At 56.2% G+C, this 57,004-nt stretch carries 55 protein-coding genes and 2 pseudogenes (1 of these 57 cut by a window edge); 18 read left to right on the top strand and 39 right to left on the bottom strand.

Annotation, left to right across the window (positions count from 1 at the left end; genetic code table 11):
• Positions 1–562: the 3' portion of a magnesium and cobalt transport protein CorA gene (locus ORL50_RS14420; RefSeq protein ID WP_266015986.1), read on the top strand. It extends 413 nt beyond the left edge of the window; 562 of the gene's 975 nt are visible here — the last part of the coding sequence; its start codon lies beyond the left edge, outside the window; its stop codon occupies positions 560–562.
• A gap of 116 nt (positions 563–678) precedes the next feature.
• Here the strand turns inward: ORL50_RS14420 and ORL50_RS14415 are convergent, their stop codons facing one another.
• The 3 genes from ORL50_RS14415 to ORL50_RS14405 all read right to left on the bottom strand — a co-directional run bounded on the left by ORL50_RS14415 (position 679) and on the right by ORL50_RS14405 (position 4,875).
• Positions 679–1,407, bottom strand: coding sequence for an amidotransferase (locus ORL50_RS14415; RefSeq protein ID WP_266015984.1), 729 nt, complete (start codon positions 1,405–1,407; stop codon positions 679–681).
• Positions 1,408–1,500: 93 nt separating this feature from the next.
• Positions 1,501–3,645, bottom strand: a complete 2,145-nt coding sequence (locus ORL50_RS14410) for a 3-hydroxyacyl-CoA dehydrogenase NAD-binding domain-containing protein (RefSeq protein WP_266015981.1) — start codon at positions 3,643–3,645, stop codon at positions 1,501–1,503.
• A 24-nt stretch (positions 3,646–3,669) separates the two neighbouring features.
• Positions 3,670–4,875: an acetyl-CoA C-acetyltransferase gene (locus ORL50_RS14405; protein ID WP_266015979.1), complete on the bottom strand. Its 1,206-nt coding sequence runs from the start codon at positions 4,873–4,875 to the stop codon at positions 3,670–3,672.
• A gap of 590 nt (positions 4,876–5,465) precedes the next feature.
• On the opposite strand from ORL50_RS14405, the gene ORL50_RS14400 reads away from it, so the two are divergent.
• On the top strand, positions 5,466–6,272 hold the full coding sequence (locus ORL50_RS14400) for a c-type cytochrome (protein ID WP_266015978.1): 807 nt from the start codon (positions 5,466–5,468) through the stop codon (positions 6,270–6,272).
• A gap of 24 nt (positions 6,273–6,296) precedes the next feature.
• Positions 6,297–6,383 (top strand): annotated as a pseudogene (locus ORL50_RS14395) (outer membrane lipoprotein carrier protein LolA); the annotation flags it as partial.
• A gap of 7 nt (positions 6,384–6,390) precedes the next feature.
• Here the strand turns inward: ORL50_RS14395 and ORL50_RS14390 are convergent.
• From ORL50_RS14390 to ORL50_RS14355, 8 genes are all read right to left on the bottom strand, one after another.
• Entirely contained in the window at positions 6,391–7,200 is an 810-nt protein-coding gene (locus tag ORL50_RS14390) for a transglutaminase family protein (RefSeq protein WP_266015976.1), read from the bottom strand.
• Positions 7,197–8,147, bottom strand: coding sequence for an alpha-E domain-containing protein (locus ORL50_RS14385; protein ID WP_247294345.1), 951 nt, complete (start codon positions 8,145–8,147; stop codon positions 7,197–7,199). Before ORL50_RS14385 ends, ORL50_RS14390 begins: the two co-directional genes overlap by 4 nt.
• A gap of 12 nt (positions 8,148–8,159) precedes the next feature.
• A complete protein-coding gene (locus ORL50_RS14380) occupies positions 8,160–9,569 on the bottom strand; it encodes a circularly permuted type 2 ATP-grasp protein (RefSeq protein ID WP_266015973.1) in 1,410 nt (469 codons plus the stop codon).
• Positions 9,570–9,831: 262 nt separating this feature from the next.
• A complete protein-coding gene (locus tag ORL50_RS14375; RefSeq protein WP_045058964.1) occupies positions 9,832–10,173 on the bottom strand; it encodes a ribonuclease E inhibitor RraB in 342 nt (113 codons plus the stop codon).
• A 213-nt stretch (positions 10,174–10,386) separates the two neighbouring features.
• On the bottom strand, positions 10,387–10,620 hold the full coding sequence (locus ORL50_RS14370; RefSeq protein WP_266015971.1) for a hypothetical protein: 234 nt from the start codon (positions 10,618–10,620) through the stop codon (positions 10,387–10,389).
• A gap of 152 nt (positions 10,621–10,772) precedes the next feature.
• Positions 10,773–11,648 carry a polyamine aminopropyltransferase gene (gene speE, locus ORL50_RS14365; RefSeq protein WP_122838058.1) on the bottom strand — a complete coding sequence of 292 codons (876 nt, stop codon included), beginning with the start codon at positions 11,646–11,648 and terminating at the stop codon, positions 10,773–10,775.
• A gap of 265 nt (positions 11,649–11,913) precedes the next feature.
• Complete coding sequence (locus ORL50_RS14360) at positions 11,914–12,105, bottom strand: PLDc N-terminal domain-containing protein (protein ID WP_028622263.1); 192 nt, start codon at positions 12,103–12,105, stop codon at positions 11,914–11,916.
• 70 nt (positions 12,106–12,175) lie between these two features.
• On the bottom strand, positions 12,176–12,706 hold the full coding sequence (locus ORL50_RS14355) for a hypothetical protein (protein WP_266015965.1): 531 nt from the start codon (positions 12,704–12,706) through the stop codon (positions 12,176–12,178).
• Positions 12,707–12,881: 175 nt separating this feature from the next.
• Between ORL50_RS14355 and ORL50_RS14350 the strand changes: the two genes are divergently transcribed.
• On the top strand, positions 12,882–14,363 hold the full coding sequence (locus tag ORL50_RS14350; RefSeq protein WP_266015963.1) for a methyl-accepting chemotaxis protein: 1,482 nt from the start codon (positions 12,882–12,884) through the stop codon (positions 14,361–14,363).
• Positions 14,364–14,594: 231 nt separating this feature from the next.
• Positions 14,595–14,804: pseudogene (locus tag ORL50_RS14345) on the top strand (terminase); the annotation flags it as partial.
• Positions 14,805–14,808: 4 nt separating this feature from the next.
• Here the strand turns inward: ORL50_RS14345 and ORL50_RS14340 are convergent.
• Positions 14,809–15,606: an acyl-CoA thioesterase gene (locus ORL50_RS14340; RefSeq protein ID WP_266015959.1), complete on the bottom strand. Its 798-nt coding sequence runs from the start codon at positions 15,604–15,606 to the stop codon at positions 14,809–14,811.
• Between the two features lie 87 nt (positions 15,607–15,693).
• On the opposite strand from ORL50_RS14340, the gene ORL50_RS14335 reads away from it, so the two are divergent.
• Positions 15,694–15,819: a hypothetical protein gene (locus ORL50_RS14335; RefSeq protein ID WP_266015957.1), complete on the top strand. Its 126-nt coding sequence runs from the start codon at positions 15,694–15,696 to the stop codon at positions 15,817–15,819.
• 91 nt (positions 15,820–15,910) lie between these two features.
• Here the strand turns inward: ORL50_RS14335 and ORL50_RS14330 are convergent, their stop codons facing one another.
• Positions 15,911–16,675 carry a CHAD domain-containing protein gene (locus tag ORL50_RS14330; protein WP_266015955.1) on the bottom strand — a complete coding sequence of 255 codons (765 nt, stop codon included), beginning with the start codon at positions 16,673–16,675 and terminating at the stop codon, positions 15,911–15,913.
• A gap of 45 nt (positions 16,676–16,720) precedes the next feature.
• A complete protein-coding gene (locus ORL50_RS14325; protein WP_045058957.1) occupies positions 16,721–16,999 on the bottom strand; it encodes a hypothetical protein in 279 nt (92 codons plus the stop codon).
• A 222-nt stretch (positions 17,000–17,221) separates the two neighbouring features.
• Between ORL50_RS14325 and ORL50_RS14320 the strand changes: the two genes are divergently transcribed.
• Entirely contained in the window at positions 17,222–18,268 is a 1,047-nt protein-coding gene (locus ORL50_RS14320; protein WP_266015953.1) for a patatin-like phospholipase family protein, read from the top strand.
• A 113-nt stretch (positions 18,269–18,381) separates the two neighbouring features.
• On the opposite strand, the gene ORL50_RS14315 is transcribed toward ORL50_RS14320, so the two are convergent.
• The 6 genes from ORL50_RS14315 to kdpF form a co-directional block, all read right to left on the bottom strand.
• Positions 18,382–19,080, bottom strand: coding sequence for a response regulator (locus tag ORL50_RS14315; RefSeq protein ID WP_266016220.1), 699 nt, complete (start codon positions 19,078–19,080; stop codon positions 18,382–18,384).
• 36 nt (positions 19,081–19,116) lie between these two features.
• Positions 19,117–21,768, bottom strand: a complete 2,652-nt coding sequence (locus ORL50_RS14310) for a sensor histidine kinase (RefSeq protein ID WP_266015951.1) — start codon at positions 21,766–21,768, stop codon at positions 19,117–19,119.
• 125 nt (positions 21,769–21,893) lie between these two features.
• A complete protein-coding gene (kdpC, locus tag ORL50_RS14305; protein ID WP_266015949.1) occupies positions 21,894–22,439 on the bottom strand; it encodes a potassium-transporting ATPase subunit KdpC in 546 nt (181 codons plus the stop codon).
• 172 nt (positions 22,440–22,611) lie between these two features.
• Positions 22,612–24,669, bottom strand: a complete 2,058-nt coding sequence (gene kdpB / locus ORL50_RS14300) for a potassium-transporting ATPase subunit KdpB (protein WP_266015947.1) — start codon at positions 24,667–24,669, stop codon at positions 22,612–22,614.
• 10 nt (positions 24,670–24,679) lie between these two features.
• A complete protein-coding gene (gene kdpA / locus ORL50_RS14295; protein ID WP_266015945.1) occupies positions 24,680–26,374 on the bottom strand; it encodes a potassium-transporting ATPase subunit KdpA in 1,695 nt (564 codons plus the stop codon).
• An 8-nt stretch (positions 26,375–26,382) separates the two neighbouring features.
• Positions 26,383–26,472, bottom strand: coding sequence for a K(+)-transporting ATPase subunit F (gene kdpF / locus ORL50_RS14290; RefSeq protein WP_007899818.1), 90 nt, complete (start codon positions 26,470–26,472; stop codon positions 26,383–26,385).
• 207 nt (positions 26,473–26,679) lie between these two features.
• Between kdpF and rfbC the strand changes: the two genes are divergently transcribed.
• The 4 genes from rfbC to ORL50_RS14270 all read left to right on the top strand — a co-directional run bounded on the left by rfbC (position 26,680) and on the right by ORL50_RS14270 (position 30,043).
• Complete coding sequence (gene rfbC, locus ORL50_RS14285; protein WP_266015873.1) at positions 26,680–27,225, top strand: dTDP-4-dehydrorhamnose 3,5-epimerase; 546 nt, start codon at positions 26,680–26,682, stop codon at positions 27,223–27,225.
• 74 nt (positions 27,226–27,299) lie between these two features.
• Positions 27,300–28,172, top strand: a complete 873-nt coding sequence (gene rfbD, locus ORL50_RS14280; RefSeq protein ID WP_266015871.1) for a dTDP-4-dehydrorhamnose reductase — start codon at positions 27,300–27,302, stop codon at positions 28,170–28,172.
• Between the two features lie 211 nt (positions 28,173–28,383).
• Positions 28,384–29,748 (top strand): ethanolamine permease, encoded by a 1,365-nt coding sequence (gene eat, locus ORL50_RS14275; protein WP_266015869.1) that lies wholly within the window; start codon positions 28,384–28,386, stop codon positions 29,746–29,748.
• A 127-nt stretch (positions 29,749–29,875) separates the two neighbouring features.
• Positions 29,876–30,043: a DUF2897 family protein gene (locus tag ORL50_RS14270; protein ID WP_266015867.1), complete on the top strand. Its 168-nt coding sequence runs from the start codon at positions 29,876–29,878 to the stop codon at positions 30,041–30,043.
• Positions 30,044–30,207: 164 nt separating this feature from the next.
• On the opposite strand, the gene ORL50_RS14265 is transcribed toward ORL50_RS14270, so the two are convergent.
• Positions 30,208–31,059: an urea carboxylase-associated family protein gene (locus tag ORL50_RS14265; protein ID WP_266015865.1), complete on the bottom strand. Its 852-nt coding sequence runs from the start codon at positions 31,057–31,059 to the stop codon at positions 30,208–30,210.
• Between the two features lie 203 nt (positions 31,060–31,262).
• On the opposite strand from ORL50_RS14265, the gene ORL50_RS14260 reads away from it, so the two are divergent.
• Positions 31,263–31,820, top strand: coding sequence for a TetR/AcrR family transcriptional regulator (locus tag ORL50_RS14260; RefSeq protein ID WP_266015863.1), 558 nt, complete (start codon positions 31,263–31,265; stop codon positions 31,818–31,820).
• Here the strand turns inward: ORL50_RS14260 and fabF are convergent.
• From fabF to ORL50_RS14210, 10 genes are all read right to left on the bottom strand, one after another.
• Positions 31,817–33,091: a beta-ketoacyl-ACP synthase II gene (gene fabF, locus ORL50_RS14255; protein ID WP_266015861.1), complete on the bottom strand. Its 1,275-nt coding sequence runs from the start codon at positions 33,089–33,091 to the stop codon at positions 31,817–31,819. The two genes, ORL50_RS14260 and fabF, sit on opposite strands and share 4 nt — an antisense overlap.
• A gap of 22 nt (positions 33,092–33,113) precedes the next feature.
• Complete coding sequence (locus ORL50_RS14250) at positions 33,114–33,908, bottom strand: SDR family NAD(P)-dependent oxidoreductase (RefSeq protein WP_266015858.1); 795 nt, start codon at positions 33,906–33,908, stop codon at positions 33,114–33,116.
• 198 nt (positions 33,909–34,106) lie between these two features.
• Positions 34,107–34,442: a ComEA family DNA-binding protein gene (locus ORL50_RS14245; RefSeq protein ID WP_266015856.1), complete on the bottom strand. Its 336-nt coding sequence runs from the start codon at positions 34,440–34,442 to the stop codon at positions 34,107–34,109.
• Between the two features lie 111 nt (positions 34,443–34,553).
• The gene (locus ORL50_RS14240) at positions 34,554–36,548 is read right to left on the bottom strand and encodes a polysaccharide biosynthesis protein (protein WP_266016218.1); all 1,995 of its coding nucleotides are present in this window, start codon (positions 36,546–36,548) and stop codon (positions 34,554–34,556) included.
• Between the two features lie 99 nt (positions 36,549–36,647).
• Positions 36,648–37,682, bottom strand: coding sequence for an MraY family glycosyltransferase (locus tag ORL50_RS14235; protein WP_266015855.1), 1,035 nt, complete (start codon positions 37,680–37,682; stop codon positions 36,648–36,650).
• Entirely contained in the window at positions 37,679–38,647 is a 969-nt protein-coding gene (locus ORL50_RS14230; protein WP_266015853.1) for a UDP-glucose 4-epimerase family protein, read from the bottom strand. Before ORL50_RS14230 ends, ORL50_RS14235 begins: the two co-directional genes overlap by 4 nt.
• Complete coding sequence (locus ORL50_RS14225; RefSeq protein ID WP_266015851.1) at positions 38,647–39,900, bottom strand: glycosyltransferase family 4 protein; 1,254 nt, start codon at positions 39,898–39,900, stop codon at positions 38,647–38,649. Before ORL50_RS14225 ends, ORL50_RS14230 begins: the two co-directional genes overlap by 1 nt.
• Before the next feature lie 14 nt (positions 39,901–39,914).
• Positions 39,915–41,045 carry a non-hydrolyzing UDP-N-acetylglucosamine 2-epimerase gene (gene wecB, locus ORL50_RS14220; RefSeq protein ID WP_266015849.1) on the bottom strand — a complete coding sequence of 377 codons (1,131 nt, stop codon included), beginning with the start codon at positions 41,043–41,045 and terminating at the stop codon, positions 39,915–39,917.
• A 23-nt stretch (positions 41,046–41,068) separates the two neighbouring features.
• Positions 41,069–42,187 carry a UDP-2-acetamido-2,6-beta-L-arabino-hexul-4-ose reductase gene (gene wbjC / locus ORL50_RS14215; protein WP_266015847.1) on the bottom strand — a complete coding sequence of 373 codons (1,119 nt, stop codon included), beginning with the start codon at positions 42,185–42,187 and terminating at the stop codon, positions 41,069–41,071.
• 3 nt (positions 42,188–42,190) lie between these two features.
• Positions 42,191–43,231, bottom strand: a complete 1,041-nt coding sequence (locus tag ORL50_RS14210) for a polysaccharide biosynthesis protein (RefSeq protein WP_266015845.1) — start codon at positions 43,229–43,231, stop codon at positions 42,191–42,193.
• A gap of 548 nt (positions 43,232–43,779) precedes the next feature.
• Here ORL50_RS14210 and ORL50_RS14205 point away from each other — a divergent pair.
• The 6 genes from ORL50_RS14205 (at position 43,780) to ORL50_RS14180 (ending at position 49,589) form a co-directional block, all read left to right on the top strand.
• Positions 43,780–44,217 (top strand): hypothetical protein, encoded by a 438-nt coding sequence (locus ORL50_RS14205; protein WP_266015843.1) that lies wholly within the window; start codon positions 43,780–43,782, stop codon positions 44,215–44,217.
• A 19-nt stretch (positions 44,218–44,236) separates the two neighbouring features.
• The gene (locus tag ORL50_RS14200) at positions 44,237–44,635 is read left to right on the top strand and encodes a sugar 3,4-ketoisomerase (protein WP_266015841.1); all 399 of its coding nucleotides are present in this window, start codon (positions 44,237–44,239) and stop codon (positions 44,633–44,635) included.
• 38 nt (positions 44,636–44,673) lie between these two features.
• Positions 44,674–45,792, top strand: a complete 1,119-nt coding sequence (locus ORL50_RS14195) for a DegT/DnrJ/EryC1/StrS family aminotransferase (RefSeq protein WP_266015839.1) — start codon at positions 44,674–44,676, stop codon at positions 45,790–45,792.
• A gap of 12 nt (positions 45,793–45,804) precedes the next feature.
• A complete protein-coding gene (locus ORL50_RS14190; RefSeq protein WP_266015837.1) occupies positions 45,805–47,067 on the top strand; it encodes an O-antigen translocase in 1,263 nt (420 codons plus the stop codon).
• A gap of 22 nt (positions 47,068–47,089) precedes the next feature.
• Complete coding sequence (locus ORL50_RS14185; RefSeq protein WP_266015835.1) at positions 47,090–48,031, top strand: glycosyltransferase family 2 protein; 942 nt, start codon at positions 47,090–47,092, stop codon at positions 48,029–48,031.
• 583 nt (positions 48,032–48,614) lie between these two features.
• On the top strand, positions 48,615–49,589 hold the full coding sequence (locus tag ORL50_RS14180; RefSeq protein ID WP_266015833.1) for a hypothetical protein: 975 nt from the start codon (positions 48,615–48,617) through the stop codon (positions 49,587–49,589).
• A gap of 350 nt (positions 49,590–49,939) precedes the next feature.
• Here the strand turns inward: ORL50_RS14180 and ORL50_RS14175 are convergent, their stop codons facing one another.
• From ORL50_RS14175 to ORL50_RS14140, 8 genes are all read right to left on the bottom strand, one after another.
• Positions 49,940–50,461, bottom strand: coding sequence for a GNAT family N-acetyltransferase (locus ORL50_RS14175; protein ID WP_266015831.1), 522 nt, complete (start codon positions 50,459–50,461; stop codon positions 49,940–49,942).
• Positions 50,462–50,987: 526 nt separating this feature from the next.
• Positions 50,988–51,596: an acyltransferase gene (locus ORL50_RS14170; protein WP_323055235.1), complete on the bottom strand. Its 609-nt coding sequence runs from the start codon at positions 51,594–51,596 to the stop codon at positions 50,988–50,990.
• A gap of 473 nt (positions 51,597–52,069) precedes the next feature.
• A complete protein-coding gene (gene rfbA, locus ORL50_RS14165; RefSeq protein ID WP_266015829.1) occupies positions 52,070–52,945 on the bottom strand; it encodes a glucose-1-phosphate thymidylyltransferase RfbA in 876 nt (291 codons plus the stop codon).
• Positions 52,946–53,306: 361 nt separating this feature from the next.
• Entirely contained in the window at positions 53,307–54,365 is a 1,059-nt protein-coding gene (locus ORL50_RS14160) for an LPS O-antigen chain length determinant protein WzzB (RefSeq protein WP_266015827.1), read from the bottom strand.
• Positions 54,366–54,492: 127 nt separating this feature from the next.
• Positions 54,493–55,569: a dTDP-glucose 4,6-dehydratase gene (rfbB, locus tag ORL50_RS14155; RefSeq protein ID WP_266015825.1), complete on the bottom strand. Its 1,077-nt coding sequence runs from the start codon at positions 55,567–55,569 to the stop codon at positions 54,493–54,495.
• Positions 55,570–55,798: 229 nt separating this feature from the next.
• Complete coding sequence (locus tag ORL50_RS14150; RefSeq protein ID WP_266015823.1) at positions 55,799–56,035, bottom strand: lipopolysaccharide assembly protein LapA domain-containing protein; 237 nt, start codon at positions 56,033–56,035, stop codon at positions 55,799–55,801.
• A 27-nt stretch (positions 56,036–56,062) separates the two neighbouring features.
• Complete coding sequence (gene ihfB / locus ORL50_RS14145; RefSeq protein WP_003218804.1) at positions 56,063–56,359, bottom strand: integration host factor subunit beta; 297 nt, start codon at positions 56,357–56,359, stop codon at positions 56,063–56,065.
• Between the two features lie 151 nt (positions 56,360–56,510).
• Positions 56,511–56,795 (bottom strand): hypothetical protein, encoded by a 285-nt coding sequence (locus ORL50_RS14140; RefSeq protein WP_266015799.1) that lies wholly within the window; start codon positions 56,793–56,795, stop codon positions 56,511–56,513.
• Positions 56,796–57,004: the final 209 nt, after the last annotated feature.

Genomic DNA, 57,004 nt, shown 5'->3' with positions numbered 1-57,004 from the left:
AGATTTTGTCCTCTATGCCCTCCTCGACTTCGTCATCGAAAACTACCAGCCAGTGGGCGAAGCGATCCATGCCGAGATCGATGAGCTGGAGCGCAATGTGCTGTGCAGTGCGCTCAATGAGCGGGATATCCAGAAGCTCCACGGCCTGCGCCGTGATGTAGTGCGCCTGCGGCGCTACGCGGCGCCGATGGTGGAGATCGGCGAGGAGCTGCAGAAGCTCAGCTTTCCTTTCATCGACAAAAACATGCGCCCCTACTTTCGCGATGTGCAGATTCACGTCACGCGGCAGATGGAAGACTTGTCGACCCTGGCAGATATTGCCAGCCAAACCATCGAGGTCGGAGTGTTGCTTGAGGCTTCGCGCCAGAGTGTGGTGCAGCGCAAGTTTGCCGCGTGGGCGGCGATCCTCGCGTTTCCAACGGCGGTGGCCGGGATCTACGGAATGAATTTCCAGAACATGCCGGAACTGACCTGGCACTACGGTTATTTTGCGGTGCTGGGGTTTATTGCCGTGGGGTGCGTGAGTTTGTGGGCGAGTTTCAAGAGATCGGGGTGGTTGTAGGAGCAAGGCGAGTGCTGCGCACTCGATCGCGGGCAAGCCTTGCTCCCACAGTTTCGCGCTCACAAGCCTGGATGCTGTAGCGACGCAGTTGCAGGCCTTGCTCCCACAGCTTTCGGCTAGACCGCTTTGAGCTCCGGCTTGTGCGCCACGAAGCGCATCATCCACTCCGCCACCGTGGCGCCATGGTGCTGGTGTTCCAGGCTGGCCACGCCCTGCTGGTAAATCTGCTCGCCCAGCGCCTGCTGACGGATGTCCAGCAGCGCGCGCGAGTAGTCGTGGATGAACTCCGGATGCCCCTGGAAGCACAGCACCTGATCGTTGATGTGATACGCGGCAAACGGGCAGAAATCGCTGGAGGCGATCACCGTGGCGTTTTCCGGTAGCGCGGTGACCTGGTCCTGGTGGCTGATCAGCAGCGTCAACTCTTCCACCACCGGGCTCATCCACGGCGCCTTGGCCGCCAATTTGTAGTTGTGGGTGCCGACTCCCCAGCCCTGAGTGGCACGCTCGCTCTTGCCACCCAGCAACAGTGCCAGCAACTGATGGCCGAAACATACGCCGAGCAACTTGTCGCCGCGCTCGTAACGCTTGAGCAGATAGGCCTTGAGGGTTTCGATCCACGGGTCGGTACCGAAGGAGTCCGCTTTGCTGCCGGTGACCAGATAGGCGTCGAAGGTCTGATCGTCATCGGGATACTCGCCCTGCATGACGTTGAATACCGTGAACTCGGCGGCAATCGGTTGCTGCGTGAACAGACGCTGGAACATCTGCCCGTAACCCTGATATTGATCGACCAGTTCCGGGCGCAGGATGTCGGTTTCCAGAATGCAGATGCGTAACGACATAAAAAATACCTGACACGTGATGGGAATAATGCACACCCAGAGCCTGCCTCGAAACATAGTGACAAGGCAAGCCCCACGGGCGTCATCGGCCCCCTAGAACGTCTCCTCCCGGGCCGCTTTTTCCAGCAGCAGTGCTGGCGGGATGAATCGTTCGCCATATTGCTCGGCCAGGTACTGCGCGCGGGCGACGAAGTCCTGCACTCCGTACTGGTTGATGAACTGCAGCGCCCCGCCCGTCCAGGCCGCAAAACCGATGCCGAAAACCGAGCCGATGTTGGCATCCGCCGTCGAGCTCAGCACGCCCTCCTCCAGGCACCGCACGGTTTCGATGGCCTGCACGAATAGCAGCCGGTCGCGCACATCCTTGGGCGAGATCTGCCCGTCGGCGCTTTCGAAACGACTTTTCAGCTCAGGCCACAGATGCTTTTGCCCGCCACTTGGGTATTCGTAAAAACCACCCCCTGCGGCTTTCCCAGGACGCTTGTATTCGTTGAGCAGCAGGTCAATGACCGCGAATGCCGGATGCTCGATCAGCGGTTTGCCTTCTGCCTGCAAATCCTTGGCGGTCTGCTCGCGGATGTGGCTCATGAGGCTCAGGGAAACTTCGTCGGAAATAGCCAGCGGACCAATCGGCATGCCGGCCTTGCGCGCCTCGGTTTCGATCATCGCCGCGCTGACGCCTTCACCGAGCATGGCGATGCCTTCGTTGGTGAAAGTACCAAACACCCGCGAGGTGAAGAAGCCGCGGCTGTCGTTGACGACAATCGGGGTTTTCTTGATTTGCAGCACAAAATCGAACCCCCGGGCCAGGGTTTCATCGCTGGTAAGAGCGCCCCTGATGATCTCCACCAGGGGCATTTTTTCTACCGGACTGAAGAAATGCAGGCCGATGAACTTGCTTGGGTCGGGCACGGCGTTGGCGAGGCCACTGATCGGCAAGGTCGAAGTGTTAGAGGCGATCACCGCCTGGGCACCGACCACTTTCTGTGCCGCTGAAGAGACCTTGGCTTTCAGTTCCCGATCCTCGTACACCGCTTCGATAATCAGGTCGCAGCCGGCCAGGTCAGCATCATTTTCGCTCGGTTGAATCCGCGCCAGAATCGCTTCGCGCTGCTCGACTGTCATCTGTGCGCGGGCGACTTTCTTATCCAGCAGCGTCGCCGAGTGGGCCTTGCCCTTCTCCGCCGCGGCCAGGGTGATGTCCTTGAGCACCACCTCGATGCCCGCCGAGGCGCTGACGAAGGCAATGCCCGCGCCCATCATGCCGGCACCCAGCACTCCAACCTTGTGCGTGGTGAAGGTGGCATGCCCCTGGGGCCTGGAGCCGCCGGCGTTGATTTCGTTGAGCTGAAACCAGAAGGTGCCGATCAGGTTTTTCGACACCTGGCCAGTGGTCAGTTCGGTGAAGTAGCGGGTCTCGATCAAGTGCGCGGTGTCGAAATCAACCTGCGCCCCTTCTACCGCCGCGCAGAGGATTTTCTCCGGGGCGGGCATGCAGCCCTGGGTCTTGCTGCGCAGGATCGATGGCGCGATCGCCAGCATCTGCGCGACTTTCGGGTGGGAAGGTGTGCCGCCGGGGATCTGGTAGCCCTTCACATCCCATGGCTGCACGGCCGTCGGATTGGCCAGGATCCAGGCCCGGGCCTTGCTCAGCAATTCTTGCGGATCCCGCGCCAGCTCGTCGATCAACCCGGCCTGCAAGGCCTGCTGCGGCCGCACCTTCTTGCCTTCGAGCAGATACGGCAAGGCCTTCTCGATGCCGAGCAGGCGCACCATACGCACCACTCCGCCGCCACCCGGCAGCAGGCCCAGGGTGACCTCCGGCAAACCGAGTTGCACCGATGGATGATCCAGGGCCACGCGGTGATGGCACGCCAGGCAGATTTCCCAGCCGCCACCCAGCGCTGCGCCATTGATCGCGGCGACCACCGGTTTGCCGAGGGTTTCCAGGGTACGCAGCTGGGCCTTGAGGATCAGCACCATGTCGTAGAAGGCCTTGGCCTCGGATTTGCCGACCTTGATCAGTTCATTAAGATCGCCGCCGGCAAAGAAGGTCTTTTTCGCCGAGGTGATGATCACGCCGGCAATCGCTGCTTGTTCCGCGACCAGGCGCTCGACGCAGGCCGCCATGGCGTCGCGGTAGACCGCGTTCATGGTGTTGGCGCTCTGGCCCGGCATATCGATGGTCAGGACGACGATCTGGTCCTGGCCCTTTTCGTAACGAATGGCTTCACTCATGGGGTTTTTCCTTGAAGTCGGGGCTCAGAGGCGTTCGATGATCGTGGCAATGCCCATGCCGCCGCCGACACACAAGGTCGCGAGGCCGAAGCGCAGCTGGCGGGCTTCCAGTTCGTCGAGCAGGGTGCCAAGGATCGCGCAGCCCGTAGCGCCCAGCGGATGGCCCATGGCGATGGAGCCGCCGTTGACGTTGACCTTGTCCGGGTCGATGGCCATGTCCTTGATGAACTTCAACACCACCGAGGCGAAGGCCTCGTTGACCTCGAACAGATCGATGTCCTCGACCCGCAAGCCGGCCTTGGCCAGGGCCTTGCGGGTGGCCGGCGCGGGACCGGTGAGCATGATGGTCGGGTCGGTACTGGTCACCGCCGTGGCAACGATTCGGGCCCGGGGTTGCAGGCCCAGCGCCCGGCCCTTGGCTTCGGAGCCGATGAGCATCAGCGCCGCGCCATCGACGATGCCGGAGCTGTTGCCCGGCGTGTGCACGTGGTTGATCCGCTCCACATGGCTGTAGACCCGCAGCGCGGTGGCGTCGAAGCCCATCTGGCCGATCATTTCAAAGCTCGGCTTGAGCTTGCCCAAGCCTTCCAGGGTCGAATCGGCGCGAATGAATTCATCGTGATCGAGCAGGACGATGCCGTTCTGATCCTGCACCGGCACCAGGGACTTGCCGAACGAGCCATCCCCCCGCGCCCGCGCCGCCTTTTGCTGGGAGTACAAGGCGTAGGAGTCAATCTGTTCGCGACTGAAGCCTTCCAGGGTGGCAATAAGATCGGCGCCCACGCCTTGCGGCGTGAAGTGCGTATGCAGATTGGTTTGCGGGTCCAGGGCCCAGGCACCGCCGTCGCTGCCCATGGGTACTCGGGACATCGATTCGACGCCACCAACCACCACCAGGTCTTCAAAACCGGAACGCACTTTCATCGCCCCAAGATTCACCGCTTCGAGCCCCGATGCGCAGAACCGGTTGATCTGCACGCCCGCCACGCTGATATCCCAGTCCGCCACCAGCGCCGCAGTCTTGGCGATGTCGGCACCTTGATCGCCGACGGGCGTCACGCACCCCAGCACCACGTCATCGACCTGGCTGGTATCCAGATCGCTGCGCCGCTGCAGGGCAGTCATCAATCCCGCCACCAGGTTCACTGGTTTGACGCTGTGCAAGGCGCCATCGGCCTTGCCTTTGCCCCGGGGCGTGCGTATCGCGTCGAAAATCAAAGCTTGGGTCATGACGTCCTCGATTTCTTGTTCTTTTAGAGGCTCTACCTTATGCCCAGCTCTCGCAGATTCAATGACCACAACGCTCAGCCACATTGACGCACGCGCTCAGACGAACGGTAGCGAGCTATTGGGTTAACCCTTTGACGTCAGCGAACCGTCTAGCAAACGGGCGCCAAAGAAGCTGGCAATAGGCCTCATGCCATTTTCATAGCTGCTACGTAGCAGGCCATATGAAATGGATCTAAGCCACGAGTGACGTGGGCCCTAAGGTAAACATGTACGAAGTTGTCGTCGGGTTTTGCCGAGGCGCTCGTCGGACAGGAAGTGCAACGCTCTGCCGTCATGGAGAAATGCAGGCAGGCATCAGGAAATAACAATAAAGGCGGTCAAGCCATGTTCAAACAATCGAAAGTACGTCAAGCCGGACTCATTCTTTTCGCCACTACGCTGTTGTTGATTTTGCCGAACCTGACCAAGGTGATCGGCTGATTTAAGCGCCTTTTGTTATCGCCGCCGTAGAAATGTGATTGGCTCGCTACCCGGGCCAGCGTGGGTGTGCCAACCTTTGCGGCACTCTCCACGACAGGGACGGCGATCATTTGAAAACGCTAATTCTGCTCGGGGCCTTGCTACTCAGCACGCCCCTTTGTGCCGCACAGCTGGATCTGCAGCTGGGCGCGAACTCGCGCACCTGGCAAACCGCCGAGTTGCTCCAGCATCCGCTGGCGCAAACCATCACCGTCACTGACGACGTGTCCTACAAACGCGATATGACTTACCGCGCAGTGCCCATCGCGGCGCTGCTGGCCGGAATCAAGGCTGAAGACCATCTGCAGGCGGTGGCACTGGATGGATTTGCCGCAGAGTTATCCGCCGCGCCCCTGCTCAATGCCAAGGGTGCCAGAGCCTGGCTGGCGATCGAGGATCCAGCCCAGCCATGGCCGGCCCTGTCTGCCGGCAAGCACAGCGCGGGGCCGTTTTACCTGGTGTGGACTGATCCCCAGGCAGGCAACATCAGTCCCGAGCAATGGCCGTTCGAAGTCGCGAGCATCAAGCAACTGCCGCCAGTGGCCGAGCGCTTCCCAGCCCTGCTGCCGGATCCCGCGTTAAAAGCCGACGACCCGGTGAACCTGGGATTTGCGCTGTTTCAGAAAAACTGCCTGGCGTGTCATCGCTTGAATGGTGCCGGGGATGCGCAGTTCGGGCCGGACCTGAATATTCCGTTCAATCCGACCGAGTACTTCGGGGCTGATTTCCTCAAGCGCTATATCCGTGATCCGCAGAGCCTGCGGCAGTGGCCGCAGGCGAAGATGCCGGGGTTCAGTGCGCAGGTGCTGCCGGATGCGGACCTGGAGAGGTTGGTGGGGTATTTGAGGCATATGGCGGGGCGCAAGGTTCAGCCCTGACCACGCCCCCCTGTAGGGGCGAGCCTGCTCGCGAGGAAGGTCAACGATGACGCGGGGAGCCTGACACCCCGCGGTGCTCTCTGGTTCATCGCCAGCAGGCTCACTCCTACAGGGGCGGTTATTGCTCCTGAACCGAGAACACCGGCAATGGCGTCGGTGAGACGAACACTTTGGCGTGCATCTGCTCGCAGCCGCCGCCACGGCGCATGCCGCGTACCGGGCAGGCGTCGAGGTAATCCAGGCCCACCGCCAGTTTCAGATGGCGCTCGGGCCGGGCCAGCTCGTTGGTCACGTCAAAGCTGTACCAGGCGTCATCCAGCCAGGCCTCAGCCCAGGCATGACTGGCCAGGTGCTCGGCGTTCTCGCTGTACAGATATCCCGACACATACCGCGCCGGAATCCCCAGGCTGCGAGCACAGGCCAGGAAGGCGTGTGTGTGATCCTGACAAACCCCCGAGCGCCCGGCGAAGGACTGGGCCGCACTGGTGTCGACTTCGGTAGAACCTGGGGTGTAGGTCATATGCGAATTCAGGCCGTGCATCAGGTCGATCAGCGCCGTGCGATCCCGGCGTGTCTTGCAGTGCTTTTGCGCGAACTCGCGCAAGGCTTCGTCCGGTTCGGTCAGGCGGGTGAACCGCAGGAACGGCAGCGCCGACTGGCTTTCATGCTCGGCTTCACGCAGCTCGTCGATGTCGACCTGACCACGGGCGCCAATGATGATGGCTTCGTGCGGTTCGTCCATGGTCAGCACGTGCAGGATGTTGCCGAATGGGTCGAGTTGCGCGCGCACCGGGCGCGGCAGGTTGAGCTGCCAACTCAGCACATGCTGGCGCTCGCTGTCGTGGGGTGTCAGTCGCAGGTACTGGATGCTCGCCCGCACCTGATCCTCGTAGTGATAGGTGGTCTCGTGGCTAATGGAAAGTCTCATGCAGCCTCCAGGTAGGAACTGTGAATGGCGTTGCCCAGCTGGCGCACCAGCGGGATGAATTCGGTCAGCCAGGCGTGCAGCCCTTCGTCGAGAATTTCGTTGATGCCGGTGTAGCGCAGGCGCGCATCCATTTCCGCGGCCAGGCGCTGGGCCGGGCGGCCGTTGGCGCCTGGGAGCTGGGCGAGGATCTGGTCGATTTCTTCGGTGCAGGCGCGCAGCGAGCGCGGCACATCGGCTCGCAATAGCAGCAACTCGGCGACATGCCGGGCGCCGGGAGCGTCGCGGTAAATCTCGGTGTAGGCCTCGAACGACGACAGCGCGCGCAACAGGGCGCTCCACTGGTAATAGGCGTGGGCGGTGCCGTCGCTGACCGCTTCCGCCTGGTCGCCGGCCATTTCATAGCGAGCATCGAGCAGGCGCAGGGTGTTGTCGGCCCTTTCGATAAAGGTGCCCAGGCGAATGAAGCGAAATGCATCGTTGCGCATGATGGTGCCGTAGGACGCGCCGCGAAACAGGTGGGAACGTTCCTTGATCCACTCGCAGAATCGACTCATGCCATAGCGGCTCAAGCCCTGATCGGCAATGCCGCGAATTTCCAGCCAGGTGGCGTTGATGTTTTCCCACATGTCGGCGGTGATTCGCCCACGCACGGCATGGGCACTGGCCCGCGCTGCGCCCAGACAACTGTAGATACTGGCGGGGTTGGCCGCATCCAGGGCGAAGAAATGCAGCAGCCGCTCGGCATGCAGCTCGCCGTGGCGCTCCAGGTAATCCTCCAGGGTGCCGGTGATCAGCAGCGGCATGGCCAGTTCGTGCAGGCCGTCGCCGCGACCATCCTGCGGCATCAGCGACAGCGAATAACTGATATCGAGCATCCGTGCGAGGTTTTCCGCCCGCTCCAGGTAACGCGACATCCAATACAGATCCGAGGCAGTTCTACTTAACATGGCAAGCTTCCTTCAATCCTCGACTACCCAGGTGTCCTTGGTTCCGCCGCCCTGGGAGGAATTCACCACCAGGGAGCCTTCGCGCAGCGCGACACGGGTCAGGCCACCCGGCACTACCCGGGTTTCGCGACCGGACAGTACAAACGGCCGCAGGTCGATGTGGCGTGGCGCAATACCGTTTTCGACGAAGGTCGGACAGGTCGACAGCGACAGGGTCGGCTGCGCGATGTAGGCGTGTGGCTTGGCTTTGATGCGCGCACGGAACGACTCGATTTCCGCCGCCGTAGCGGCCGGCCCGACCAGCATCCCGTACCCTCCGGAGCCCTGGGTTTCCTTGACGACCAAGTCTGGAAGATTGGCCAGCACGTGGGAAAGTTCAGAGGGATTACGGCACTGGAACGTCGGAACGTTCTTCAGGATCGGTTCTTCATCCAGGTAAAAACGGATCATGTCCGTGACGAACGGGTACACCGACTTGTCGTCCGCCACCCCGGTGCCGATGGAATTGGCCAGGACCACGTTGCCCGAGCGATACGAGGACAGCAGCCCCGGGACGCCGAGCATGGAGTCCGGATTGAACGCCAGTGGATCGAGGAACGCATCGTCGAGGCGACGGTAGATCACATCGACCGCCTTCGGCCCGTCAGTTGTGCGCATGAAGACCTTATCGTCACGCACGAACAGGTCCGCGCCTTCTACCAGCTCAACACCCATTTCCCGCGCCAGGAACGCGTGCTCAAAGAACGCGCTATTGAAGCGGCCAGGTGTCAACACCACCACGCTCGGGTTGTCGATGGGGCTGGAGCTTTTCAGGGTGTCGAGCAGCAGGTTCGGGTAGTGGTCGATGGGGGCGATGCGTTGCGCCGAAAACAACTCGGGAAACAGGCGCATCATCATCTTGCGGTCTTCGAGCATGTAACTGACGCCGCTGGGCGTACGCAGGTTGTCTTCAAGCACGTAGTAGGTGCCGTCGCCATCGCGCACCAGATCGACGCCGGAAATGTGCGAATAGATATCCCGGTGCAGATCCAGCCCCTGCATCGCCAACTGATATTGCTCGTTGGCCAGCACCTGCTCTGCCGGGATGATGCCGGCCTTGATGATGCGCTGCTCGTGGTAGAGGTCGGCGAGAAACATGTTCAACGCCTTGACCCGCTGGATACAGCCGCGCTCGACCACCCGCCACTCACTCGCAGGAATGCTGCGCGGAATGGTGTCGAAAGGAATCAGGCGTTCTGTGCCCTGCTCGTCGCCATAAAGCGTGAACGTGATGCCGGCGCGATGAAACAGCAAATCGGCCTCGCGGCGCCGTTGAGCCAGCAACTCGTCAGGCGTCTCGGCCAGCCAACGGGCAAACTCCCGGTAATGCGGGCGGACCTGGCCGCCGGCATCGTACATTTCATCAAAATAGGTGCGGATCATGCCGTACTCCTTGTCACCCGGACATCTAGGCATCGCAAGGCCCGTGCCATCGGCATAAACGCTTTGATATCAATCGGTTGGATATTTGCTATGAAATCACCGCACCAATCCTGTGCGGCAAATGCCCCAACCCGATCGCCCCCGCTCCATTGCGAAGCAATGCTGTCGCTATCAGCAGCATAGTCAGGGAACGCACTGCGCGTAACGAAAAACGGCCAACCCGAAGGTCAGCCGTTGCTGAGTGTTGTTGCTGTTCATAATGTTATGCGAGTCGCCCTCGTACCTCCTGCTTCACGCCCCATCCTTCGATGATGCCGCCCAGAGGCTCGACCACTGCCTCGAATCCCTGTTCGAAATCGCCGATGTCATCGTAGGTGGCGTACATGACCTTGCTCAATTCCAGCGCCCATGCGCCGTCGTCGCGCACACTGATCTGCGCATTCAAGGACTCACCACGGTAATGACCTGCTGCCCTGCGGGCCCGCTCCTCGTCGGGGAAAATCGCGTAGAACTCGATGGGATGGAATTTTGAAAAGTCGAAACCGCCTTCTTTCATGCGGCGCAGCACGCTGCTGCTGATGTCTTCTTGATAGGCTGTGCTCATGAAACGTCCTCCTCAATCCGATGGATAGACTTTCCGTGCTCCCAACGCCCTCAGCCGAATGGTGAGGGCGAGCCGGTAACCAGGTCACCGATGGGAATCAAGCATGTAGCTGACAAGACCAGACCCGAGCGATCCAATCGCTGATCTCGCCTGCAGAGTAGCCCTTTGACCGAGCAGCTGCCAAGGCCTGGTTTGAATGTGACAGGAGTTGTATCAGACGGGAGTGATGCCGAGGATTTCAATACTGTTCTGGGTCTTCAGACTTTTGACGCTCGCATCATCGGTGCGCCCTTCCAGATCATTCAGATCCAGTTCCGCGGCGACAGGAAGCAGACGGGCCTTGATGAGTTTGGCGGCATGCTCGTTGTCCGGGCACTCCTCGCACTCGAAGACTTCGTCGACTGTTTCACCGTGATCATCCACGAAAGTGATTTTCCACTTTTGCATCAGTGCCTCCTCGATAAAACCCGCAAGTGGGCTTACACCTATCTGGACTTTTGCACTGGGTGATCGTTCAACGAATTACTGCGCGGGTTATGAAAAACAACACAAAACCTTGTGGGAGCAAAGCTTGCTCCCACAAGAATTATGGGTAACCGTTAATCGTTGCTTGGCTTGTTGATCGCCTGCAGCACGTACTGCGGCAAGGCGAACGCGCCGATGTGGATTTCCGGGTTGTAGTAGCGGGTGATGATGCCGCTGCCGGCGAAGCGCTGCTGCAGGGTTTCACGGGACAGCTTGCGATAGCGTGTATCGGTCGCACCCCAGGCAAAGGTCATCGAGCCGCCGATGTAGGTCGGTACGGCGGCCTGATAGAAATGCCAGTCCGGGAACAGGCTGCGCAGGCGCCCGGCGGTCGTCTTGACTTCCTCGATCTGCATGAACGGGGTGCCGTTCTGCGTCACCAGGATGCCGCCTTCGTTCAGGCAGCGACGGCAAGCCTGGTAGAAGTTTTCCGAAAACAGCACTTCGCCCGGGCCGATCGGGTCGGTGGAGTCGGAAATGATCACGTCGAACTTTTCGGTGGTAGTGGCGACGAAACGCATACCGTCGTCGATCACCAGGTTCAGGCGTGGATCGTCGAACGCGCCTTTGGAGTGGTTCGGCAGGAACTCCTTGCACATGTCGACCACGGTGCCGTCGATCTCGACCATGGTGATGTGCTCGACGCCACGGTGTTTGGCCACTTCACGCAGCATGCCGCCGTCACCGCCGCCGATGATCAGCACGCGCTTGGCGGTGCCGTGCGCCAGGATCGGCACATGGGTGAGCATTTCGTGGTAGATGAATTCGTCAGCTTCGGTGGTCTGGATCACGCCATCCAGCGCCATCACCCGGCCCATGCGCGGGTTTTCGAAGATCACCAGGTGCTGGTGTTCGGTGCGCACTTCGTGCAGCAATTTTTCCATGCGAAAACGCTGGCCGTAGCCTTCGTAGAGGGTTTCCAGGTATTCGCTGGTAGGGGTGGTGCTCATGGGAAGTGCTCCGATGAATGCGCTGGCAACGGACGGTTACCCGCCCATGATGGCCAATCGATTTGCTCGATTGCCCGGTAAAGGCGCGCATTCTACGACGCGGGAGATGACAGGTCGAACCTTCGTAAGACCAGGAACAATTTTGAAGACAACTGAGAACCAATGTGGGAGCGGGCTTGCTCGCGAATGCGGTGTGTCAGTCATTTCAATGCCAACTGACACACTGCATTCGCGAGCAAGCCCGCTCCCACATCTTGGGCGAACATCAGATCCGCACATTACCCCGCGGCCCGGCGATGGCCCAGATGATCAGGCCCAGGACCGGCAACAGCAGGATCAGCAACACCCAGACGATCTTCATGCCGGTTGATGCGCCACTTTTCAGCACGTTGATGATGGCCCAGATGTCCAGGGCAAGAATAATCAGGCCAATCAGGCCGTTGAACGTGGAACCCATGGTGACGCTCCCTAAGAGTGGTTTGCCCTCTTAGGATAGTCGGCCATGGCCAGGGTTCCGTTTTATTACATTAAACGTGGATGGCAACTTTCAGCGCTTCCAGCGACGGTGCGGCGGCAATGCCGACCTCGGCGCACAATTCGAGCACCCGGGCCACATCGTTGCCGTACACCAACACCACCTGCAGCTCGTCGTCGAGCAGCTGGCTGAAGTTCATCAGCGTGTAACCGCCGTTTTCCTTGTTCATGCTGCTCATCTGCACCTGGATGCGATTGAGCGCGGTCAGGGCTTCGGTCTTGGCCAGTTGTTTGGGCTTGATGTTGAAATCCACCCCTGGGCCGAACGAGGCGACGATCTGGGCGTACAGGTCCATGTAGGTGTCGGCCTGGAACAGCACGGTTTCCGGCAGGCTGCCGACCACCACCCATTCACCCAGCGGGATCGGGAAAGTGTCGTCGTAGTTGATGTCCGGGTTGGCCGCCAGGAACGCTTGCGGGTCGGCGTAGGCCTGGGCCGCTTCGTCCGCCACCTTGAGGATTTCGTCAGCGCTCATGCACCCGGAGCTGATTTTGCTGATGAGTTCGACGAGTGCAGCTTTCATGGAGACAATCCTGTAGCGAGGGAATTTTAAAGGCGCGCAGGATAGCGCATTACGCAAGCAAAGGCTGTCCCTGGCCCGACCGGCAACCTTGATCCACATCAAGTTCCGATCGTCCCGATCGCGGCACAATAATGGCACCTTGCCATAACTGTTTCCGCTATCAGAGAAGACCTCCATGGGTGCCTGGCTTAGCAACATCTCGTTGAAATACAAATTCTGGGCGGTCAACGCCGTCGCCTTCGTCACCACCTTATTGCTGGTGTTGTACGCCGTGCAGCTCGAACAGCAGGCGCGAAGTCACGCCGCCCAGGTGTCGGCGCAGGCTCAGGCGCATCTGTTGAAAACCTGGCCGGTTGGCCAAACGCTGCCCAAGGCCGACAACCTGCTGACGTTTACCTCCGGGCAAACGCCGAGCATTGATGGCAAAAACCTGCCTGAGCTATCCAGCACCAATGGCTGGGTGGCGATCAATTCGCTGCCGCTGTTGGGCGATAACCCGTTGCTGGGGGCCGAAGTCTTCAGCCGTGACGATGGCCAGCGAGTCGCGGTCATCGCTCATGGCCCGAGCCTGACCCAGGTGTTCGGCGAGCGCTTCGCCAACTACGCGGTGGCGGTGTTTATCCTGATGCTGGCGATGCTCGGCGCGTCGCAATTGTTGATCCGCTTCCTGCTCAGCCAGCTCAACACTTTGAAAGACGTGATGCTGCATGTGGAAAAAACCGGCGACCTCAGCGCCCGCGTGCCCCTGGCCTGCTCCGATGAGGTGGGGCAGATGGCCAATGCGTTTAACGCGATGCAGGCCGGTTATCAACGAGTGGTGAACACCGTGGCCAGCACCGCCCGCCAGCTGGATGACGGCGCAGCGCGGCTGGCTTCGAGCATGGACGAAGTGCGTCACGGCATGCTCGGCCAGCAAAGCGAAACCGACCAGGCGGCCACCGCGATCAACCAGATGACCGCGACTGTGTATCACATCGCCCAACACGCCGGCGCCACCCGCGACCTGTCGCAAACCGCCGACACTCTGGCCGGCAGCGGTCAGACCGTGGTCAGTCGCGTGCAGTTGTCGATTGCCGGCTTGTCGTCCGGGGTGCAGCAAACGGCCGAGATGATTCAGCGCCTGGCCGAGGACAGCCAGAAGATCAATGGAGTGGTCGGGGTGATCCACAGCATCGCCGAGCAAACCAATCTGCTGGCATTGAACGCGGCCATCGAAGCGGCCCGTGCCGGGGAAATGGGGCGGGGTTTTGCGGTGGTGGCGGATGAGGTGCGCAACCTGGCCAGACGCGTGCAGGCATCCACCGACGAGATCACCATTATGGTATCGGCCCTGCAGGCAGGCACCCGCGATGCGGTGGATTTCATGCAGGAAAGTTCGTTCAAGGCCGACGATTGCGTGCAGCAGGCTCAAGAAGCCGGGGCGGCACTGGCGCAGATCACCCGAGCAGTGGCGCAGATGCGCGAGAGCAACACGCAGATTGCGGTGGCGGCCGAGCAGCAGAGCCAGGTGGCCGAGGAGATGAATCGGGCGGTGGTGAGCATCCGTGATGTGACCGAGAACACGGTGCAGCAGACGGTGAGTTCGGCGACTACCAGTAATGAGCTGGCGGAGTTGGCGGGGGCTTTGAGCAAGGCTATAGGGCAATTGAAGCTTTGAGAGACTCTTCGCGAGCAAGCCCGCTCCCACAGGGGATCTGGGGTGCTACACATTGAATGTGAACACCCGAGATTCCCTGTGGGAGCGGGCTCGCTCGCGAAGGCGTCCTCAGAGGCACCACTAATCTGGAAGTTGCCGCCTATCACCCCGATAGCCAACCTCCATTCGCCGCCCCGCTGCCCCGGGCCTATTCTTCAATCATGTGTTCAACACGGATCGAGGATCAGCATCATGGGCAAACGTCATCCCCACCTTCCCGCCTGGCAATGGCGGGAATACCCCGGCAATCAGCAGCTCCCGACCGATACGGTGTTACACCTACTGGCGGCGCCGCTGTTCATTCTGGCGTTCCTGCTGATGGTGACAGGCGTGTTCGGCCTGAGCTTCGTCAACTTCGCGATTGGCGTCGTCGGCCTGCTCGCTGCCATGGCCTTACACCGCCGAGTCAGGCGAAAATAGTCACGGTCTGCCGGCTCATCGCGATCAACTGACCGTCGTTGTTCCAAAGCTTGGCGGCAGCATGCCCATAGCCGTCTACCGCGTACTCGATTTCAACCAGGTACTTGCACCAGTCCAGCGTACTCACTTCCAGCAGCGGCTGGACGAATTCGATGGTCCAGGTCAGCGTGCTGCCCATCGCCGGTTTTTTCAGGTGTGGCAGCAAGGCCGGTGGCCAGGCATCGACCAGGGCCAGGATGTGCGATTCGGTGACCGGCTCTTCCTTGACGTCCCCGCGCAAACGCACCCAGCCGCCCATCTGGCGCGAGGTGTTGCCGGTGAACGGCAACCCGCCGACGCTCCAGCGCATGGCCAGGTGGCGCATGAATTCCGGCGTAATGCCTTTGATGTAGGGCAGTTCCTGGCACTCCTCCCAGTGCTTCATTTCCGGCGCTGGCTGTGCGCTCACCGCCACCTCGGAGGCGCGTGAGCCGCCGAAGCTGCCTTGCACCAGCGTCACGACCTGGCCTTTCTGCATCGCTCGGCCCAGCACCTGGCTGACGGCTTTGCCTTCACGCAGCACATCCACTTCAAAACTGACCGGAACATCCGGTTCGACCGGCCCGACAAAGGTGATCGCCAGCGATCGCACGGGGCGGTCTGCCGGCACTTTGGCGCGCATGGCTTCGTACTGCAAAGCGGCCACCAGGCCGCCGAAACTGGCCCGGCCCTGGGCCCATTCAGCGGGAATAGACAGCTCCAGGGGTTGGCTGCGGACAGCGTCGAGCAGGTCGGAAAAGCGCATGGAAACCTCGGAGCAGATGGGGATGCAGGGATGTTAACCAGACGTGAAGAGCGATACAGAGGTTATTCCGGACAAAAGCGCAGACAGATGAGCATCATTTTAGGAGCCGGCTTGCTGGCGATGGCGGCTGGTCTGGTGGACCGTGTTGATTTGATCGCCAGCAAGCAGGCTCCTACAACAGCGCGGTCGGTCTGGTGGACCGTGTTGATTTGATCGCCAGCAAGCAGGCTCCTACAACAGCGCGGTCGGTCTGGTGGACCGTGTTGCTTGGATCGCCAGCAAGCAGGCTCCTACAAGGGCGTGGTCATTTGAAGCAGGCTGCGCTGAGCTTGTCCAGCACTCGGTCGGCGCGGCTTTCGGCCTTGGCCATGGTGGTTTGCCAGGTGCTGACGCAAGGTTGCAGGTCGGCCTCCTGCTCGGCGCGCGCCAGCCATTGCCAGCAATCGTGCCAGTCACCCAATGCCCCTTGCGCCGCCTTCAGGCGTGGCATGGCGGCCTTGGGCAGGCGGTCCAATTCGGGATAGGCCTCGATGCCATACCGCACGCGCTTGATCAGCAGTCGCAGCCGATGACGGTCGTGGGCAGGATCGTGTAAGGCAGCGTCGAGTTTCTTCCACTGTTTTGCCAGGCGCTTTTCCACGCTGGGGCGCAAACCCTTGAGCAGTCCCTGGCGCTGGGACGCGCGCAGGAATCGGGGAAATGCATCGAGGATCTGCAGCAGCTGCGCCAGCTCGGTGCTGGCGGCGACTGCCGGATACGCCTCGGCCATTTGCGCCATGCGCCGCTGCGCAGCGTCCGGTTGATCGTGCTCGAGCAGGTAGGCAGCCAACACCTCGCGGTCACGTAATGGCGTGGTCAGGTCGCCGACCCGAGACGCCGCCGCTTCCAGCTGAGCGACTCCGGGCAAACCACGCAACGGCCGCAGCAGGCTGCGCAGACGGCGCACCGTGGTGCGCAAGTCGTGCAAGGCCTCGGGGTCGGTTCGCGCCTCCAGGCGCGCCTGACTCGCCATCAATCCGACTTCAAGGCCCATGACATGATCCACCAACCGATCAACCAACCCGGACATCACTTGCTCCCTTTTTCCAATGGCGCGTTAGCCTTGCATCATGCCTTAACGTCCGGCGCGCGACTCGCGAATGTAGAAGCGCGCCTTCTCGGCTTTCTTGGTGCAGCCTTCGAATGCCTCGAATTGCTGCTGAGTCTTCGCGCCGGTGAGCAACGACAGCGCCTTGGAGTAACTCACGGTGCCAGCAAACCCTTCCGCCTTGGCCAGGTCCAGCTCATGCCACGCCGCGTCGATGCCGCTGCCGCAGCTGTCGCGGTAGGCAGTCTTGCCAGCACAGCCGGCGAGCGCCAGGGCAATCAAGGGTACACAGATCCAGGCTTTCATCACTCACACCTCAAGAATAGGAAAACAGTCGTGCAGGTAAGACGGCCTGGCGCTGGAAAAGTGCCTTGCCGCCCTCGCTGAAACTGTCACGCCGGGGAAGATACCCCTGCGCCGCCATGGAGTGTCGAAAAAACGACGTCTTCGCCCGCCAGAGCGACCTTGGCGATTGAAGCGCGCCCCTCGTTGGGTGCATTGTTGAACCTTGTCAGACGAGGGCGATTCATGAAAAAGCGTGTCGCACTGGTACTGGGCTCAGGTGGCGCCCGGGGCTATGCCCATATCGGTGTCATCGAAGAGATCGAACGGCGGGGTTACGACATCGCCTGCATTGCCGGCTGTTCCATGGGCGCGGTGGTCGGCGGGATCTACGCCGCCGGCAAACTCGAGGATTATCGCAACTGGATCGAGAGCCTGGATTACCTCGACGTGTTGCGTCTGGTGGACGTAAGTTTTCGCCTGGGGGCGATTCGCGGGGAAAAGGTTTTCGGGCAGATCCGCAAGATCGTCGGCGAGATCAACATCGAGGATTTGCGGATTCCGTATACGGCGGTGGCCACCGACCTGACCAACCAGCAGGAAATCTGGTTCCAGGAAGGCTGCCTGCACCAGGCCATGCGTGCGTCGGCGGCGATCCCCAGCCTGTTCACCCCGGTGATGCAGGGCAATCGCATGCTGGTCGACGGCGGGATACTCAACCCGCTGCCGATCGTGCCGGTGGTCTCGAGCCATTGCGACCTGATCATCGCGGTCAATCTCAACTCCACTAACCAGCGCCACTATCAGCTGCCGGTGATTCCGCGCCCGCCAGCCTTCAAAAGCCGCTTTGACAGCCTGATCAACTCCCTGGGTTCGAAGTTGCCGTTCCGCCGCAAGCAGGCCGAGCAATTGCTGGCGCTGGAACAGGAAGCGCTGAAGGCCCAAGCCGCAGACATCAATCCCTGGATCGAGTCCGCCGAGCCTGAAGCTCAACAACCGGCAGCCGCCCCGGAGGCAGGAGGGGCGCCGAAGTCCGCCACCGGGTCGTTCATTATCGATAACGTCGGCCCGGCGTCGCTGCTGGATTTGATCAACCAGAGTTTCGAAGTGATGCAGACTTCGTTGGCGCAATACAAGATCGCCGGGTACCCGCCGGATATCCTGATCAACGTGCCGAAGCGAGTGTGCCGGTTTTTCGAGTTCTACAAGGCGCCGGAGTTGATCGCGCTGGGGCGGGAAATTGCGCGGGATACGCTGGATCGGTATGAGAGTGAGCAGTCGCGGGATGCTTGAGATATTTCTCTGGTGAACCAAATGGCCTCATCGCGAGCAGGCTCACTCCTACACAGACAGCCACTGTAGGAGTGAGCCTGCTCGCGATGAGGCCGGAACATTGAACACAATTACTACAGGCTGTCTCCACCCAACAACCGATACCCAACCCCCGCCTCAGTCAAAATAAACCGTGGCCGGGTCGGGTCATCCGCCAGCTTCTGCCGCAGATGTCCCACCACAATGCGCAAATAGTGGCTGTCCTCGGTATGAGTTGGCCCCCAGATGTCCTTCAACAACTGCTGCTGGGTAATGACCCGCCCCGGATGCCGGGCCAGTTGCGCGAGCACCGCGTACTCCTTGCGGGTCAGCGCGACTTCGGCACCGTCAAGCAGCACCCGGCGGTAAGCCAGGTCCACCGTCAGCGGGCCAAAACTCAGCGCCGCCTGTTGCGCTTCCCCAGCCGGGGCCTGGCGCAACAGCGCGCGGACCCGGGCCAGAAACTCCTGGATGCCAAATGGCTTGGTCACGTAATCGTTGGCGCCACTGTCCAGCGCCTCGACTTTCTGACCCTCGCTGGCACGCACAGAGAGCACCAGCACCGGCACTGTCGACCATTCGCGAAACTCGCGCAGCACCTGTTGGCCATCCATGTCCGGCAGGCCAAGGTCGAGCACCAACAAGTCCGGTTTGCTCAACGCAGCCTGCGCCAGCCCCTCGGTGCCGGTGCCGGCTTCCAGCACTTTGTAACCTTGGGAAACCAGGCTGATACGCAGGAATTTACGGATCTGCGGTTCGTCGTCGATGACCAGGATGGTCGCGGTCTGGCTCATGAATTCTGATCGCGGCATGGGAAGAACCAGAGATTATCAGGCTTCACTTTCAACATCCGGCTGTTCTTGCAATGGCAGATGCAGGGTGATGCAGGTACCCCGCCCCTCGATACCGTCGGCGACACTGATGCGGCCGCCGTGAGCGCCCACCATCCCCTGACAGATCGCCAGGCCCAGCCCGGTGCCCTGCCCGCCTCGATCACCGCGCGCTGCGGTGTAGAACATGTCGAAAATCTTCGCCCGTTCCTCCTCGGGGATGCCCGGTCCTTCATCGCTCACCGAGAAAAACAATTCGCTGTCGACAACCCCGGCGCGCAATTGCAGGCGCCCGTGCGCTGGAGAAAAGCGCGCGGCATTTTCCAGCACATTCACCAGCGCCTGCTCGATAAGCGCCGCGTGCACGTAGAGCAGCGGCAACTCTGGCGGCACCTCGGTGCTGACCTGCAGCGGCGCGAGCACTGCACGCAGGCGGTTGAGCGAGCTGCCGACGATGTCTGCCGGCGACACCCAGTCCCGGGCCAGCTTCAAGGCACCGTGGCCCAGGCGAGTCATGTCCAGCAGGTTCTGAATATAACGATCGAGCCGCTCGGCTTCATCGCGGGTGCCTTCGAGCAGCTCACGACGATCTTCCAGCGGAATCGCCTCGCCGAGCGCCAGCAGACTGTCGATGCTGCCACGCATGGAGGTCAGTGGCGTGCGCAGGTCGTGGGACACCGAGGCGAGCAAGGCACTGCGCAGTTGTTCGGTTTCGCCATGCAGGCGCGCCGCTTCCAGGTCTTCGGCCAGTTGCGACCGGGCCAGTGCCTGGGCCAGCGGCTGGCTCAGGGCGGTGAGCAGGCGACGGCGCTGACCGCTCAAGCTATGACCTTCCCTGGCGCAGACTCCGAGCAGCGCCAACGGTCCGTCCTCGACGGACAGCGGCCACCACCACCAGCGCCCGAACGGCAGGGTTCCGGTGCCCGCGCCCGCCGGTTGATCATGTTGCCAGGCCCAGTCCGCCGCAGCGCGTTCGGCTTCGGAAAAGCTCAACGGGCCGCCGGTTTCGACTTTCCAGCCCGCCGGCCCGTCACGATTGAGCAGGCACAGTTGCACATCGCTCCAGCCATTGAGGTGCTGCGCCGCCGCGCTGACCACGGCTTGGCGGTCCGTGGCGGCGGTGAGTTTGCGCGACAGGTCGAGCAGTTCGCTGGTCTCTTCCTGGGTATCGCGTAGCGCCTGCAATTGCCGGCGCTGACGTGCCGCAAGGTTGCCCGTGAGCGCCGCCATCAGCAGGAAGAACAGCAAGGTCAGCACGTCTTCTTCGCGCTGGATGCTGAACGAAAAATTCGGTGGGATGAACAGGAAATCGTAGGTCAGAAACGACAGCGCCGCGCAGGCCAGCGCCGGGCCGAGACTGCTGCGCACGGCCACCAGCAACACGGCCGCGAGGAAGACCAGCGAGATGTTCGGCAGCGGTAAAACGCTCGCCACCGCCCAGGCCAGGGCACTGGCGAGCAAGGTCGCGAGCAGCGCCAGCGCGTAGTCGAACCACACCAGTGGCTGGGTCGAGCGCGGGCGTGGCGAATGCAGCGGGTGATCGCTGTCGAGCACGTTGATCTCCAGCCCGCGCGCATTGCGCAACAGCCGCGAAGCCAGGCCGCCACCCAACAGACGCCGACGCCAACGCGGGCGGGATTGTCCGACCAGTACCAAGCTGGCGCGACGTTCGCCGGCATGCTGGATCAAGGTTTTCGCCACCTCACCGGCGCGCAGTAACACCACTTCGCCGCCCAGGCGCTCCGCCAGTTGCTGGGCACTTTGCAGGCGCAGGCGTGACTGCTCGTCGCGCGCGCTGCCGTTGTCCACATGCACCAGACTCCACGGCAAGTGACGACGCTGGGCGACCCGGCTGGCATGCCTGACCAGGCGCTCGGCCTGTTCATCGCCATCGACGCCGACCAGCAACCGCCCGCGCACGGCCGGCGCATCCTGGCCGAGCTGGCGATAGCCCTGGGCAAGGTCATTGTCGACTTGCGCGGCGGCGGTCTGCATCGCCAGCTCGCGCAAGGCGGTGAGGTTGGTCTGGGTGAAGAACGCGTCGATGGCCGCCCGCGCCTGCTCCGGTACGTAGACCTTGCCATCGCGCAGGCGCTCGAGCAGTTCCCGTGGCGGCAGGTCGATCAGCAGCAGTTCGTAGGCTTCCTGCAGCACCCAGTCCGGCAAGGTTTCACGGACCTGCACGCCGGTGATGCCGCGCACCTGGTCGTTGAGACTTTCCAGATGCTGGACGTTGACCGTGGTGAACACGTCGATGCCAGCCGCGAGCAGTTCCTGGATGTCCTGCCAGCGCTTGGCGTGACGGCTTCCGGGCGCGTTGCTGTGGGCCAGTTCGTCCACCAGCACCAGCTTGGGCTTGGCCGCGAGCAGGCCGTCGAGGTCCATTTCCTCGAGCATCACGCCACGGTATTCCGAGCGCACCAGGGGCTGCTGCGGCAAACCACCGAGCAGCGCTTCGGTTTCGGCGCGACCGTGGGTTTCGACGACTCCGGCGAGCACTTTCACGCCCTGGCGCAGCTGGCTGTGCGCGGCTTGCAGCATGGCGTAGGTTTTGCCGACACCGGGAGCGGCGCCGAGGAAAACCTTGAGCCGACCACGGCCATCGCGGGGCAAGTCTGCTAGCAGTGCGTCGGCTCGGCCGGAGTTGCTCATGCTTGAAATCCTTTCACTTTGAAATTTACGCTTTGACAGTCCGGGCCTCATCGCGAGCAGGCTCACTCCTACAATGAAATGCACACCTGTAGGAGTGAGCCTGCTCGCGATGGCCGCACCTCGGGCTAAAGGTTATTTAACGCGATATTCAACGCCAACACATTCACCACCGGCGGCCCCACCAGCGGCTGCTCGATATGCGCCTCCATTAGCTGCTGAACCGTCGACACCGGCAAATGGCGCGCCGCCGCAACTCGCGCCAGTTGATAGGCAATCGCCGCAGGAGGCAAGTGTGGATCGAGGCCGCTGCCGGAAGTGGTCAACTGCGCCAAAGGCACCGGGCCCTGGCCTGGCACCAGCAATTTGCCGGCGTCTTCGAACACCCGGGTGGCCAGCGCCGGATTGCTCGGTGCGAGGTTGCTGGCGCCACTGGAAACCGTGGCAAACGCCCCGGCGGAAGGACGTGGGTGAAACCAGGCATCCCCGGTGAAATCCTGGGCGATCAACGCAGAGCCACGGACCTTGCCGCTGGCGTCCTGCACCAGGCTGCCGTTGGCCTGGCTGGGGAATGCGACCTGGGCTACACCGGTGACCACCAAGGGGTAGGCGACGCCCGTGATCAGCGTCATTAGAACGAGCAGGCTCAGGGCCGGGCGGATCATTGTGGACATTTCAAATTCCTCGAATTCGGTTGGTAAAATTGCGGGTGTTCTGACGGACCGTGTGGACTTCATCGCGAGCAAGCTTTGCTCCCACAAAATCTTGCACAAGCTTGCTCCCCAGAAACCCCTGCGCCTGTGGGAGCAAGGCTTGCCCGCGATTGAGCGCGTAGCGCTCGCCAGGTCAAACCAAGTGCAACGCCGTCAACAGCATGTCGATCGCCTTGATCCCCACAAACGGCACCACAATCCCGCCCAGCCCATAAATCAACAGATTGCGCCGCAACAACGCCGCCGCACTTGCTGCCTGCACCCGCACTCCGCGCAGCGCCAACGGGATCAGCACTACGATGATCAACGCGTTAAACACGATCGCCGAAAGAATCGCGCTCTGCGGACTGCTCAGGTGCATGACGTTGAGCACGCCCAGCTGCGGGTAGATCGAGGCAAACAGCGCCGGCAAAATCGCAAAGTATTTGGCCACGTCGTTGGCGATGGAAAAGGTCGTCAGCGCGCCGCGAGTCACCAGCAATTCCTTGCCGATCTGCACCACGTCCAGCAGCTTGGTCGGATCGCTGTCGAGGTCGACCATGTTCGCCGCCTCGCGCGCCGCCTGGGTCCCATCGTTCATCGCCATGCCGACATCCGCTTGCGCCAGGGCCGGGGCGTCGTTGGCTCCGTCACCGCACATCGCCACCAGTCGACCGTCGTTCTGCTCATGCCGAATGCGCGCCAGTTTTTTCTCCGGAGTGGCCTCGGCCAGCACATCATCGACGCCCGCCTCGGCGGCGATTGCTGCGGCGGTCAGCGGGTTGTCGCCGGTCACCATCACCGTGCGAATGCCCAGCTTGCGCAATTCGGCAAATCGCTCGCGAATGCCGGGTTTGACCACGTCCTTGAGATGGATCGCACCGAGCAGCTTGCCGTCGACACATACCAGCAGTGGCGTGCCGCCGCTCTGGGCAATTTTGTCGATCTCCCGGGACAATGCCGGTGCCAGGTCGGCGCGTTTCAGCCCGACAAACGCCAGCACCGAATCCACCGCGCCCTTGCGATACACACGCCCCTGATAGTCAACGCCGGACAGCCGGGTTTCGGCACTGAACGGCACGCTCGTCAACGTCTCGGCAGACGGCTCCGGCTGTGGATGCAAGCCTCGCAGGTACTCGACGATGGATTTGCCCTCCGCCGTGTCATCGGCCAGCGAAGCGAACAACGCACCTTCGGCCAACTCCTTGCCACTCACCCCAGGTGCCGCATACACCGCAGAGCAGCGACGGTTGCCGAAGGTGATGGTGCCGGTCTTGTCCAGCAACAGCACGTGCACATCCCCTGCCGCTTCCACGGCGCGACCGGACTTGGCGATCACATTCAGACGCACCAGGCGGTCCATGCCAGCGATGCCAATCGCCGACAAGAGCCCACCAATGGTGGTTGGAATCAGCGTGACCAGCAGTGCCGCGAGGAACACCAGCGGCAGGTTGCCATTGGCGAAATGCGCGAAAGGTTGCAGGGTCACGACCACCAGCAGGAAGATCAGCGTCAGGCCGATCAGCAGGATATCGAGGGCCACTTCATTCGGGGTTTTCTGGCGTTTGGCGCCTTCGACCAGGGCGATCATGCGATCCAGCGTCGACTCCCCGGGGTTGGCGGTGATACGCACCAGCAACCAGTCCGAGACCAACCGGGTGTTGCCGGTCACCGCCGAACGATCGCCGCCAGACTCGCGAATCACCGGCGCCGACTCGCCGGTAATCGCCGCTTCGTTGACCGCCGCGATGCCTTCGATCACCTCACCGTCCCCGGGGATCATTTCCCCGGCTTCGACGCGCACCACATCGTCCTTGCGCAGCTTGGTGGCGGGGACAATTTGAAAGCTGCCATCCGCCGTTTTGCGCCGGGCACTCAGGCCCTCGCTACCCGCCTTCAGACTGTCAGCGCGAGCTTTGCCGCGACCTTCAGCCAAGGCTTCGGCGAAATTCGCAAACAGCACGGTGAACCACAGCCACAGGGCAATTTGCGCGGCGACAAACGTCGGCACTGCCGGATCCGGAATGAAGCACAGCACGGTGGTCAGGATGGCGGTCAGTTCCACCACCAGCATCACCGGCGCACGCTGCAACTGGCGCGGATCAAGCTTGACGAAGGCTTGCACCAGCGCCGGGCGCCACAGGGCCGCGATCGCGGTTTTCGGTTGTTCCGGCGCCTTGACGGCAGCCGGTTTGGTTGCGGGCATATTCATCATCAGCTCCTTAGAAACCCAGGCTCAAGTGTTCGGCGATAGGCCCCAATGCCAAGGTCGGCAGAAAGGTCAAACCACCTACCAGCAAAATGGTGACCGTCAACAAGGTCACGAACAGCGGGCCATGGGTGGGGAAGCTGTTCGGGCTGACCGGCGCAGCTTTCTTCAGCGCCAGGCTGCCAGCCAGCGCCAGCACCGGCAGGATGTAGCCGAAGCGTCCGATCAACATGCCGAGGCCGAGCATCAGGTTATGGAACGGCGTGTTGGCACCGAAGCCGGCGAAGGCTGAGCCGTTGTTCGCGCTGGCCGAGGTGTAGGCGTAGAGCAACTGGCTGAAGCCGTGTGGCCCCGGGTTAGTCACCGCCGCCACCGGCCCTGGCAGGCTGGCCGCAATTGCGCCCAGCACCAGCACGCCGACCGGCATCACCAGCAGCGTCACCACCAGCAATTGCACTTCGCGGGCCTGCAGTTTCTTGCCGAGGTATTCCGGCGTGCGCCCGATCATCAGCCCCGCGAGGAACACCGCGATCAGCACGTTCAGCAACATCCCGTAGAGCCCCGCCCCGACCCCGCCGAAAATCACCTCGCCGACCATCATGTTCACCAGCGCGACCATGCCGCTGAGCGGGTTGAGGCTGTCGTGCATCCCGTTGACCGAGCCGTTGGAGGCCGCCGTCGTAGTCACCGACCACAGCACTGTTGCGCTGGTGCCGAAGCGCGCTTCCTTGCCTTCCAGCGGCGCGGTCTGCTCGACGGCGACGTTGTTCAAGGTCGGATTGGGTTGGTACTCGGCCCACAGCGAGGTGGCGCCACCGATCAGGAACAGCGCCAGCATGCAGGCAATGATTGCGCGGCTCTGGCGCAGATCCTTCACGTAATGGCCGAAAGTGAACACCAGGGCCACCGGAATCAGAATGATCGAGGCCACTTCGAACAAGTTGCTCCACGCCGTCGGGTTCTCGAACGGATGCGCCGAGTTGACCCCGAAGAAGCCGCCGCCGTTGGTGCCCAACTGCTTGATCGCAATCTGGCTGGCCGCCGGGCCCAAAGGAATCACCTGATCGACGCCTTGCATCGTCACTGCATTCACGTAATGCGCGAAGGTTTGCGGCACGCCCTGCCACACTAGGAACAACGCCAGCAGCAGACACAGCGGCAGCAAGCCGTAGAGGGTGGCACGGGTCATGTCGACCCAGAAATTGCCGAGGGTGCGGGTGGACTTGCGCCCAATACCCCGACACAAGGCCACCAGCACAGCCAGGCCGGTGGCGGCGCTGACAAAGTTCTGCACCGTGAGGCCCACCATCTGGCTCAGATAACTGAGCGTCGCCTCGCCACTGTAGGACTGCCAGTTGGTGTTGGTCATGAAACTGACGGCAGTGTTAAACGCCTGAGTCCACTCCTGGCCCGGCAACTGCTGTGGATTAAGCGGCAAATAGTCCTGGAACAGCAAAATCGCAAACAGCAACACAAAACCCGCCAGGTTAAACGCCAGCAGCGCCAATGCGTACTTCTGCCAGCTCTGCTCGCCTGCGGGATCAACCCCCGCCACCCGATAGCAACCACGCTCCACCGGCCCAAGTACCGGCGTCAGCCAGGTGCGCTGCCCTTCCATCACCTTGTAATAGAACCGTCCCAGAAACGGCGCCGGCACCAGTACCAGCGCGAAGAATGCGAGGATCAGCCAATAGTCATAACTGTGCATACCCGCTCCTAGTTCCGGTCCGCGCGCAACAGCGCAACCAACAGATAAATGAACAGCCCCACTGCCAGCAGCAGTGACACTCCGTCCAGAACGCTCATGGAAGTTCTCCGTGTTACGGCGTATTGCCGTGTGTGCAGGTATTGTCGGCAGGGAGGGTGTAAAGGAACGAGATCGAGGGGTGTGGGGGGGCGTAAAGAAGGCGTAAAGACTGCCGTTATGCGCGGTTTACAGCATTGGCGCTCGCGTATGACCGGTCATTTGACCGAGAATGTCGCCCATCGAATGTCAATGCCAGAGAAAACACCATGAATGTAATCGCCACCGATTTGCCCGGTGTTCTTATTATTGAACCGAAGGTATTTGGTGATGAACGTGGCTTCTTCTACGAAAGCTTCAACGCCAGGGCTTTCGAAGAAGCAACCGGCCTGGAAACCCGGTTCGTCCAGGACAACCATTCCCGCTCGCAAAAAGGTGTGCTGCGTGGCCTGCATTACCAATTGGAGAATACCCAGGGCAAGCTAGTGCGGGTAACGGCCGGGGAAGTGCTCGACGTGGCGGTGGATATTCGCCGCAGTTCACCGCACTTTGGGAAGTGGGTGGCGGTGCGGTTGTCTGCCGAGAATCATCGTCAGATCTGGGTCCCCGAAGGTTTCGCCCATGGTTTTGTGGTCCTGAGCGAATTCGCCGAGTGCCTTTACAAGACCACCGACTACTACACCCCGTCTGCCGAGCGCAGTATTCGCTGGGACGATCCGGAATTGGGCATCGATTGGCAGCTGGATGAAGCGCCGCAGTTGTCTGCCAAGGATCAAGTGGCCACGTTCCTGAAGGACGCTGAAGTTTTTTCCTGAATCCAGTGTGGCTGACTCAATAACAAGTAACTGGCCAGATGGCCGGTGAAGAACAATGAATTCATGGGTATTTAATGAAAATCCTCATCAGTGGCCAGCATGGTCAGGTGTCCCGGGAGCTGCAGCTGCGGCTTGGTGTGCTCGGCGAGTTGATCGTATTAGGCCGTGACCAGATGGATTTGGCGCAGCCCGATCAGATCCGGCAACAGATTCAACGGTTACGGCCAGACCTGATCATCAACGCTGCCGCCCACACCGCAGTCGACCTGGCAGAAAGCGAGCCCGAGGCCGCTTTTGCCGTCAACGGAGTCGCCCCGGGCATTCTGGCCGAGGAAGCGTTGGAACTTGGCGTCCCGTTGATTCACTACTCCACCGACTATGTGTTCGACGGTTCGAAGCCTGGGCCGTATACCGAAGACGATGCACCCAACCCGCTCGGTGTCTACGGTCAAAGCAAACTGGCGGGCGAGCGGGCGATTACCCAGGTTGAGGGTCAACACCTGATCCTGCGCACCAGCTGGGTGTACTCGAATCACGGCCGCAACTTCCTGCTGACGATGCAACGTCTGCTGCAGGAAAAACCGCAATTGCGCATTGTTGCGGACCAGATCGGGGCACCCACTTGGGCAGGCACGATCGCGGTTAGCACCTTTGCTTTGATTGAGCGCTGGCAGGCTGGCGACGCGGGTGCCTGGGGGATTTATCACTTGAGCGCCGAGGGGGAAACATCATGGTTCGGCTTTGCCCAGGCCATTGGCGAGGAGCTGCGCAAACAGGGGAAGCCTTGCGCAAACCTGCTACCCATTCCTTCCAGCGAGTATCCGACCCCAGCGGCCCGCCCACTCAACTCGCGCCTGGATTGCACCCGTCTGCAACAGGAGTGGGGCGTGAGTCAGCCAGTGTGGACGGCCGCATTGGGCGAGTGCCTGGCTGAACAAATCATTTAGGACAGGGTGAGCGCCATGCCTGGGAAATCTGCGCGCGAAGGCGGCACGACAGGCACGCATGCTCCCAACTGGCGCATGCACTGGCGCAGATTCAGCGCCGATCATCCTCGATACGACAGCTTCTACCCCTTTACGACCTGCAAATACAGACTGGCACGCCCACTGCACGCGCCCTCCCCCGAGCTTTCCAAACCGTTCAGGGAGCAAGCGCATGAACACACAACTCAAACCCACGCTGGGCACGCTGCACCTGTGGGGCATTGCAGTCGGGCTGGTGATTTCCGGAGAGTACTTCGGCTGGAGTTACGGCTGGGGCGTAGCCGGAACGCTGGGTTTCCTGGTGACTTCCTTTATGGTCGCCACCATGTACACCTGCTTCATCTTCAGTTTCACCGAGCTGACCACCGCCATTCCCCATGCCGGTGGGCCTTTTGCCTACAGCCGCCGGGCCTTTGGCGAAAAAGGTGGATTGATCGCCGGACTGGCGACGCTGATCGAATTCGTCTTCGCCCCACCGGCCATTGCCCTGGCGATAGGCGCGTACCTGAACGTGCAGTTTCCAGCGCTGGATCCCAAGCACGCGGCAGTGGGTGCCTACATCGTGTTCATGGGTCTGAACATTCTCGGGGTGAAACTGGCCGCGACTTTTGAGTTGGTCGTCTGCGTACTGGCAGTCGCCGAGTTGCTGGTGTTCATGGGAGTCGTTGCACCCGCGTTCAGTTTCAGCAACTTCGCGCTGAACGGCTGGGCCGGCTCGGATGTATTCGGGGCACCGGCCATCGCCGGCATGTTTGCCGCTATCCCCTTCGCCATCTGGTTTTTCCTCGCTATCGAGGGTGCAGCCATGGCCGCCGAAGAAGCCAAGGACCCCAAGCGCACGATTCCCAAGGCCTACATCAGCGGCATCCTGACCCTGGTGTTCCTGGCGATGGGCGTGATGTTCTTCGCTGGCGGCGTCGGCGACTGGCGCACCTTGTCCAACATCAACGACCCGCTGCCCCAAGCCATGAAAACCGTGGTCGGCGAAAGCTCCGGCTGGCTGCACATGCTGGTGTGGATCGGCCTGTTCGGGCTGGTGGCGAGTTTCCACGGGATCATCCTCGGCTATTCGCGCCAATTCTTCGCCCTGGCTCGCGCCGGTTATCTACCAAAATCCCTGGCAAAACTGTCACGCTTCCAAACTCCGCACCGCGCAATTCTTGCCGGTGGTGTGATCGGTATCGCAGCGATCTACAGCGATGGCCTGATCAACCTCGGCGGGATGACACTGACGGCCGCGATGATCACCATGGCGGTGTTTGGCGCGATCGTCATGTACATCATGAGCATGCTCAGTTTATTCAAGCTGCGTAAAACCGAGCCAAACCTGGAACGCACCTTTCGCGCGCCTTGTTATCCTTTGGTGCCAATGATTGCGCTGTTGCTGGCGCTGGTGTGTCTGGTGGCAATGGCCTGGTTCAACACCTTGATCGGGCTGATCTTCCTGGGTTTCATGGCGGTGGGGTTCGTGTACTTCATGCTCACTGCGCAGTTGCGGGCCGAGGCGCCTGCAGATGCGATGCTAACCGGGTTATAAGCCATCCCCCGGATGCACAAGGCATAACAGGCCTACAATGGAACCACTGCGAAGAACAATCGCTCAAAGTGGTATGCACGATCGGTCGGCGAAATCCGCCCCCGACCTGCCCCTCAAGGAGAGCCCTATGCCCTGGTATGCCTGGTTGATTCTGGTTGTTGCAATCGGCTCGATCGTCGGTGGTCTGATGATGTTGCGAGACACCGCAAACAAGGTCGAGCTCACCGACGAGCAACGTAAACGCGTCGCCGAACGCAATGCGGAAATGGACGCCAAGGACGCGAAAGATCGCTGATACTTTGACAACCTGTAGCAGCTGGCGAAGCCTGCGTTCAGCTGCGCAGCAGTCGTAAAACCGGTAAACGCGGTTATCCAAGCAGACCGCATTTTACGGATCTACGACTGCTTCGCAGCCGAACGCAGGCTTCGCCAGCAGCTACAGTCCGATGGGAAGCGCTGCTATCTTTCCCAATCTGCCTTGGCAATCTGCAGGCCATGCATCCCGTTGTACGCCGCACGCTCCGGTTGGCTCCAACCTTCCAGCAACTCATCCTCCAAGCGATAGATCTCCACCCCAAGCGGACGACACACGCTTAACGGATCCTGCGCGTCCGGCCCCCACATGGCCAACGACAAATCCCCACCCGGGCAGGTCGACAGCGCGCACAGCAGATCGATCTCGGCAAAGAACTCCAGGTAGTCGCCCTTCTGCGCCGGACAAGCCTTCATGAAATACATGTCGTCATGATTCAGGCCAGTGCACTGGAAAATGTTCAACACGTCATGCACGTCAAATTCGGTCAGACCGTGGGGCAATACCGCCCGGGTAAGGTTCGAATGGCAATGGTGGTGAAAGTCCTCGCCAGTCAGCATCTTGTTCACATAGGGGTCGCAGCGCGTGCCGAGCAGGTCGTGCAGCCGCCCACCATGTTCGTCGACGCCGTAATCGGCCAGGCTGTCATCGGTAATGGTCACCAGCGGCCGCAGAAATGGCAGGTTCGACCACAGGCGGTCGTGGGTGCTCACATGGGCACCTTGTAACTGCCGGGTGCGGGCCGCCCATAGGCGTTCGCGCGGATCGTTGGCATTCCACACGTTGAAATCACCCACTTGCGGCCCGACCGGTGTGGTAACTCGAAACACATGCCCGGCTGGCACATGCCACGCACGGCCGGTGCGGATGGGCACCTCAAACTGCTCGATCAAAGTGCGAGCGTCCTTAGCGTCACGAATTCGATTGTAAAACGCTGTATCCACCTGCAAAGCCGCGCCTTTACTGACCTGGTAGGCTGCGGGGTAATCTTTGAACATGGTCGTTTCCTCGATCAGACGGACCGCTAAGGCTCATCGGTCCCGGGTTAGTCAAAAGCCTGCAGGCGAGTAACCTCTATTCATGCCAAGTTCCGGTCAGTTCGATCACCCTTCGAAGCATCTGTACGCTTTTTTAGAAATAGAAGTACAGTCACCATTTAAATTTCCTTGGTTAAGATGATGCATTGCCGTGGAGATTTAAGATGCGTTACTCGCAGGATCACAAAGCCCAAACTCATCAACGCATCATCAAGGAAGCCGCAGCGCGCTTCCGACGTGATGGCATTGGCGCAACCGGCCTGCAACCCCTGATGAAAGCACTGGGCCTGACCCACGGCGGTTTTTACTCGCACTTTACCTCCAAGGACGAACTGGTCGAAAAAGCCTTGCAAGCGGCAGGTGAAGAACTCGACGCACATTGCGCCATGCTGTTCGCCGAAGATCGTCCGTTGGAGGCGTTTATCGACAGCTACCTGTCGGAGTGGCACCAGACTTCGCCCGATCAGGGCTGCCCGCTGCCGACCATGTCATCCGAACTGGGCTTGCGCGGACAGCCAAGCCCGACCACCGATGCCGTCCTCAACGCGCGCCTTGAACAAGTGCAAGGCACGCTGCAAGGCGAGCATGCCGATGACCGCAGCATCGTCATCATGTCGACATTGGTCGGCGCGCTCCTGCTATCACGCAGCGTCGAGAATCCTGAGCTGGCCCAGCGAATCCTCGACGTCACGCGCGAACACTTGAAGCAGTCCCAGGACTAGTCCTGCCAACGCTTGAACAGCACGCTGGCATTGACCCCGCCGAATCCAAAACCGTTGGACAGCGCGTATTCGATAGCCATCGGCCGCGCCTGGCCGTGAACGATGTCGACGCCTTCGGTGGCCGGGTCCGGGTTGTCAAAATTAAGGGTGGCCGGCGCCACTTGATCACGAATCGCCAACAAGGTGAAAATCGCCTCGATTCCGCCCGCTGCGCCCAGTAAATGCCCGGTAGCCGACTTGGTCGCCGTCACGGCAATCTTGCTGTCGGTGCCGAACAATGACTTGATCGCCGCCAACTCCCCGAGATCGCCAACGGGCGTCGAAGTCGCATGGGCATTCAGGTGTTGCACCTGATCCGGCGTGATACCCGCCTGAGCCAATGCCAACGCCATCGCACGACGCGCCCCGCTGCCATCTTCGGGGCCAGCAGTCAGGTGATAGGCATCCGCGCTGGTACCGTAGCCGACTAGTTCCGCCAAGGGCTTAGCCCCACGGGCCAAAGCGTGCTCCAGGGATTCGATCACCAGAAGACCCGCGCCCTCACCCATGACAAACCCGTCACGGCCACTGTCGAACGGCCGCGATGCGCGCTCAGGGGTAGCGTTATAGCCGCTGGACAACGCCCGCGCCGCCGCAAAACCGGCAAGACTGACCCGATCAATCGACGCTTCGGCACCGCCACACACTGCAATATCCGCTTCGCCACAGCGAATCAACCGCGCCGCATCGCCAATCGCCTGCACCCCGGCCGCGCATGCCGTCACCGGAGCCCCCAGCGGGCCTTTGAAGCCGTGCTGAATCGACACATGGCCAGCGGCAAGATTGACCAGGAACGACGGAATGGTGAACGGCGACAGACGCCGCGGTCCACGACTGTCCGTGGTACGCACCGCATCGGCAATTGCGCCAAAACCACCAACGCCGGAGCCGATGATCGTGGCCGTACGCTCCTGGGCATTGGCATCCAGTGCCTGCCAACCCGCCTGCTCCAGCGCCTCACGCGCCGCTTCCATCGCAAACACGATGAAGCGGTCCATCTTCTTCTGCTCCTTGGGCGGCGTCGCTCGATCCGGGTCAAACCCAGCCTCGGCATCATCCGCCAGCAACGGCACCACACCTCCGACCGAGGTCGGCAAATCGGCAACCACAGCGTCCGGCAAAGTACGCAGTCCGGAGCGCCCCGCCAACAGCCGCGCCCATACCGCTTCAACACCCGTGCCCAACGGCGACACCAGGCCCATGCCTGTTACAACCACTCGACGATCACTCATACTGCAAACACCTCAAGTCGCCTCACTTGTAACGTGCGGCAGCTTTGCTCTTGGACAAATTCGGCGCCATCACATGACGCGCCGCTACAAAGGCATCCCAATCGGCTGCATTCGGCAACGAAGGGATGGTGATGAGTTCGCCCTGGTCCAGCCCCGACAGGGCAGCATCAACCATCTCCCCCGCCTCCATCACCATGTCCGCTGGGATCTGCGACGCATCGATGCCGGAACGCTCCCAGATTTCAGTACGGGTAACGCCAGGCAACACGGCCTGAACCTTGACGCCAGTTCCGTCCAGTTCGGCATTCAGTGACTGGGTCAGACTTAACACATATGCCTTGCTGGCGCTGTAGGTCGCGTTGAATCGCTCCGGGAACAACGCCACCACCGAGGCGATGTTGATGATCGTGCCACGACCCGCCTTGGCAAAACCGGCTGCTGCTGCTGAAGCCAGCCGGGTGACGGCGGTAATGTTGAGCTGAATCAGACGCTCCAGTTGGTCCAGGTCCGAATTGGCCAGCAGGCCGTCCGCTGCGACTCCGGCGTTGTTCAACAGGAGACTGATGCTGGAGTCGCTGCGTAGGCGTTGTTCGAGCTTCAGCACGTCATCTTTTTGGGTCAGGTCTGCCTTGAGGACTTCGACCTGGATGCCATGGGACTCACGCAATTTGCTGGCGGCGGCTTCCAGGCGATCCTGATCGCGAGCTACCAGCAGCAAGTCGAAGCCACGGGCGGCGAGGCGCTCGGCGTAGATGGCACCGATGCCGGAAGAGGCGCCGGTGATAAGGGCTGTTCCTTGGGACTGGGGAGATGTCATCGGTGTGCTCCTGTGAAGGAATTCTAAAGTGGACCCGGGCTTACGCTTGGCTTTCCCGGCAGCGTTTTATTATATGCATAATCTCAGTTTAATATGATAGCCGTAATCTTAAAAAGATCGACGAATGGGGATACCGATCATGGCGCCAAAACGCAAAAAGGCCGGTCAATGACCGGCCTTCCGTGCTGAGTTACAAGCTTAGTTCACGACTAACCTTTCGCGGTTTTTATCTAGAATCGCCTTGCCAATCCCTTTGACCTCCAACAGTTCATCCACCGCCGCGAATGGACCATTCATATCACGATACGCAACAATCTCTTGGGCCTTAGCTTCGCCTATACCTACCAGGTCACGCTGAAGAGTGGCCGCATCGGCTTTGTTGAGATCGACCTTGACTGCCTGAGGCTTGGGGGCGACTTCCTGGGTTGCAGTAGAGGCGCCAGTCTCGGCCTTTGGCGCCGGTGCGGCGTTGGCGCTGATGGACAGGCTTGTGAGGAGGGCAAAAACCAGGGAGGAGAGATAGCCAGTACGCATATTGAAGCTCCATATCATCTGTTTGGGATAGCAGCTTTCCGAAGCTGCCTTCCAAATTTAGGTGATGTATGGAGCCTGTCAAAAGTGTGTCTATTGCGGGATGTGAAACAATTAGGGTTCGAGACGACGTTGCTGATAGATCCAGTCGACGATCTCGCCGTCGGGGGTGTAACCGCTCACAGTATCGCGTAGCAACTGGCGCACCCGAGCGTAGTCATCTTTTTCCACAGCCTGCAGCAATTCGCTCAATTTGCCCTTAAGGACGTCCCAGTCCAAATGGTCCTCATTGGCACTCATGATCATCGGATGCTGGGTAGCGACAACGTTATCGCCGATCAACAACTCCTCATAGAGTTTTTCGCCTGGACGCAGCCCGGTGAACTCGATGGAGATATCACCGTGCACATTCTTTTCCGAGCGGACACTCAGACCGGATAGATGAATCATCTTCTCCGCCAACTCCACGATTTTTACTGGTTCGCCCATATCCAGTACAAATACGTCCCCACCCTGCCCCATCGAACCAGCCTGGATAACCAGTTGTGCCGCTTCAGGGATAGTCATGAAATAACGCGTGATCTTTGGGTGAGTGACGGTAAGCGGACCACCCGATTTGATCTGCTTGTGGAACAACGGAATTACCGACCCGGAAGAACCCAGCACGTTGCCAAAGCGAACCATGGTAAAACGGGTTTTATTGACTCGGGACACATTACTGGTGTCGCCAAAGAGTACTGGAGCAACTTCGCGACTTAATGCTTGCAGGGTTAACTCGGCAAGTCTCTTGGTGCTGCCCATTACGTTGGTCGGACGCACAGCCTTGTCAGTGGAGATCAGAACGAAGTTGGCAACACCAGCCTGTAGCGCAGCCTGCGCGGTATTCAAAGTCCCGATCACATTGTTCAGGACGCCTTCGGCAATGTTGTGCTCAACCATGGGCACATGTTTATACGCGGCAGCGTGATAAACCGTGTCTACGTGCCAGGTTTTCATCACATCCAACAATTTTTCTGGATTGCGCACTGAACCGAGGATCGGCAGAAGCCGCACCGGCAACGATTCGCGGGCGATACGCTGCTCCAGTTCAGACAAGATGCTATAGAGGTTGAACTCGCTATGATCCAGCAACAGAAGAGTGGTTGGGCGCAAAGCGAGGATCTGACGGCAGAGCTCAGAACCGATGGAGCCTCCTGCACCAGTCACCAAGACCGACTGGGCCTTGATGCAATGCTCGAGCAGGTCATCTTGAGCGGGCACGGAGTCACGACCCAGCAAGTCAGCGATATCGACTTCCTGGATGTCGTCAACCTTCACCCTGCCACTGGCCAGATCCATAAAACCGGGCACGCTTCGAACGTGCAACGGGAATCCTTCAAGATAGGTGAGGATTTCGCGGCGTCGGCCCCGGTTCGACGAAGGAATCGCGAGGAGCACTTCCTGAGCCCCCGTGACATCGATCATTCGCTGGATGTGCTTGGGCTTGTAGACATGAAGCCCAGAGATAATACGTTCAGCGATGCCATTGTCATCGTCAATGAACGCCACGGGCCGCATCGCCCGTCCCATACGGAGTGCGGCTACCAGTTGGTTGCCCGCAGCACCTGCGCCATAAATGGCGACTCTGGGAAGACCATCGTCGCGGTTCGCGAAGGGTACATGCTGGACTGCGGTAAACCAGTCTCCGAGAAAATACTGACGCATTGCCAAACGCAATCCGCCAATCATGATCAGACTCAACCACCAGTAATTAAAGATGATCGACCGAGGGACAATGTTCTGATGATTACTGTACCAATAAACCACTACACCAAGTATCAGCGAGGACAAGCTCACCGCCTTGATAATGGCGATGAGCGCATCGTTGCCGAAGTAGCGCATCACTGCACGGTACATGCCGAAACGTATAAACAACGGAATCGCTACAATGGGAGCAGTCAGGAAGAGCCAAGGATGGACAATAAATGGATTGACCATTTCATCAATGCCCAGGCGAACGACAAATGCCAGCCATAGAGCGGCCCAAACCAGAACCACATCGGCCGAGACCTGAATCAGTCGCTTTTGGCGGCGTGGCAACCCCAGCAAAAGAGCTCTTAACCTGTCCATAAACCCTTCAACCACCTTGTCCCGCTCCTAAACTGGATATGACTCGATCATTGTACCTATTCGAACGCAACGGACACCTTCTAAATCGATGCCCTCAGCCTAACTGCTTGATGCGGAAACAGAACTCTCGAGCTGCCCTGCATGAAACTTTACCGCCAGGATGATCAAAGGCACGTAAGCCACAATCAAGCCAACAGCGCCATCAAGCCCCAATCGGGTCACACCGTAAGCTATCGGTAGCAACCAGAACAGATTGATCACAGCAACGGCGAGGGTCACCGGCAAATGCTTCCCGAACTGTCGTGAGGCGAACTGATACGCGTGGCTACGATGAGCCTCGTAGACCTTGTCTCCGCGAATCAAACGACGCAGCAGTGTGAACGTGGCGTCGACAATAAACACACCCAGAAGTATCAACCACCCCCAAAACAACTCGGATGATTGCCAGGCGGCCTGGAGAGACAACACCCCCAGGGCAACGCCGAGGAACCCGCTCCCGGCATCGCCCATAAAAATGCGCGCAGGAGGAAAATTCCAGTAAAGAAACCCGAGAACCGCCATCGCCATTATCAACGGCCCCCAGATCAATGCTGGAACTCCGCTGAGCCAGTACAGCAAGCAGGCACCGAGGCACGCACACAGCGCTTCGACACTGGCAATTCCGTCGATGCCGTCCATGAAATTGTAAAGATTAAGAATCCAGACCAGATAAACGGCCGCAAGGATGTGGCCAAACCAGTGCAGATCCAGGCTTAATCCAAAAATCACCAAGGGAGGAAACCCGCCGATCCAGAACAATGCCCAAACCGCGGCACTGAAATGACCAAGCAACCTCCAGCGAGCTGCAATGTGGCCATGATCGTCCATGAAACCTACAACGGCGACCAACGCACCTGCACCGCCGACGGCGATCAGCTGTGACCAGGGGACCAGACCTGCGTACCCAAGAACAGGGAGCGAAACAAGGAAGGCAACTACGATCGCAACACCGCCGCCGCGAGGCGTTGGAATGGAGTGAGAGCTTCGCGCATTGGGGATGTCGATAATGCTACGGCTAATAGCGTAACGACGCAGAGCGGCCGTCAACCCCAAGGACAGAACGGCAACAGCCGGAATTAGCCACAAATAATTCATTGCGATTGATGTTCCCGAAAATGTAATGCAGTGGCAGCCAAGGCTTCATCCACGCTGACCGGCGGTTCCCAGCCTAAAAGCGTACGAGTCTTTTCGATATCGACTTGCAACGATCCGCATAGTCGCTGGGAGAGTGCCTTTTTACCCAATAACAGCGCGCCACGTTCCAGCATCCAGGAAGGCACCGGAATCAGCCGAGCCGGCTTGTTTAGGGCATTCGCCATCCTGCTCAGCAACGCGGTAGTGGACAAGTCCTCCCCATCACTCACCAGGAACGTCTGATTGGCAGCCGCCGGGTGATCTATGCAGGTGATAACCAGGTCTACCAGATTATCCAGGGCAACCAGACTGCGCCTGTTGTCAATTGCCCCGAAAGGCAGGGGAACGCCCTTGTCCAACCATCGCATCATGCTGAGGAAATTCGCTTTAACCCCCGGCCCGTAGACCAACACCGGACGAATGATCACGATCTCCATCGCCGTTTCCTTGGCAAGCTGTCGAAGCGCGTGTTCCGCTTCCATTTTCGATACACCGTAAGGGTCCGCAGGAGCGGGAACATCGTCGCCAGTGTAAGGGGCACCTTGGGTCGTCCCTTCCCCATTGACCTTGATTGAACTGATGAAGATGAAACGCCGCGCACCCGCAGCGGCGGCCTGCCGTGCGAGATTCACCGTGCCGTCGACATTCACTTTGCGAAACGCCGCCAAAGGGTCGGACTCGGCATCATTCATGACATGAACTCGGGCCGCAGAATGAATTACCACATCAGGATTGGTCAGTTTACCTGCCCACTGGGTCTCGCCATCAAAGCTGTTGATGCGCAGCGTCGAAACGTCCTGTACTTTGAGCTGGGATTCACCCCGAACCACCGCCACCACCGGATGTTTTCCATCGTTGCACAAGCGCTTGAGAATGGCGCCACCGACAAAGCCCGTGGCCCCAGTCAACAAAATAGAATACGACATCAATGACTGGCCTTTCTTAAGGTAGCGGTTCGGAAAAGTTCTTCAAGCCGGGCCAGAAGCAAAGGCTTCGAATAATTACTCAAGTAGTATTGCCGGCCAGATTCACCCATCGCTTGCAACTCGTCCGCGCTTCTTCTGGCCAAGGCCGAAGTAATGTCTGCCAAACCTTTCGCATCGCCGGAGGAGCATGTAAGACCGGCACCGGACTCGACGATAACTCTCGCTGCCTCACCGTTGATCATCCCAAGAAGCGGCCGGCCAGATGCGAGGTAAGCCTGCACTTTTCCCGGTATTGTTTTCTCAAACACATCATTGGTCTTGAGCGAAACGAGTAATGCATCCGCGCAAGCGAACAGTGCCGGCATCGCGTCCAGGGGATGTCTCCCCAGTAACAGGACATTTGTGAGACCCCTGGCCTGGACCTGTTGGCTCAGCCATTCACTCATACGCCCGTCGCCGACGATTACCCAGCGTACAGCCACCTCGTTAACGAGTGCTTGTGCTGCATCCAGCACTGCTGGGAAATCCTGGGCTTCTCCGAGATTGCCAGCGAAGACTACGGTGAAGACCGAGTCATCACGCGCCAGCAATGTCGACTCTGGCGGGGTTGCCCCGGAAAAATCGTCTTCGGCCCAACTCGGAAAATAAACCAGGCGCTCAGCAGCAATATCTTTCGTGCAGTATTTTTTAACGTTGTCGAAAAATCCGTGGGATTGCATCAACAAATAGTCGGTACGATTATAAATCCACGAAACCATTTTGCCGACTATCGATAACAACGCAGGATTCTTTAAAACGCCCACCGCCCTGAGTGTTTCGGGCCAGAGATCGAGAACCCAGACAAACACCGGTGCCTTTTTTAACCGGCCAATGACCAGCGCGGGAATGGCAGCCATGATGGGTGAGACCGCGTAGACAAAAACGGCATCGTAATGCTCACCGCGCAGCTTGTAAGCACCGACAACTGATGCACTGGTAAAAAAGCTGAGATAGTTGAGTATCAGGCTGATGCTCCGCTTACCCCGAGGGAGCATCGGAACGCGTTCAATTCTGGCACCACAATAGGTATTAAAACGTTCTGGCGCTGCCTTGAACTCTGCGAAAACTTCGCCTTCAGGGTAGTTAGGCAGACCAGTCAGTACAGTGACCGAGTGTCCTTTATCGGTAAAATCACGAACCAAATCGTTTATACGCATATTTTCTGGCCAAAAATATTGCGTAACCACCAAGATCCTCAACTTCTTCTCAGGCATGATCACAACTCGAATTAATAGCGTTTCCAGACGATTCGATTGACATAGTCAGTGTAACTGTGAACGATCCGCGCTACTTTTTCGGACACATTTGGCATGCTGTAATCTGCAACCAGGCGCAAGGTGCGTTCCTCGCCGGATGCTTGAGAATCAAGAACCATAAGCCCCTGCAATACTCGCTCTACTTCAAGCCCCACCATCATTACGGCAGCCTCTTCCATGCCTTCAGGACGCTCGTGGGCCTCACGAATGTTCAGTGCAGGGAAATTCAGGATCGAAGACTCTTCGCTGATGGTGCCACTGTCGGAGAGTACTGCTTTCGATTCCAACTGCAGCTTGTTGTAGTCTTTGAATCCCAAGGGTTTCAGAAGTTTCACATTTTCATGAAAGACAATACCCATGGCATCAACACGTTTTTGAGTGCGTGGATGGGTCGAAACAATGACCGGAAAACCAAAGGTAGTCGCAACAGTATTGAGCACATCAACCAGCTTCAGCAGATTTTTGTCAGAGTCGATGTTCTCTTCGCGATGAGCACTGACGACAAAAAACTTACCTGCTTCAAGCCCTAAACGAGTCAGGACATCCGAAGAATCGATCCCCTCACGATAATGGTTCAGAACCTCAAACATTGGACTGCCGGTCTTGATGACCATGTCGGGCGATAGACCTTCCTTGAGCAGGTAATCGCGAGCGATGGTGCTGTAGGTGAGGTTGATGTCAGCAGTATGGTCCACAATGCGCCGATTGATTTCCTCGGGCACTCGCATATCAAAGCAGCGATTGCCGGCTTCCATATGGAATGTCGGGATTTTGCGTCGTTTGGCAGGAATAACGGCCATGCAACTATTAGTGTCACCCAGCACTAAAAGTGCCTCAGGCTGAACCGACGCAAGGACCCGATCGACAGCGATGATCACGTTCCCGATTGTTTCCGCACCGCTGCTACCCGCGGCATTGAGAAAATGATCCGGCTTGCGAATGCCCAGATCCTGGAAAAAAATCTCATTGAGTTCGTAGTCATAGTTCTGCCCAGTGTGGACCAGTACGTGGTCACAGTACTTATCCAGAGCCGCCATGACGCGTGACAAGCGAATGATCTCAGGGCGCGTGCCTACGACAGTAACTATCTTCAACTTTTTCATTGTAATGCTAATTCCTTATGCGATCAGGCCTGGGTGCCGACTGCCATGGTGTAGGTATCCGGGAGCTCACGATCAAAGATTTCGTTAGCCCACAGCATGACGACCATCTCCTCATCGCCTTCATTGGTGATGTCGTGGCTCCAACCGGGTACGGTCTCGACGATTTCTGGCGTCTCGCCATCAGTGAACAATTCGTAGAACTCGCCCGACACAATGTGCCGAAATCGAAAACAAGCCTTGCCCTTGATAACCAGGAATTTTTCAGTTTTGGAATGGTGATAATGGCCACCGCGAGTGATGCCCGGATGCGCCGTAAAATATGAAAACTGCCCAGAATCCTTGGTCTTGAGCATCTCGACGAAGACGCCGCGGGCGTCACCATGCTTCGCAACCTTGTAGGTAAACGCCGCAGGGGGTACATAGCTGAGGTAGGTAGAATACAGCGCCCGTACCAGGCCGGTGCCGACCCGCTCGGTAATCATCGACTCACGGCTCTCCTTGAATGCGTAAAGCACCGATGAGAGCTCACCAACAGAAATCGAATAAATCGGCTCGACTACTGCTGTAGAACCAACGGGATATTTGCCATCCATCACAGCAATAAAACTGCTTACAACATCATCAATATAAACCAAAGAAATTTTAGCGTTGGCGTCGTTGATACTGATAGGCAAGTCGTTAACGATATTATGGCAAAACGTCGCAACGGCAGAGTTGTAATTTGGACGAGCCCATTTACCAAAGACATTTGGCAACCGGAAAACGCGCACATCAACTCCATGCTCCGCAGAAAGTGCAGTTAGAGCATGTTCAGCATCACGCTTACTGGAGCCGTATGCATTGTCCAGTTCAGCCTGGATTGAGGAAGTGTAAACGACAGGAATATTTCGACCACTGGCCGCCACCGAAGCACACAAGACTTTGGTCAAGTCAGTGTTTCCAGTCTTGAACTCGTCGACACTTTGCGGGCGATTGACCCCGGCCAAGTGGAAAATAAAATCCACTTCTTTGACGAGTCCATCCAGGGAGGATATGTCATCTTCGTGACAGAACCTCAGCACTTCGACATCTTTTCTCTCTTGTAAATGAGCAACAAGATTCTTGCCAATAAAACCATTGGCACCGGTGATCAATACTTTCATGCCTTACTCCTCGGGCACCGCATGCTCACCACGCTGAATGGCTTTCATAAATTCGAGCTTTAGCAGCAAACGCTTCATACCTTCAACGTCCAGGCGATCGGTATTATGCGAATTGTAATCTTCCATATGGGAGATTTTCTCCTCACCCTGCTCTACAAACTTGCTGTAGTTCAAGTCGCGCAAATCAGGCGGAACGCGGAAGTACTCTCCCATATCTTCAGCGCAGGCCATTTCCTCACGACTTAACAAAGCTTCGTAAAGTTTCTCGCCATGCCGCGTGCCAATGATCTGAATAGGGTGCTCTGGTTGGCCGACCATAGCAGTCAAGGCCCGAGCCAGTGTTTCCACCGTTGCCGCAGGTGCCTTCTGCACAAACAAATCACCGTTATTACCGTGTTCGAAGGCGTACAACACGAGATCCACGGCATCCGCCAGGGTCATCATGAAGCGAGTCATATTCGGATCGGTGATGGAAAGTGGCTTCCCTTCGCGAATCTGCTCGATAAACAGCGGAATGACCGAACCTCTCGAAGCCATCACATTGCCGTAACGAGTGCCGCATATTACTGTCTTCGTTTCATCGACATTACGGGACTTGGCGACCATAACCTTCTCCATCATTGCCTTGGAAATACCCATGGCATTGATTGGATAGACCGCTTTGTCAGTACTCAGGCAAACAACTCGCTTGACGCCGTTCTGAATCGCTGCCTCAAGGACATTATCAGTACCGATTACGTTAGTTTTGACCGCTTCCATCGGGTGAAATTCACAGGATGGAACTTGCTTGAGCGCAGCAGCATGGAAAATGTAATCCACGCCGCGGGTAGCAGTCAGAATGCTTTGATAGTCTCTTACGTCGCCAATATAAAACTTAAGCTTGGGATGGGCATAGCGTTTGCGCATGTCATCTTGCTTTTTTTCATCGCGGCTGAAAATGCGAATTTCCGCAATTTCGCTGCTGAGAAAACGCTTTAAAACGGCATTTCCGAAGGATCCAGTGCCGCCGCTGATTAGCAATGTCTTGTTTGCAAAATTTTCCACGCAGAAGCTTCCCGAAAAAATATACGAAATTTTACCATAGTGGACTGGGATTTTTGAAGAAGATCTCTTTGCCGATGCGGACTGGACCAAAGCTAGCACAAAGCCATATCACCTAGCTTTTGCAACATTCAATGCCTCATCTGCCGAGGGGCATTTGTAATCCGCAGCTCACCGACCCAAAAAGGTCGTTGTAGTTTCCAATTCAGCCTGCTACCACCTGGGTTGCTGGCGGGAAGCGCAAAGACTCGGACGCGATTTCGGCGCTGAATCTCGATGCGCGAAGCCCAATTGGCACCTTTTCGCCGCCTTTGATCACCAGCGTAAGCTCTCCTTACCTCTTCCAGTTGCCCAGGCTTTGTCGACAAGTGTAATATCATTTTCCGCGTACAGAATGCTATGAATTCTACATTGCCGGAAACGAAGCATAGCCTTATCCCGAACTGCTCCTCATCCGCGAGGAACCGCGCAGGGCAAGACAGCAAAGGGCTTCAAGGATCGTTGCCTACCTGTCAACGATGCTGCGACCCGATTTCAGTTGGATCTGACTCGTGAATGCCATCGCCTCCGGCCCCGCATTATCTAACCTTTGCAAGCACCTCTCCAATGGTGATATTCACACATTGCCGTTAGCCAGGCTTGGCAGCCAATCGCAACGCTTCGCCACCATGCCGCTGCCGAGGATTTACGCTGATGCACTGCATTCCAACCACAGATCGGCTGACAAGCGTGAACTCACCGGCTTCACATCTATGGGATTAATGCCGGCCAAAACGCTCCGCTGCGGGGATGTATCTTTGTGTGAGTCAAAACCTGGTAGCGCAGGAACGCATCAGCAAACCGCAAAATTGGTGCAAACGTTGAGATCATTAGCGTGCGAAGCAGCTCGTTTAAGAAAGATCCCATCAAATAATTTTTGTTTAAAAATAAGTGTCCGGCATTGGCTGTTGCCCACGGCGACGAACAAAAATTATGCGCAGTACTTTTGAAACTTACTGGAGTAGCAAAATGAGCTTGCTCAAATGGGTAGATTTTCCACATATTGGTGATGCACGTGGTTCGCTAGTCATCTTGGAAGGGTCTAAAACAATCCCGTTCGAGATGAAGCGTGCGTATTACATTTTTGGTACACAAGAGAGTGTGGCTCGCGGTTTTCATGCCCACCGACAACTTCAGCAAGTTGCAGTATGCGTTAGTGGCCGATGCCGAATGATCTTGGACGACGGCAAACAACGCATTGATGAGTGGCTCGACTCGCCGACTAAGGGGTTGATCATCGATGCCATGGTGTGGCATGAAATGCACGATTTCAGTCCTGACTGTGTACTACTGGTCTTCGCTAGCGAACACTATGATGAAGGCGACTACATTCGTGATTACGAAGATTTTACCGCCCATATTAAATAAATTGAATTGCCCCTGCACGCTAACAAGCCGGATATCAAATGATCAATTTTCTAGATCTTAAACAAATCAACTCAAATTCCCGCGCTGAGCTTATTGAGGCCTGTACCCGTGTGATTGACTCCGGGTGGTACATCGCTGGATCCGAACTAGCCCGTTTTGAAGGAGAGTTTGCTGCTTATTGTGGTAGCAAACATTGTATTGGGGTAGCTAATGGTTTAGATGCCTTGATCTTGACTCTGCGCGCTTGGAAGGAGCTCTCCAAGCTGAAAGATGGCGACGAAGTCATAGTGCCATCAAACACCTACATCGCAAGTATTCTCGCAATTACTGAAAACAACCTTGTTCCGATCTTGGTCGAACCAAACGAAGCCAGTTACAACTTATGCCCAGAGAAAGTAAAGCGGGCAATAACTTCAAAAACTCGCGCAATCCTGCCGGTGCACTTGTATGGCCAGTTAGCTGATATGCCAGCGCTTCTCGATATTGCCAAGCAACACAACCTGTTGGTGCTCGAAGACTGCGCCCAGGCTCATGGAGCAAGCATCGACGGACGCAAAGCGGGCAATTGGGGAGATGCCGCTGGATTCAGTTTCTACCCTGGCAAGAACCTTGGCGCACTTGGCGATGCTGGGGCCATTACAACAAATGACGATGAGCTGGCGCAGACACTTCGTGCGTTGCGTAATTATGGCTCACATGAAAAATACAAGAATCTGTATCAAGGTGTTAACAGCCGACTAGATGAAATTCAGGCAGCCATGCTCAGTGTAAAACTAAAATATCTAGATGAGCAGACATCACACCGTCGCCGAATCGCCGAGCTGTACATCAAAGGCATTAAAAATCCGGCTGTCATCTTACCTCTGGTAAGCGCCGATTCGCCGCTTAGCCTGACGACACACGTTTGGCACTTATTCGTGATTCGTTCCGAGCAACGTGACGCATTGCAACAGCATTTATTGAGCAAAGGTGTGCAAACCCTGATTCACTATCCGATTCCACCGCATCAACAACAGGCTTACCCGCAATTGAATGCAATGCACTTCCCCATCACAGAAAAAATCCACCAAGAGGTCTTGAGCCTGCCCATGGGCCCGACACTTACTCTCGATGAGGCTGCCCAAGTTGTAGAAGCCTGCAACAGCTTCTCCTCTTAAGGCCTACTGGGTATGACCCTAATTAAAACCAGCCTGCTCAACGGCATTGCGGTCATCATAAAGATTTTGACCTTATTGGGAATTAACAAAATTCTCGCAGTCTATGTCGGGCCTTCAGGATACGCCGCGATAGGCCAATTTCAGAATGCGGTGCAGATGATTACCACCTTTGCGAGTGGGGCAATCAATAACGGTGTCACAAGATATACCGCAGAGTATTTTGACGACGAACCGAAGCAGCATCTGGTGTGGCGTACAGCTGGAACCATTGCGCTAGCTGGCTCGATAGTAACAGGGCTGATATTAGCCCTGTTCAACCAGACACTAGCGGTCTGGTTTTTGAAGGATGCCAACTATGGCGGCGTATTTCTATGGTTTGCTGCAACTTTGGTGCTCTTTACTTTTAACACCCTTCTCCTCGCGATACTAAATGGTAAAAAGGAAATAGTTCGCTACGTGATCGCCAATATTGCGGGCAGCATTTTCGCCTTGTTGGTCACCACGGTTATGGCCATTCAGCTAGGCCTCTACGGTGCATTGGTTGCATTAGCAATATATCAATCAATCAGTTTTTTTGTCACTTTGTTTATCTGCTATAAAGCACCTTGGTTCAAAATGCGATTCCTGCTAGGCGGCGTCGACAAGACGACAGTGATCAACCTTGGCAAATACACCTTAATGGCTCTGACCTCCGCCGCATGCGTACCAGTCAGCCACATACTGGTCCGCAACCACTTAGGTGAAACCTTTGGCTGGAACGCCGCTGGCTACTGGGAAGCGCTCTGGCGCCTTAGCACAGCTTACCTAATGTTGGTTACTACCACCTTGAGCGTATACTACCTACCAAGACTTTCCGAATTGAAACACTCTGCGGAAATAAGAAAAGAAATCCTCCAAGGTTACAAAATCGTCCTCCCGGTCGCCGCAGCATGCGGCCTGATCATATACTTGCTACGCGACCTGATTATCACGTTGCTGTTCACCCAAGACTTTGCCCCCATGCGAGAATTGTTTGCATGGCAGATGCTCGGCGATACTCTGAAAATTGGTAGTTGGATATTGGCCTATCTAATGTTAGGAAAGGCTATGTACAAGCTATTTATCGTAACTGAAATCACATTCGCGGGCGGGTTTGTCGCACTGACATGGATTTTCACTGAAGTCATGGGACTTGAAGGCGTAGCTGTCGCTCACGCGGTTAACTATGCAGCCTACTGGCTCGTTATGGCATATTTTGTGCGGCGCTATCTTCAGAAAAACACACAGCAAATTTGAATTTTTATTTAGCGGGTTCGATATGAATAGTAACTCCCCGAAAGTCAGCATATTCATGATTTCATACAATCAGGCCACTCTCATAGAGGAGGCTGTTTTATCCTGCTTAGCACAAGATTATAGCAATATCGAAATAGTCATCTCCGACGACGGATCTACCGATGGGACAGCTGAAATCTTGGCGGCATTCAAAGATAAGCATCCTGATAAAATAAATTTGATATTGAACCCAGTTAACCAAGGTATCGTCAAAAACTCTAATGTTGCACTTTCAAATTGCTCCGGTGAATTTGTTGCATTCATGGGTGGAGATGATATTTTATATCCAACAAAGATCAGTCGACAAGTTGAAGCTTTTATAGCACACCCTGAAGTAGTTTTTTGTTACCACCCCTGCCATATTCTGAAAAATGGTGTAATCACTGGAACCGTTGGGGATAGAGCGAAGGATGTAGTCACAAATTTCTATGAAATGATGGCGAACTATGGAGCTCAAATTCCAGGACCAGTACCGATGGTGGCCAGAGCGGCCATACCTGCTGGTGGGTTCAACGAAAAAATCTCTACGGCCTGCGATTGGTTACTGTTCATCGAAATCAGTTCCAAAGGTAAAGTCATTAGACTAGACGAAGTTCTTTCTATTTATAGAAAACATGACAACAATATTGGGCACAAAATTTTTTCATATGCGGATAATTTTCTGCAAACGCTAGATCTTGTTGAAGAAAAATATGGTAAAGATCCGAAGGTTGTCGCCGCATGCAATAAAGGTCGTAAAAGGTTCTTACTTGGTATTATTTACAATGCGATCCTCGTGAAAAACAAAGAAGCATTGACTAAATATGTCGAAATATACAAAAAATCGGGCGGAAACGCTCCTCGACTTATTTACGCACTTGGGTCCCTGCCCTTCTCTAGCTGGCTATTTCGCTCAATCAAGAACTCTCTGAAGAAAATATTTTAGTAGTAGAGATCTATTCATCCGACGGTCGGCCGTATTCAACCAAGAGCTTTCTAGTTGTGTTGAACAGCCATCCGCAACATACCTGGAGAGTCTGGCAATGGATTTATTTATTCCCGTCTTTAGCCTAACCGATCGAGACCGGGCCTCTCCTCGATCAGGGCACTTACCAGACCAACGATCGAAAGACGCCGTATGATGAAGTCATCAAACAATTTTAACTTTCATTTAAGCTATCTTGATACAGCAAAGATAAATTACATAAGACACTTCAAAACTTTATTTGGGCATATTCATGGATAACACTAGAAAAGAAATAGGCCCGCAAGACTATTTTTTTATTTTTCTTGCAACAGGAGCTTATCTACTACATACGCTCAGAAACATATCTGAATTATATTCCGGAATTCCGCTACTAATTTCGATTGTGGGTTTTTTGTTATACTCACTTAACAGGACAAAGGTTGATAGCGTTGGGTTTTACGCGCTACTTCTATTTATTTTATCGTACCTATTACCTTTGACCTATTCCTACTTATGGTATCCGGATGAAAGTTATACAATTTCATTCGCCCGGTACCTTTACATGATTCCCTTTGCATTGTTCTGTATTCTCGCAATCAAGAGCACTGCCCACTACGTTTTTTTACTCAAGGTCTTTTCGTTTTTTATCCTGCTTGGCGGATTCTCGATATTTTATCAGATTGTTTTGGGTGCGATATCCTGGTTCCCTGAGGCATCTGAACGTGAAGGCCTGGTCAGGTTCTCATCACTCGCAGGAAATCTGACTGCGTATGGAATTTTCGGCGGATTAGCTCTTCCCATTATCTATTTCTTGTTTGATAACAAGATGATCAGATATTGCTCTTTAGGAATTGTAATAATTGCCATGCTCTGTACATTGCAGAAAGCTGCCATTGTGAACATCGCGTTATTCTTCATGCTTTTATTTTTTTCTGGAGCAATGATCAACAAACTCAAAATCATTGGCTTTGTGGTTTTCGTCTTACCTCTGTTAATTTTCGTGTTCTACTTCCTCGAGGTTAGCTATGTAGTAGCAACCGTAGATAACATCTTTAGGTTTAAAGAAGGATCAGGCGCGTCCGATGTCACATTCGCTCAGAGCCTGCTTGACCGGCTGTGGTTTCTGCCGTCACAACTGTATGAGATGCATGGATCTTCCGGATTGATCTTTGGAGTCGGGATGGTAGGAGGCTCAGGGACTTTAGGTTTTCCCGATTATCCAATGGCGCATAATGGAATTTTTGACCTTCTGTTCATAGGCGGCATATTAAATCTGTTAGCGTTTTCCACTCTGGTAATCTTTATTTTGTGGCGACTTAAAAATCTAGAGAAATATTGTATAGCGCAGAGTTACCCTCATACGGTTATAAAAGTCTCAATATTTATATACCTGCTAATTATGGTAAATATGTTGTTCGCAGGACCTTTGCATGTACAGCCGTATGGTGGAGTGATTTTCTACGCTGTAACAGTTTTCGTTTGCCTCAGACCGGACGAAATAAGAAGACAGGCAACGTGTGTGGACGTAAAACGATGATATAGGTGTTTTTTCCAGAACGATTTTTTGCGTACGTTCCTATTCATATTAACGTGCGATAACTAGTCAAGGGGACCACCACGTAACAACCCAATCCTGACGTCGTACCTTCACCTGTGATCAGAGGCTGATGCCTCTGGTCACAAGTCGTTGTCGCATTGATTCGTGCTATGATGAGCGCTGGCGGCCTAGACTGATGATGCTTTACGTATGTAACCGTACAAAAAGACTTACAAGCTACAACCATCAACATAACTTCCAGATAAAGCGCGGGAGTCGGGCGAAATGCTTCTAATTGTAGAGGTCGAATATTTATAAGTTCAAGAAAGCATTAATTTGAAGACGTGATATCACTGGATCATTCTCGCAAGTTTTTGTCGAGAGGCCTCAATCGCCTGCTTTGTTATTTCATAAAGGTATTCGTGTTCCGTTTCGCCAACATACTGCGCGCCCATTTTCTTATGAAACGAAATCACCTTCTCGTTCCCTTTTCTGACTTCGAAGTGGCTTTTTTTAAACCCAAGATTATCGAATCCAAAACTGTAGACGAGAAATGCACTTTCTATTGCAGAATAGCGTGTTTTTTCTTCGTTTAGTATCCAGCTGCCCCAACTGAAAGAATCGGCTTTAATATCATATATCCGCACAGTACCGCATCGAACGCCATCGTTGCGCTCAATAATGAAATAGAACTGCGTTCTACTTAATTCGTCTTTTTTATAGTCCTTTATCCATTGTATCTGGGCGTTGATATCGTCACTGACACCAGAAAGGTGCGTGTTATATGCGACATTCGTACGCAAACTAATAATAAATTCTGCATCGACTTCTTCAACAAGCCTTAATTTTATGGTTTTTGAGAGCAATTGCACTGAGTAATTTCCTTCTATATGTGATCAATGATCCTATATGAATTACTCCATCACCGTTCGATGTTTCGGTCTGATTCAGCAAGATAACGACGTCGCCAACGTCAGCAAAATCGCCGAGGCGAGCCATACGTCAGCATGGAGCGCCTAAAGGAATCCATGCTCGTCTTCTATTGGCGCACTGGAAGGGCGCGTGAAGGTATGGGCTGAGTCGAAGTGCAGGCTAGACATTCGTTCTGTAGGACCAACCAGGGGGCCTCTCCCAGCCAGCTGTGGAAGTAGATAAGGTGCAGCCCTTATCGGATCAGCTCTATTGGGTCATGCAAGCGATCCTGCTGAACATTTCTTAATCAGGAGCGGATCCCCTAGGTGTCCGGATTCTGGCGCTATATTGAAACGTAGCTTACGTATACGTACGCCAACCAACTCAAGTCTGGAAAGAGTCTACCGTAATAAAAAGGCCCCTGAAGGAAAGGAGCCTGTAACTAATACACTGATGAATAATGATTCAAAAGCGTTAGCTCTGCAATTATAAATTATTAGCTTTCAAAATCCTTGCAGGATTACCTACAACAGTTACATTTGGTGGTACTGAGCGAGTAACCACAGATCCGGCGCCGACCATTGCATTTTCTCCAATTGTTATGCCTGGAAGTATTGTACAGTTGGCGCCCAAGGATGCTCCTTTACAAATTATGGTTCTCTCGAACTTCTCGGGATAGACTTTGCTTCTCGGAAAGATATCATTAGTGAATGTCGCGTTTGGACCGATGAACACATCGTCCTCAATGGAAATCCCATCCCAAATTTGAACACCACATTTGATGGTTACTCGATCGCCAATAACAACGTCATTCTCAATAAAAACGTGATCGCATACATTACAGTTCTCACCGATCGTCGCACCCGGCAAGATATGTGTAAAAGCCCAGACTCGCGAGCCTCTGCCCACTTTCAGGGTCTCGCATAAGCCGTGGGAGTGCACAAAGTAGTCTTTAGGCTCGCTCATTTTTATCGCATATCCTTTTATTTTGATTGTGTAGTTTTTGTTGCAGAGATTAGAGCTGAATAGCGTTTGCAAGTACTCCTTCTGCCCAATCACATACGATAGCGCAAGCCTGATGATCGAAGTACTCATCGACCCAACCAAGATGAGCCGAAGGATCACCAAGACGCTGTCAGGCGCACTCACAGTCATATTTTAGTAGATTTTTTGAATTGTTCCAATGCCGCGTACACGAGAGGAGCTCTGCCAGCTGAGATTTTAATGCCTGCGAACTCAGTTTTTCGATGCCGCCGGCTATACAAACTACGAGCATCGTTGCGATAGCGACTGGTAGAACACAGGAAAGTTAGATGCAACTGAAGGAAGAATTACACAGAGCACATTAGAAAAGGCAATCGGATGAAGCAATTTCGATTTTGCTACACTCCAGAACCGACAGAGCTACGTGAAACTCTGTATCGTTCTTTTGTGGAATGGAACACGGACTCGACCACCATCTAAATGCGCCTCATCCTATGAAAACTTTGGATTTTTGCTGCAACTCACGCAGGCCATAACATTGCATTCTACATATGCCATAGCCTGCCTATGATGAATTGCTTAGTCTATTTGTTAGATTCGTTAGCAATGCTGATCAAATATTGACCATAACTATTTTTGCTCAACTCATTCCCTACCTTTAATAAATGGTCACGGGTTAACCATCCATTTTTAAATGCAATTTCCTCAAGGCACGCGATTTTATAGCCTTGACGTTTTTCAATAGTTTCGACGAAATGCGATGCTTCTAGAAGGCTTTCATGAGTACCAGTGTCCAACCAGGCAAATCCACGCCCTAACACTTCGACATGCAGATCACCGCGATCCAGATAGGCTTGATTGATGCTGGTAATTTCCAATTCGCCGCGTTCAGAGGGTTTGACCTGTTTGGCGATATCGATGACGTCATTGTCGTAAAAATACAAGCCTGTCACTGCAAAATTTGATTTTGGCTTCTTCGGTTTTTCTTCGATAGAAATTGCACGCTTGTTATCGTCGAATTGCACTACACCAAATCGTTCCGGATCCTTGACCTGGTACCCGAACACAGTAGCACCACGTTCTAGATTCACTGCAGACCGGAGCAAGGGAGTAAAACCTTGTCCGTAAAAAATGTTGTCCCCCAAAACAAGGCAAACTCGATCGCTTCCTATGAATTTTTCGCCTATAAGAAAAGCTTGTGCCAAACCATCTGGCTTCTCCTGGACTGCGTATTCGAGGGTCACACCTATTTGACTACCATCACCAAGCAAACGCTGAAAGCCGTTGAGATCGTCCGCCGTAGTGATGATCAGAATATCTCTGATTCCCGCAAGCATGAGTACCGACAGCGGGTAGAAAATCATGGGTTTATCATAGATCGGTAGCAGTTGCTTCGAAACCCCCTTGGTGATGGGATACAACCGTGTTCCTGAGCCGCCCGCCAAAATGATACCCTTCATATCGTCTCCTAATACTTGATCCAACATATATGTACAGAAAATAGCGACGATAGATGGGCACCCTGCGCTTACTGGATATCCGACTGAAATCGTCACTCATACTAAGCATAGCTTCATTGATGTTTGGTACAGAACTACATTGCGAGGGCTGCTTAAGGTCCAGAGTCCTGTGGCCAAGCATGACTGCTGACGCAATTGCTTTACTGGTAGCTGGTAGTAAAACAAAACTCACAACTCCGAGCGATGAATCCTGATTCAGGATCGCCAACGCCAACTGCTGGAAAATGCTGCGCAGCCGAGCTACGCAACAACCTGGAAAAATTGACGTTGGCGATTCCAGCCAATTTTTAAGCAGACCTAATCAGTTCTTTGAGAGATTATGCTTTTCGTTCGAAAAAAATATCCGGAATAGCGCGATGATCACTCCCACGATCAAACCAAGCATCGCGCCAAGCAACAACAGCAGTGCCTTTTTAGGTTGAACGGGTGTATCGGGCAGCTCAACCTGACCATCCATTCTAAAAACTTCGACATTCCTGATGTTCGATTCAAGATCCGTATAGAATTTTGATTTGGTTTGCAGCACTCTTAGCCGATTAATAAATGGATCATCCGATTTTCGGGTTTCGAGATTATCAATCTCAGCTTTTAGAGCCTTGATGCCACGCATGTAAAGAGGCTGTTCATCCAGGCTTCCAGCCACTTTCACTTCGGAGTTCCCGCTTACGATTGGCGGCTTTTCCAAACCAATTGCTTCCGCCACAACTAATGCTTCTCGCAATTTGGTGATGGAATCTTCACGCGACTTCAGCCCAACCTCACGGATCGACACTATCTGCTGTTGAAGATTTCGGGCAAGAACATCAGCTTCGCTCGAAATGTTCTTAATCATTTCCTTTTTGGCCAGCTCACTGGCCCGACCGATATATTTCCCAATCAATATGACCGTCTGTTCCGGATGTTCATCTCTTGCAGTCACCGCATATCGGTCAGGATTGTCTTTTCCAGCAAGCGAGACAGCGAGCACTTTAGAAAAGTCGCTGTATAACGATTCTATTGATTTTTTTCGATCTGCCTCAGACAACGAAGGAAGATACGTCTTATAAAAAAACTCACGACGAAGTGAATCTGCCTGCAGATTCCGTAGAAAAACACCGTACACATCCTTTACGTTGAAAGGAGCCAGTTCGTTTTCCGGTGTTCGACCATAGTTATAGTTCGCCACATCATTCTGAGTCGGCGGAACCACTACAACTTTAGCTTCATAAATAGGCTTACTCAGAAACGCATAGGCTGCCGCTATCGCTGTTGTTACGATCACAGCGCCGATAATCACCAATCGCTGGCGCCAAAGGGCCGACATCAGCGCCCTCAGGTCGACCTCATTAGTATTTGAGGTTACAGCGGAATTGTTCTGCATACGTCTCTAGCCCTCGACAATCAATAAAACACTTCTCCTATCTTCGTTGAAAACTGATAGGGTCTGTTTGTTAAAACTTCTGATTTGTATCCATCTTCAGTGCATCGCCACTAGGGCACTAACACCTTTATTCGTTTACAGTGCGCGAGCTGTAGTTTTGGTCTATCCACTGCTGATAACTTCCGCTCTTAACGTGAGCAATCCACTCTGTATTGTCGAGATACCACTGCACCGTCTTGCGGATCCCCGTATCGAAAGTTTCTTCAGGAATCCAACCCAGCTCCCGCTGGATTTTGCTGGCGTCGATGGCATAGCGCTGGTCATGGCCGGCACGATCCTGCACATAGGTAACGAGGTTCGCGTGCGGGCGGTGTGGTGAATTTGGTCGCAACTCGTCAAGCAGTGCACAGAGTGTATGTACGACTTCGATATTCTGCTTTTCGTTGTGGCCGCCGATGTTATACGTCTCGCCAATCACGCCTTCAGTGACAACTTTGTACAGTGCGCGGGCATGATCTTCGACGTAGAGCCAGTCACGCACCTGGTTGCCTTTACCATAGACAGGCAGCGGCTTGCCTTCCAGCGCGTTAAGGATGACTAGCGGGATCAATTTTTCAGGGAAGTGGCAAGGCCCGTAGTTGTTCGAGCAATTGGTGACCAGGGTTGGCAAGCCGTAGGTACGCGCCCACGCACGGACCAAGTGATCGGAACTTGCCTTGCTGGCGGAATACGGGGAGCTTGGCTGGTAGGGTGTGGTTTCGGTAAAGAGGTCTTCAGGGCCTTCCAGGTCGCCGTAAACTTCATCAGTGGAGATGTGATGAAAACGAAAACCGCTTTTGCGAACATCGTCCAGTGCCAGCCAATATTGGCGAGCAGCTTCCAGCAGAGTGTAGGTGCCGATGATATTGGTCTGAATGAACTCAGACGGGCCGGAGATGGACCGATCGACATGAGATTCTGCGGCCAGATGCATGATGGCGTCCGGCTGATGCTCGCGCAGAACTCGGTCGACTTGTTCACGGTCGCAAATATCAACGCGCTCGAACACATAGCGAGGGTCACGGCTGGCTTCCGCCAGGGACTCAAGGTTACCCGCGTACGTGAGTTTATCGACATTCACGACAGAATCGGAAGTATTGGAGATGATATGGCGGATGACCGCCGAACCGATGAATCCGGCGCCGCCGGTTACTAAGATTTTCACGCGAAACCATACCCTTGAGTTACTGACAGGGCTGCCAACCGAGCACTGTCTAATCCATGAATGCGAAAGCCGGCATTGACCCGAAGCTACTTGCGGAGTCAGACCGTCCGAGTTCGGAACCAGCCGCCTCCGGACAAGCGAAACATTTTACAGCTTAATGGCATTTTTACTAATGGATGTAGACAAGCAGCGGCTAAAGCCAAGTCCACCGCTCGGAGTGCAGAAAAAATCAGCTAGGATACTTCGAACGCGGGGATGTGCGCTTCAGGAGTAAACTCAGCAAAGGCCCGATCACCATTCCCAGCAGAAGCGCAGCCAAGATCGCCAAGGAAACAGGGAGTTGAGGGCCTGACCATCCAAGGAATAACAGCGAAACAGACTGCTGGTTCTCGAGCACGAACGCTAGAATCGTCAAGACCAGCAACAGGGCGAAGACCGCGAACACTACACGCTTCAAGTTACGCATTACTAACTCCCTGAAAATCAAAGGCTGTCAAACGCCCTCCTCCTCATCCTCATTAACCCGATCCCGCAACTCCTTCCCCGGCTTGAAATGCGGAACGAACTTGCCATCCAGGCTAACCGACTGCCCGGTCTTTGGGTTACGCCCTACCCGCGGTGCGCGGTAGTGCAATGAGAAGCTGCCAAAACCCCGAATCTCGATACGATCCCCGGTTGCCAGGCATTGGGACATTTGTTCAAGCATGGTCTTGATGGCCAGCTCCACATCCTTGGATGAGAGCAGCCCTTGATGGGTGACAATTCGTTCGATCAACTCCGACTTCGTCATATTTTTCCCTTCTTTTTCAAGCAGCTAGATCAGCGCTTCAAAGGTTTTAGCACGCTCGGAGCTATTTGAACAGTCCAAGATTTGACATATCGTTACCGGCTTGAAGCCGCCCTACTTCTGGGCATTGCCAGCAGCCTGACCGATGATTCGGCTACCTGCAGATCACCAGCATGGTGCGTGTCAGATAGCCTGCAGGATTAAAACCAAATGGGTATTCATCCTCGTCCTTGGCGTCGTCCGACCTTGCAATGACCTTGTAGCCTGCGGCCTTGCACTCCTTGTCGGCGCGCTTGCGGCATTTTTCCCAGCCTGAGCCCAGGCCGGAGCAGTCGATCTCTATTCCGCTGACACCGCGTACCGCATGGGTCTTTGCGCTGGTGGTGCAGCCTGCCAGTGCCAGTGCCAGTACTGCTATGGCAACCATGAGCTTGTTCATGCACTTCCTTATTAGTCAGGCACCCTACCGGAGGGTGCTTGCGCCCTATGCTCTAGAGTAGCTGCAAATAAGCGATTGATCCTGTTAAAGAAAGGGACAGCTTGGCGGGGGTGTTGGTTCAGCGGATGAGGCGCGTGGCGCCGATAAAGATCGAAAGATCGAAAGATCCAAAGATCCAAAGATCCAAAGATCCAAAGATCCAAAGATCC

The organism is Pseudomonas sp. RIT-562 (genome assembly GCF_026241895.1).
Classification (GTDB): domain Bacteria; phylum Pseudomonadota; class Gammaproteobacteria; order Pseudomonadales; family Pseudomonadaceae; genus Aquipseudomonas; species Aquipseudomonas mandelii_F.
This window is presented reverse-complemented; position numbering and strand designations above follow the sequence as displayed.

Excerpts from the sequence above, each read along its gene's own strand:
- ORL50_RS14415 (WP_266015984.1), bottom strand. The coding sequence starts at position 1,407 with ATGTCGTTACGCATCTGCATTCTGGAAACCGACATCCTGCGCCCGGAA.
- ORL50_RS14410 (WP_266015981.1), bottom strand. The coding sequence starts at position 3,645 with ATGAGTGAAGCCATTCGTTACGAAAAGGGCCAGGACCAGATCGTCGTC.
- ORL50_RS14405 (WP_266015979.1), bottom strand. The coding sequence starts at position 4,875 with ATGACCCAAGCTTTGATTTTCGACGCGATACGCACGCCCCGGGGCAAA.
- ORL50_RS14390 (WP_266015976.1), bottom strand. The coding sequence starts at position 7,200 with ATGAGACTTTCCATTAGCCACGAGACCACCTATCACTACGAGGATCAG.
- ORL50_RS14385 (WP_247294345.1), bottom strand. The coding sequence starts at position 8,147 with ATGTTAAGTAGAACTGCCTCGGATCTGTATTGGATGTCGCGTTACCTG.
- ORL50_RS14380 (WP_266015973.1), bottom strand. The coding sequence starts at position 9,569 with ATGATCCGCACCTATTTTGATGAAATGTACGATGCCGGCGGCCAGGTC.
- ORL50_RS14375 (WP_045058964.1), bottom strand. The coding sequence starts at position 10,173 with ATGAGCACAGCCTATCAAGAAGACATCAGCAGCAGCGTGCTGCGCCGC.
- ORL50_RS14370 (WP_266015971.1), bottom strand. The coding sequence starts at position 10,620 with ATGCAAAAGTGGAAAATCACTTTCGTGGATGATCACGGTGAAACAGTC.
- speE (WP_122838058.1), bottom strand. The coding sequence starts at position 11,648 with ATGAGCACCACCCCTACCAGCGAATACCTGGAAACCCTCTACGAAGGC.
- ORL50_RS14360 (WP_028622263.1), bottom strand. The coding sequence starts at position 12,105 with ATGGGTTCCACGTTCAACGGCCTGATTGGCCTGATTATTCTTGCCCTG.
- ORL50_RS14355 (WP_266015965.1), bottom strand. The coding sequence starts at position 12,706 with ATGAAAGCTGCACTCGTCGAACTCATCAGCAAAATCAGCTCCGGGTGC.
- ORL50_RS14350 (WP_266015963.1), top strand. The coding sequence starts at position 12,882 with ATGGGTGCCTGGCTTAGCAACATCTCGTTGAAATACAAATTCTGGGCG.
- ORL50_RS14340 (WP_266015959.1), bottom strand. The coding sequence starts at position 15,606 with ATGCGCTTTTCCGACCTGCTCGACGCTGTCCGCAGCCAACCCCTGGAG.
- ORL50_RS14335 (WP_266015957.1), top strand. The coding sequence starts at position 15,694 with ATGAGCATCATTTTAGGAGCCGGCTTGCTGGCGATGGCGGCTGGTCTG.
- ORL50_RS14330 (WP_266015955.1), bottom strand. The coding sequence starts at position 16,675 with ATGTCCGGGTTGGTTGATCGGTTGGTGGATCATGTCATGGGCCTTGAA.
- ORL50_RS14325 (WP_045058957.1), bottom strand. The coding sequence starts at position 16,999 with ATGAAAGCCTGGATCTGTGTACCCTTGATTGCCCTGGCGCTCGCCGGC.
- ORL50_RS14320 (WP_266015953.1), top strand. The coding sequence starts at position 17,222 with ATGAAAAAGCGTGTCGCACTGGTACTGGGCTCAGGTGGCGCCCGGGGC.
- ORL50_RS14315 (WP_266016220.1), bottom strand. The coding sequence starts at position 19,080 with ATGAGCCAGACCGCGACCATCCTGGTCATCGACGACGAACCGCAGATC.
- ORL50_RS14310 (WP_266015951.1), bottom strand. The coding sequence starts at position 21,768 with ATGAGCAACTCCGGCCGAGCCGACGCACTGCTAGCAGACTTGCCCCGC.
- kdpC (WP_266015949.1), bottom strand. The coding sequence starts at position 22,439 with ATGTCCACAATGATCCGCCCGGCCCTGAGCCTGCTCGTTCTAATGACG.
- kdpB (WP_266015947.1), bottom strand. The coding sequence starts at position 24,669 with ATGAATATGCCCGCAACCAAACCGGCTGCCGTCAAGGCGCCGGAACAA.
- kdpA (WP_266015945.1), bottom strand. The coding sequence starts at position 26,374 with ATGCACAGTTATGACTATTGGCTGATCCTCGCATTCTTCGCGCTGGTA.
- kdpF (WP_007899818.1), bottom strand. The coding sequence starts at position 26,472 with ATGAGCGTTCTGGACGGAGTGTCACTGCTGCTGGCAGTGGGGCTGTTC.
- rfbC (WP_266015873.1), top strand. The coding sequence starts at position 26,680 with ATGAATGTAATCGCCACCGATTTGCCCGGTGTTCTTATTATTGAACCG.
- rfbD (WP_266015871.1), top strand. The coding sequence starts at position 27,300 with ATGAAAATCCTCATCAGTGGCCAGCATGGTCAGGTGTCCCGGGAGCTG.
- eat (WP_266015869.1), top strand. The coding sequence starts at position 28,384 with ATGAACACACAACTCAAACCCACGCTGGGCACGCTGCACCTGTGGGGC.
- ORL50_RS14270 (WP_266015867.1), top strand. The coding sequence starts at position 29,876 with ATGCCCTGGTATGCCTGGTTGATTCTGGTTGTTGCAATCGGCTCGATC.
- ORL50_RS14265 (WP_266015865.1), bottom strand. The coding sequence starts at position 31,059 with ATGTTCAAAGATTACCCCGCAGCCTACCAGGTCAGTAAAGGCGCGGCT.
- ORL50_RS14260 (WP_266015863.1), top strand. The coding sequence starts at position 31,263 with ATGCGTTACTCGCAGGATCACAAAGCCCAAACTCATCAACGCATCATC.
- fabF (WP_266015861.1), bottom strand. The coding sequence starts at position 33,091 with ATGAGTGATCGTCGAGTGGTTGTAACAGGCATGGGCCTGGTGTCGCCG.
- ORL50_RS14250 (WP_266015858.1), bottom strand. The coding sequence starts at position 33,908 with ATGACATCTCCCCAGTCCCAAGGAACAGCCCTTATCACCGGCGCCTCT.
- ORL50_RS14245 (WP_266015856.1), bottom strand. The coding sequence starts at position 34,442 with ATGCGTACTGGCTATCTCTCCTCCCTGGTTTTTGCCCTCCTCACAAGC.
- ORL50_RS14240 (WP_266016218.1), bottom strand. The coding sequence starts at position 36,548 with ATGGACAGGTTAAGAGCTCTTTTGCTGGGGTTGCCACGCCGCCAAAAG.
- ORL50_RS14235 (WP_266015855.1), bottom strand. The coding sequence starts at position 37,682 with ATGAATTATTTGTGGCTAATTCCGGCTGTTGCCGTTCTGTCCTTGGGG.
- ORL50_RS14230 (WP_266015853.1), bottom strand. The coding sequence starts at position 38,647 with ATGTCGTATTCTATTTTGTTGACTGGGGCCACGGGCTTTGTCGGTGGC.
- ORL50_RS14225 (WP_266015851.1), bottom strand. The coding sequence starts at position 39,900 with ATGCCTGAGAAGAAGTTGAGGATCTTGGTGGTTACGCAATATTTTTGG.
- wecB (WP_266015849.1), bottom strand. The coding sequence starts at position 41,045 with ATGAAAAAGTTGAAGATAGTTACTGTCGTAGGCACGCGCCCTGAGATC.
- wbjC (WP_266015847.1), bottom strand. The coding sequence starts at position 42,187 with ATGAAAGTATTGATCACCGGTGCCAATGGTTTTATTGGCAAGAATCTT.
- ORL50_RS14200 (WP_266015841.1), top strand. The coding sequence starts at position 44,237 with ATGAGCTTGCTCAAATGGGTAGATTTTCCACATATTGGTGATGCACGT.
- ORL50_RS14195 (WP_266015839.1), top strand. The coding sequence starts at position 44,674 with ATGATCAATTTTCTAGATCTTAAACAAATCAACTCAAATTCCCGCGCT.
- ORL50_RS14190 (WP_266015837.1), top strand. The coding sequence starts at position 45,805 with ATGACCCTAATTAAAACCAGCCTGCTCAACGGCATTGCGGTCATCATA.
- ORL50_RS14185 (WP_266015835.1), top strand. The coding sequence starts at position 47,090 with ATGAATAGTAACTCCCCGAAAGTCAGCATATTCATGATTTCATACAAT.
- ORL50_RS14180 (WP_266015833.1), top strand. The coding sequence starts at position 48,615 with ATGATTCCCTTTGCATTGTTCTGTATTCTCGCAATCAAGAGCACTGCC.
- ORL50_RS14170 (WP_323055235.1), bottom strand. The coding sequence starts at position 51,596 with ATGAGTACTTCGATCATCAGGCTTGCGCTATCGTATGTGATTGGGCAG.
- rfbA (WP_266015829.1), bottom strand. The coding sequence starts at position 52,945 with ATGAAGGGTATCATTTTGGCGGGCGGCTCAGGAACACGGTTGTATCCC.
- ORL50_RS14160 (WP_266015827.1), bottom strand. The coding sequence starts at position 54,365 with ATGCAGAACAATTCCGCTGTAACCTCAAATACTAATGAGGTCGACCTG.
- ORL50_RS14150 (WP_266015823.1), bottom strand. The coding sequence starts at position 56,035 with ATGCGTAACTTGAAGCGTGTAGTGTTCGCGGTCTTCGCCCTGTTGCTG.
- ihfB (WP_003218804.1), bottom strand. The coding sequence starts at position 56,359 with ATGACGAAGTCGGAGTTGATCGAACGAATTGTCACCCATCAAGGGCTG.
- ORL50_RS14140 (WP_266015799.1), bottom strand. The coding sequence starts at position 56,795 with ATGAACAAGCTCATGGTTGCCATAGCAGTACTGGCACTGGCACTGGCA.